59 protein-coding genes and 2 tRNA genes (1 of these 61 only partly in view) are annotated in these 56367 nt (G+C 57.8%); 7 read left to right on the top strand and 54 right to left on the bottom strand.

Annotated features, from left to right (window positions below; translation table 11 throughout):
• From U8U01_RS02655 to U8U01_RS02615, 9 genes are all read right to left on the bottom strand, one after another.
• Positions 1–99: the beginning of an HPr family phosphocarrier protein gene (locus tag U8U01_RS02655; protein ID WP_322170008.1), read on the bottom strand. The gene continues 165 nt to the left of window position 1, outside the view; 99 of the gene's 264 nt are visible here — the first part of the coding sequence; it begins with the start codon at positions 97–99; its stop codon lies beyond the left edge, outside the window.
• A gap of 373 nt (positions 100–472) precedes the next feature.
• Positions 473–1177 (bottom strand): tRNA (guanosine(37)-N1)-methyltransferase TrmD, encoded by a 705-nt coding sequence (gene trmD / locus U8U01_RS02650; protein WP_322170007.1) that lies wholly within the window; start codon positions 1175–1177, stop codon positions 473–475.
• Positions 1177–1701 (bottom strand): ribosome maturation factor RimM, encoded by a 525-nt coding sequence (rimM, locus tag U8U01_RS02645; protein WP_322170005.1) that lies wholly within the window; start codon positions 1699–1701, stop codon positions 1177–1179. The genes trmD and rimM overlap by 1 nt, the downstream gene beginning before the upstream one ends.
• Before the next feature lie 56 nt (positions 1702–1757).
• A complete protein-coding gene (locus U8U01_RS02640) occupies positions 1758–1991 on the bottom strand; it encodes a KH domain-containing protein (RefSeq protein ID WP_322170002.1) in 234 nt (77 codons plus the stop codon).
• 78 nt (positions 1992–2069) lie between these two features.
• Positions 2070–2312, bottom strand: coding sequence for a 30S ribosomal protein S16 (gene rpsP / locus U8U01_RS02635; RefSeq protein ID WP_120425957.1), 243 nt, complete (start codon positions 2310–2312; stop codon positions 2070–2072).
• A gap of 91 nt (positions 2313–2403) precedes the next feature.
• Complete coding sequence (locus U8U01_RS02630) at positions 2404–2760, bottom strand: VOC family protein (RefSeq protein ID WP_322169996.1); 357 nt, start codon at positions 2758–2760, stop codon at positions 2404–2406.
• A 117-nt stretch (positions 2761–2877) separates the two neighbouring features.
• Complete coding sequence (gene ffh, locus U8U01_RS02625; RefSeq protein ID WP_322169993.1) at positions 2878–4221, bottom strand: signal recognition particle protein; 1344 nt, start codon at positions 4219–4221, stop codon at positions 2878–2880.
• A 92-nt stretch (positions 4222–4313) separates the two neighbouring features.
• Positions 4314–4682 (bottom strand): YlxM family DNA-binding protein, encoded by a 369-nt coding sequence (gene ylxM, locus U8U01_RS02620; protein ID WP_322169991.1) that lies wholly within the window; start codon positions 4680–4682, stop codon positions 4314–4316.
• 546 nt (positions 4683–5228) lie between these two features.
• Positions 5229–6182 carry an L-lactate dehydrogenase gene (locus tag U8U01_RS02615; RefSeq protein ID WP_322169989.1) on the bottom strand — a complete coding sequence of 318 codons (954 nt, stop codon included), beginning with the start codon at positions 6180–6182 and terminating at the stop codon, positions 5229–5231.
• Positions 6183–6258: 76 nt separating this feature from the next.
• Here U8U01_RS02615 and U8U01_RS02610 point away from each other — a divergent pair, with 76 nt between their 5' ends.
• Positions 6259–6654, top strand: a complete 396-nt coding sequence (locus U8U01_RS02610; protein WP_322169987.1) for a hypothetical protein — start codon at positions 6259–6261, stop codon at positions 6652–6654.
• Between the two features lie 301 nt (positions 6655–6955).
• Here U8U01_RS02610 and ruvX read toward each other — a convergent pair whose 3' ends face one another.
• The 39 genes from ruvX to U8U01_RS02410 all read right to left on the bottom strand — a co-directional run bounded on the left by ruvX (position 6956) and on the right by U8U01_RS02410 (position 47709).
• Positions 6956–7378: a Holliday junction resolvase RuvX gene (gene ruvX / locus U8U01_RS02605; RefSeq protein WP_322169984.1), complete on the bottom strand. Its 423-nt coding sequence runs from the start codon at positions 7376–7378 to the stop codon at positions 6956–6958.
• Entirely contained in the window at positions 7375–8052 is a 678-nt protein-coding gene (locus U8U01_RS02600) for a histidine phosphatase family protein (RefSeq protein ID WP_322169981.1), read from the bottom strand. Before U8U01_RS02600 ends, ruvX begins: the two co-directional genes overlap by 4 nt.
• Positions 8046–9563, bottom strand: a complete 1518-nt coding sequence (locus U8U01_RS17540) for a dihydroorotate dehydrogenase (protein ID WP_437124378.1) — start codon at positions 9561–9563, stop codon at positions 8046–8048. The genes U8U01_RS02600 and U8U01_RS17540 overlap by 7 nt, the downstream gene beginning before the upstream one ends.
• A 16-nt stretch (positions 9564–9579) precedes the next feature.
• The gene (locus U8U01_RS02585; RefSeq protein ID WP_322169977.1) at positions 9580–10368 is read right to left on the bottom strand and encodes a dihydroorotate dehydrogenase electron transfer subunit; all 789 of its coding nucleotides are present in this window, start codon (positions 10366–10368) and stop codon (positions 9580–9582) included.
• A gap of 14 nt (positions 10369–10382) precedes the next feature.
• Positions 10383–11324 (bottom strand): orotidine-5'-phosphate decarboxylase, encoded by a 942-nt coding sequence (pyrF, locus tag U8U01_RS02580; protein WP_322169975.1) that lies wholly within the window; start codon positions 11322–11324, stop codon positions 10383–10385.
• Between the two features lie 667 nt (positions 11325–11991).
• Positions 11992–13257, bottom strand: coding sequence for a dihydroorotase (locus U8U01_RS02575; protein WP_322169972.1), 1266 nt, complete (start codon positions 13255–13257; stop codon positions 11992–11994).
• 244 nt (positions 13258–13501) lie between these two features.
• Positions 13502–14263 (bottom strand): YdcF family protein, encoded by a 762-nt coding sequence (locus U8U01_RS02570; RefSeq protein WP_322169970.1) that lies wholly within the window; start codon positions 14261–14263, stop codon positions 13502–13504.
• Between the two features lie 85 nt (positions 14264–14348).
• On the bottom strand, positions 14349–14819 hold the full coding sequence (locus tag U8U01_RS02565; RefSeq protein WP_322169967.1) for a GNAT family N-acetyltransferase: 471 nt from the start codon (positions 14817–14819) through the stop codon (positions 14349–14351).
• Positions 14820–14854: 35 nt separating this feature from the next.
• On the bottom strand, positions 14855–15397 hold the full coding sequence (locus U8U01_RS02560) for a class I SAM-dependent methyltransferase (protein ID WP_322169964.1): 543 nt from the start codon (positions 15395–15397) through the stop codon (positions 14855–14857).
• A gap of 53 nt (positions 15398–15450) precedes the next feature.
• Positions 15451–15774: a phosphoribosyl-ATP diphosphatase gene (gene hisE / locus U8U01_RS02555; RefSeq protein WP_322169963.1), complete on the bottom strand. Its 324-nt coding sequence runs from the start codon at positions 15772–15774 to the stop codon at positions 15451–15453.
• A gap of 1 nt (position 15775) precedes the next feature.
• Positions 15776–16867 (bottom strand): 1-(5-phosphoribosyl)-5-[(5-phosphoribosylamino)methylideneamino]imidazole-4-carboxamide isomerase, encoded by a 1092-nt coding sequence (hisA, locus tag U8U01_RS02550; protein WP_322169960.1) that lies wholly within the window; start codon positions 16865–16867, stop codon positions 15776–15778.
• Between the two features lie 60 nt (positions 16868–16927).
• Positions 16928–17983 (bottom strand): radical SAM protein, encoded by a 1056-nt coding sequence (locus U8U01_RS02545; RefSeq protein ID WP_322169957.1) that lies wholly within the window; start codon positions 17981–17983, stop codon positions 16928–16930.
• A 484-nt stretch (positions 17984–18467) separates the two neighbouring features.
• Positions 18468–19046 carry an imidazoleglycerol-phosphate dehydratase HisB gene (hisB, locus tag U8U01_RS02540; protein WP_322169954.1) on the bottom strand — a complete coding sequence of 193 codons (579 nt, stop codon included), beginning with the start codon at positions 19044–19046 and terminating at the stop codon, positions 18468–18470.
• Positions 19043–20098 (bottom strand): pyridoxal phosphate-dependent aminotransferase, encoded by a 1056-nt coding sequence (locus U8U01_RS02535; RefSeq protein WP_322169952.1) that lies wholly within the window; start codon positions 20096–20098, stop codon positions 19043–19045. Before U8U01_RS02535 ends, hisB begins: the two co-directional genes overlap by 4 nt.
• Positions 20091–20399: a hypothetical protein gene (locus U8U01_RS02530; protein WP_322169950.1), complete on the bottom strand. Its 309-nt coding sequence runs from the start codon at positions 20397–20399 to the stop codon at positions 20091–20093. The genes U8U01_RS02535 and U8U01_RS02530 overlap by 8 nt, the downstream gene beginning before the upstream one ends.
• A gap of 1 nt (position 20400) precedes the next feature.
• Entirely contained in the window at positions 20401–21690 is a 1290-nt protein-coding gene (gene hisD, locus U8U01_RS02525; RefSeq protein ID WP_322169948.1) for a histidinol dehydrogenase, read from the bottom strand.
• Between the two features lie 289 nt (positions 21691–21979).
• Positions 21980–22606, bottom strand: a complete 627-nt coding sequence (gene hisG / locus U8U01_RS02520; protein WP_322169946.1) for an ATP phosphoribosyltransferase — start codon at positions 22604–22606, stop codon at positions 21980–21982.
• Positions 22603–23826: an ATP phosphoribosyltransferase regulatory subunit gene (gene hisZ / locus U8U01_RS02515; RefSeq protein ID WP_322169943.1), complete on the bottom strand. Its 1224-nt coding sequence runs from the start codon at positions 23824–23826 to the stop codon at positions 22603–22605. Before hisZ ends, hisG begins: the two co-directional genes overlap by 4 nt.
• Before the next feature lie 86 nt (positions 23827–23912).
• A complete protein-coding gene (locus U8U01_RS02510) occupies positions 23913–24929 on the bottom strand; it encodes a S66 family peptidase (protein WP_322169941.1) in 1017 nt (338 codons plus the stop codon).
• Between the two features lie 115 nt (positions 24930–25044).
• Entirely contained in the window at positions 25045–29379 is a 4335-nt protein-coding gene (locus tag U8U01_RS02505; RefSeq protein ID WP_322169939.1) for a PolC-type DNA polymerase III, read from the bottom strand.
• Positions 29380–29397: 18 nt separating this feature from the next.
• Positions 29398–30009: a histidine phosphatase family protein gene (locus U8U01_RS02500; RefSeq protein ID WP_322169936.1), complete on the bottom strand. Its 612-nt coding sequence runs from the start codon at positions 30007–30009 to the stop codon at positions 29398–29400.
• Between the two features lie 33 nt (positions 30010–30042).
• Positions 30043–31092, bottom strand: a complete 1050-nt coding sequence (ispG, locus tag U8U01_RS02495) for a flavodoxin-dependent (E)-4-hydroxy-3-methylbut-2-enyl-diphosphate synthase (RefSeq protein ID WP_322169934.1) — start codon at positions 31090–31092, stop codon at positions 30043–30045.
• Between the two features lie 163 nt (positions 31093–31255).
• Positions 31256–32311, bottom strand: coding sequence for a M50 family metallopeptidase (locus U8U01_RS02490; RefSeq protein ID WP_322169932.1), 1056 nt, complete (start codon positions 32309–32311; stop codon positions 31256–31258).
• Positions 32312–32503: 192 nt separating this feature from the next.
• Positions 32504–33673 (bottom strand): 1-deoxy-D-xylulose-5-phosphate reductoisomerase, encoded by a 1170-nt coding sequence (locus U8U01_RS02485; protein WP_322169929.1) that lies wholly within the window; start codon positions 33671–33673, stop codon positions 32504–32506.
• A 40-nt stretch (positions 33674–33713) separates the two neighbouring features.
• On the bottom strand, positions 33714–34271 hold the full coding sequence (locus U8U01_RS02480) for a GNAT family N-acetyltransferase (RefSeq protein ID WP_322169926.1): 558 nt from the start codon (positions 34269–34271) through the stop codon (positions 33714–33716).
• 9 nt (positions 34272–34280) lie between these two features.
• Positions 34281–35102 carry a phosphatidate cytidylyltransferase gene (locus U8U01_RS02475; protein WP_322169923.1) on the bottom strand — a complete coding sequence of 274 codons (822 nt, stop codon included), beginning with the start codon at positions 35100–35102 and terminating at the stop codon, positions 34281–34283.
• Positions 35103–35150: 48 nt separating this feature from the next.
• Positions 35151–35864, bottom strand: a complete 714-nt coding sequence (gene uppS, locus U8U01_RS02470; RefSeq protein ID WP_322169921.1) for an undecaprenyl pyrophosphate synthase — start codon at positions 35862–35864, stop codon at positions 35151–35153.
• 16 nt (positions 35865–35880) lie between these two features.
• Complete coding sequence (gene frr / locus U8U01_RS02465; RefSeq protein WP_322170345.1) at positions 35881–36435, bottom strand: ribosome recycling factor; 555 nt, start codon at positions 36433–36435, stop codon at positions 35881–35883.
• 530 nt (positions 36436–36965) lie between these two features.
• Entirely contained in the window at positions 36966–37670 is a 705-nt protein-coding gene (gene pyrH, locus U8U01_RS02460; RefSeq protein ID WP_322169918.1) for a UMP kinase, read from the bottom strand.
• Positions 37671–38141, bottom strand: coding sequence for a DUF3795 domain-containing protein (locus tag U8U01_RS02455; protein ID WP_322169915.1), 471 nt, complete (start codon positions 38139–38141; stop codon positions 37671–37673). It lies immediately after the preceding gene.
• A 259-nt stretch (positions 38142–38400) separates the two neighbouring features.
• Positions 38401–38487: transfer RNA gene (locus U8U01_RS02450), tRNA-Leu, on the bottom strand.
• A 116-nt stretch (positions 38488–38603) separates the two neighbouring features.
• Positions 38604–39338: a class I SAM-dependent methyltransferase gene (locus U8U01_RS02445; protein WP_322169912.1), complete on the bottom strand. Its 735-nt coding sequence runs from the start codon at positions 39336–39338 to the stop codon at positions 38604–38606.
• A gap of 78 nt (positions 39339–39416) precedes the next feature.
• Positions 39417–40472: a hypothetical protein gene (locus U8U01_RS02440; protein WP_322169910.1), complete on the bottom strand. Its 1056-nt coding sequence runs from the start codon at positions 40470–40472 to the stop codon at positions 39417–39419.
• Between the two features lie 13 nt (positions 40473–40485).
• On the bottom strand, positions 40486–41259 hold the full coding sequence (locus U8U01_RS02435) for a carbohydrate ABC transporter permease (protein WP_322169907.1): 774 nt from the start codon (positions 41257–41259) through the stop codon (positions 40486–40488).
• Positions 41256–42119, bottom strand: coding sequence for a carbohydrate ABC transporter permease (locus tag U8U01_RS02430; protein WP_322169904.1), 864 nt, complete (start codon positions 42117–42119; stop codon positions 41256–41258). The genes U8U01_RS02435 and U8U01_RS02430 overlap by 4 nt, the downstream gene beginning before the upstream one ends.
• A 64-nt stretch (positions 42120–42183) precedes the next feature.
• On the bottom strand, positions 42184–43545 hold the full coding sequence (locus tag U8U01_RS02425) for a hypothetical protein (protein ID WP_322169901.1): 1362 nt from the start codon (positions 43543–43545) through the stop codon (positions 42184–42186).
• A 42-nt stretch (positions 43546–43587) separates the two neighbouring features.
• Entirely contained in the window at positions 43588–44961 is a 1374-nt protein-coding gene (locus U8U01_RS02420) for a hypothetical protein (RefSeq protein ID WP_322169899.1), read from the bottom strand.
• A 38-nt stretch (positions 44962–44999) separates the two neighbouring features.
• Positions 45000–46154 carry a hypothetical protein gene (locus U8U01_RS02415; protein WP_322169897.1) on the bottom strand — a complete coding sequence of 385 codons (1155 nt, stop codon included), beginning with the start codon at positions 46152–46154 and terminating at the stop codon, positions 45000–45002.
• A 163-nt stretch (positions 46155–46317) separates the two neighbouring features.
• Positions 46318–47709: an ABC transporter substrate-binding protein gene (locus U8U01_RS02410; RefSeq protein WP_322169894.1), complete on the bottom strand. Its 1392-nt coding sequence runs from the start codon at positions 47707–47709 to the stop codon at positions 46318–46320.
• Positions 47710–47910: 201 nt separating this feature from the next.
• Here U8U01_RS02410 and U8U01_RS02405 point away from each other — a divergent pair, with 201 nt between their 5' ends.
• From U8U01_RS02405 to U8U01_RS02380, 6 genes are all read left to right on the top strand, one after another.
• Complete coding sequence (locus U8U01_RS02405) at positions 47911–48531, top strand: DUF5780 domain-containing protein (protein WP_322169891.1); 621 nt, start codon at positions 47911–47913, stop codon at positions 48529–48531.
• A gap of 196 nt (positions 48532–48727) precedes the next feature.
• Positions 48728–48803 (top strand) — tRNA-Ala (locus U8U01_RS02400).
• Between the two features lie 189 nt (positions 48804–48992).
• Positions 48993–49928 (top strand): replication initiator protein A, encoded by a 936-nt coding sequence (locus tag U8U01_RS02395; protein ID WP_322169887.1) that lies wholly within the window; start codon positions 48993–48995, stop codon positions 49926–49928.
• Between the two features lie 226 nt (positions 49929–50154).
• Positions 50155–50535 (top strand): hypothetical protein, encoded by a 381-nt coding sequence (locus tag U8U01_RS02390; RefSeq protein WP_322169884.1) that lies wholly within the window; start codon positions 50155–50157, stop codon positions 50533–50535.
• A 300-nt stretch (positions 50536–50835) separates the two neighbouring features.
• Complete coding sequence (locus tag U8U01_RS02385) at positions 50836–51384, top strand: hypothetical protein (RefSeq protein ID WP_322169881.1); 549 nt, start codon at positions 50836–50838, stop codon at positions 51382–51384.
• Between the two features lie 158 nt (positions 51385–51542).
• Entirely contained in the window at positions 51543–52358 is an 816-nt protein-coding gene (locus U8U01_RS02380; RefSeq protein ID WP_322169878.1) for an S-layer homology domain-containing protein, read from the top strand.
• 348 nt (positions 52359–52706) lie between these two features.
• On the opposite strand, the gene U8U01_RS02375 is transcribed toward U8U01_RS02380, so the two are convergent.
• The 6 genes from U8U01_RS02375 to U8U01_RS02350 form a co-directional block, all read right to left on the bottom strand.
• Positions 52707–52976 (bottom strand): helix-turn-helix domain-containing protein, encoded by a 270-nt coding sequence (locus tag U8U01_RS02375; protein ID WP_322169875.1) that lies wholly within the window; start codon positions 52974–52976, stop codon positions 52707–52709.
• 93 nt (positions 52977–53069) lie between these two features.
• Positions 53070–53828, bottom strand: coding sequence for a DNA adenine methylase (locus tag U8U01_RS02370; RefSeq protein ID WP_322169873.1), 759 nt, complete (start codon positions 53826–53828; stop codon positions 53070–53072).
• A 69-nt stretch (positions 53829–53897) separates the two neighbouring features.
• Positions 53898–54881 (bottom strand): N-acetylmuramoyl-L-alanine amidase, encoded by a 984-nt coding sequence (locus U8U01_RS02365; protein WP_322169871.1) that lies wholly within the window; start codon positions 54879–54881, stop codon positions 53898–53900.
• Positions 54874–55227 carry a hypothetical protein gene (locus U8U01_RS02360; protein ID WP_322169869.1) on the bottom strand — a complete coding sequence of 118 codons (354 nt, stop codon included), beginning with the start codon at positions 55225–55227 and terminating at the stop codon, positions 54874–54876. Before U8U01_RS02360 ends, U8U01_RS02365 begins: the two co-directional genes overlap by 8 nt.
• 140 nt (positions 55228–55367) lie before the next feature.
• Positions 55368–55793 carry an isoaspartyl peptidase gene (locus U8U01_RS02355; RefSeq protein WP_322169867.1) on the bottom strand — a complete coding sequence of 142 codons (426 nt, stop codon included), beginning with the start codon at positions 55791–55793 and terminating at the stop codon, positions 55368–55370.
• A gap of 112 nt (positions 55794–55905) precedes the next feature.
• Positions 55906–56367, bottom strand: a 462-nt coding sequence (locus U8U01_RS02350; RefSeq protein ID WP_322169865.1) for a carbohydrate-binding protein, incomplete at its 5' end; no start/stop codon positions are given.

The raw sequence follows: 56367 nt of genomic DNA, 5'->3' as shown, positions 1-56367 counted from the left end.
GATGGAGGACTTGAACTCATTGGCCTTCTGAATAAAGAACGTTGCCGGACGGGCATGAAGGCCGACCTGATTCTGAACCAAAACTTCCTTTGCGCACATGTACATTCACTCTCCTACAGAATTTTGAAATCAGTGTGTGGGGCCCGCTGGAACACCGCGCGTACATAAGCCCGGTTTTCAAACCGGCCCCTGCTCTCTGTTTGGGGCGGGGCCACAGCAGGCACCGCAGCAGGCACCCCCTGTACCCCAAGACTTCAGAACCTCCTGGAAATTACACTAATTATACCATATTTCCCGCCGCCGTCAACAAGTATGCACAAATTTCGGTTCCATGAACAGAGTATGAATGTTTCGCCCGCCCCAATTTGTGTATATTGCCCGATATGGTGGAAAGTTTTTGGTACAGTCGTGGCCTTTTGGCTGTCACACCTACCATATATAGTCTTTTCTTTGCCTACTATACTATTTGTGCTCAGCTTTTCTGTTCTGCCTCAGCATAGCGCACAAAAAGGTCTGGCCGGTTTTGCCTGGTGATTGTCAGGGATTCCTCCCTTTTCCACCGTTCAATCTTCTGGTGATGGCCGCTGAGCAATACCGGCGGCACGCTGCGGCCCCGCCACACCTCCGGCCGGGTATACTGGGGGTGCTCCAGCAGGCCGGAGAAGTGGCTCTCCTGCTCAAAGCAGCTCTGGTCCGAAAGCACCCCCGGCAGCATCCGGCTTACCGCGTCGGCCAAAATCATGGCGGGCAGTTCGCCGCCTGTCAGCACATAATCGCCTATGGAAAGCTCTTCGGCCTGGTATTCATCCAGCAGCCGCTGGTCCAGCCCCTCGTAGTGGCCGCACAGCAGGGCCAGGGCCGGCAGCCCGGCCAGTTCCCGGGCCCGCTGTTGGTCCAGCACCCGGCCCCTGGGGGAGAGGTACACCACATGGGGCCGGGCCCCTAAATGCTCTGCCAGGGCGTCCAGTCCCCGTGCAAAGGGCTCGGCCATCAGCAACATACCCTTGCCCCCGCCAAAGACCATATCGTCCACCCGGCCCCGGCGGTCCGGGGAAAAATCCCGCAACTGGTGGCAGCAGATCTGCAACAGGCCCCGCCGCCGGGCCCGGCCTACAATGCTGGTTTCCAGCACAGGGGGGAACATCGCCGGGAACAGGGTAAAAATGTCCATGCGCATCAGGCTTCCTCCCCGCCGCCGTCAAAAATGCCGGGGATGGGCAGCAGTTCTATGACCCCTTCCTCTGGCGCAGTCCGCTTTATCATATGCGCCACTGCCGGGAAAAGGTACTCCTTGCCCCCGCCCACAATGCGGTATACGTCATTGGCAGGGGTGTTTAAAATCTCCTCCACCGTACCGTATACCTGGCCGGTACGGCCGTCCACCGCCTGTAGGCCGATCAGGTCCTGTAAGAAGAACCGGCCCTCTTCCAGGTGTATTTCCTCCCGGTCCAGGTACAGCACCTTGCCCCGCAGGGCGTCCCCTTGCTCTACCGTACTTACCCCGGCCAGGCAGATCAGCAGCCGCCCCTTGTGCACCCGGGCGCTTTGCAGCCCTGCCGGCCGCTGGCCCTGGGGGTCAAAGTAAAACTCCTTGACCTGCTTTAAGAAATCCGGGGAATCCGCCCAGGGCTCCAGGCACAGTTCACCCCGCACGCCATGGGTGCGCACGATTTTCCCCGCCTCTAAAAAACGTTTTTCCATAGTCCCTCCCAAAAGCAAAAAAGGGCCTTAAAAAGCCCCTCTCTGCCATAATTCCGTTAGTCGATCTCCACCATGATCTTCTTCATATCATTGCGTGCGGCGGCGGCGCGCATAACCACGCGAATGGCCTTTGCAATGCGCCCCTGCCGGCCGATGACCCGTCCCATATCGTCCTCTGCCACATGAAGATGGAAGACAACCACGCCGTCCTCCCCTTCCTCGCTGCTGACGGTAATCTCCTCCGGCTTTTCTACCAGGCCCGAGGCAATCGCTCTCAACAGATCCTGCATACTACGTGCCCTCCTTTCTGCGGTAATACTGCTTTTGTGCCTGCAACAGCCCAAAATGGGCCGGTAAGGCGGCACATTTTAGATCACGCCGTGCTTTTTGAACAGATCCCGTACCGTGTCGGTGGGCTGAGCGCCGTTCTCGATCCACTTTTTGGCCTTCTCAGGGTCCAGCTTGACCACGCTGGGCTCTTCCATGGGGTTGTAGTAGCCGATCTCCTCAATGAAACGGCCATCCCGGGGGAAACGGGAATCTGCCACCACAATGCGGTAGAAGGGGTTCTTTTTCGCGCCCATACGGCGCAGTCTGATCTTTACAGCCATGTCATTTTCCTCCACTTGTTCATAAATTGATAGTTTATATTGAAAGGGCCCGCACGCCAAGTGCCTCCCTGTCCAAACCTTGCTGGGGGGATCACTCCCCATTGCGCGGGAAAGTGCGGAAATACACCACATTCCCATCCGGGTCCAGAAAACTCATGTTCACCGCCCCCCAGGGCCGGGCCGTAGGCGGTTCCACAATCTTCACGCCCATCTCTTGCAGCCTTGCATGGGCCGCGTAGATGTCCTCTACCGTAAAGGTCAAAACAGCGCTTTGGCCCTTGCGGGGTGCGTCATCTTTCATGATGGTCAGGTCGGTTTCCTTTACCAGCACAAATTGATGCATCAGGTCGTCCTTGTCCTCCCCGTCCTCTGCTTCCAGCAGCTTTCTATAAAAATCAGCCAGACGGACTACATCGCTGGTCAGCAGGCATACCTCGCCGAGTTTCATCTATTCTCCTCCTCCATCCAATCATTACGCGCCGTACGCCGAAAAGCCCAGCGGGCGGTACCGTGCCGCCGTTACGCCGTCCATGGCCCGGACGGTGGCAATCTTTGCCCCGGCTCACTAAAACGGCATACCGCCGCCCATGCCGCCCAGGCCACGCATCAGCTTTTTGCCTTTTTTACCGCCAAACTGTTTCATCAGTTTTTGTGTCTGCTTAAACTGGTTGAGCAGCCGGTTTACGTCCTCCACTTTCTGGCCGCAACCCGCGGCAATGCGTTTTTTCCGGGAGGCGTTCAGGCTGTCCGGGTGGCTGCGCTCATAGGGGGTCATGGAAAGGATGATGGCCGCGGTGCGGTCCATGATCCGCTCGTCGATGTCCAGTTCATCCACCTTGCCGCCAATGCCCGGCAGCTTGGAGAGGATGCCTTTCAGAGGGCCCATCTTTTTTACCTGCTGGAACTGGTCCAGCATATCGTTCAGATCCAGCTTGTTGTTCATCATCCGCTCAGCGGTTTTGGCAGCGGCCTTTTCGTCCATGCGCAACTGGGCGTCCTCAATCAGGCTGAGCACGTCGCCCATGCCCAAAATACGCCCGGCCATCCGGTCGGGGTGGAACACCTCCAGGCCGTCCAGCTTTTCGCCGGTGCCCGCGAACTTGATGGGCTTGCCTGTCACCGCTTTAATGGACAGGGCCGCGCCGCCCCGGGTGTCGCCGTCCAGCTTGGTCAGGATAACCCCGGTAATGTCCAACAGCCCGTCGAATGTCTTTGCCACATTGACCGACTCCTGGCCGATCATGGCGTCTACCACCAGCAAAATGTCGGTGGGGTTGACAGCCTCTTTCATCCGGCGCAGCTCGTCCATCAGTTGCTCGTCTATCTGTAAACGGCCCGCCGTGTCGATCAGCACATAGTCGTGGCCATAGTCTTTGGCATGGCGCACCGCCTCCCTGGCGGTTTCCACCGGATCCTGGTTGCCCCGCTCGAACACCGGGGCGCCGGCCTTCTCGCCCATGACCTTTAGCTGCTTGATAGCCGCCGGGCGGTACACGTCGCCGGCCACCAGCAGGGGGCGGTGGCCCTGGCTTTTCAGCATATAGGCCAGCTTGGCCACATGGGTGGTTTTGCCCGCGCCTTGCAGGCCGCACATCATGATAACCGCCGGGGGATGGGGCGGGCTTTTCAGCCGCTCCTCGCTGCCGCCCATCAGAGCGGTCAGTTCCTCGTTTACAATCTTAATGACCATCTGGGCGGGGGTCAGGCTCTCCATCACCTCAGAGCCCACGGCCCGTTCGGTGATCTTCCCAGTCAGTTCCTTTGCCACCTTATAGTTGACGTCCGCCTCCAGCAGGGCCAGGCGGACCTCCCGCATGGCCTCTTTTACGTCGGCCTCGCTGAGCTTCCCCTTGCCCCGCAGTTTTTTAAACGAGTTGCTCAGCTTTTCCGCCAAACCCTCAAACGCCATCCGGCTCACCTCTCCCGATTCTATTCTCTGCAAAGCCGCCTGTAAAGCCCACGGCCTTGCATAACCCGCAGGGCCCTTTGCACCGCGGTTTCCTAGTCCCTCTCTGCAATCTCCTTGGCCAGTTCCATAATCTCGCCGGCCCGCTGGTCAATGCCAGCCACCCTGCCGTGCAGGGCGTTCATCTCCTGGATATCCAACGCACAGTCACACACAGCCTCTAAAGCCCGCTGTACCTCCTCAAACCGCTTACACAGCCCCAGCCGCTCTTCCATCTCGGCCAACTGCTGCTCGGCCCGCTTGATGGCGTCCCGCACGCCCTGGCGGCTGATCCGCCTGTCCTCCGCGATCTCCGACAGGGACATATCCTGGTTGTAGTAAGCGTCCATTGCCTCCCGCTGGGTTTCTGTGAGCATCTCCCCGTAAAAGTCCAACAGGTAAGAGATCCTCAAGTCCTTCGCCACAGCCCGCACCCCTCTCTGTAAAGCGACCTTCTTTACATCAGAAAATTATACACTATCCCGGCAGTTTTGTCAACCGGGTTTCCACAAAAAAACAGGCTCTTTACGCTTTTCACGATTTCTTGTATAAGGAGGCCAACGCATCACAACGGCTAGGGCTTGTTTGAAAAATCGAAAACGCCGTCTTTTTACCCAGAAACAGCCATCTTCTGCGTCGAAAATCCTCGTAATACGCAAGTATTCCTTGCGGTTTTCTCCTTGAAGCTGACCGCTTCTGGTCAAAATTCCGTCATTTCCTCTATTTTCAAACAAGCCCTAGGCATAGGGGCCGGCCCTGTACCCCGGTTTCCTGTAGAGGCAGCGCCTTGCCAATGGGCGCCCACACCCTCCGTGGGCCCTGTGCCGGCCATGGTGACGGCGCCCGCCCCACCGGCCTGGGAGGCTACAATATGTAGAACCCCTGGCGGCGCCGTTCCCCGCCAGGGGTATGCCGGGGCGTGGGGCATAGGGGGCCAGGGGCTAAGCGGTTCCCGGCCCTGGCAGGCTTGTCTAGTTTAGCCCCATCCCCTGGTAGCTTTCCTCCAGCACACGGCAGGAGGCGCGGAATTTCTCCTGCTCCTCTTCCGTCAGGCGCAATTCCAGCACCCGGTCCACGCCGTTGCCGTTGACAATGCAGGGCACCCCGGCATACACGTCCCGCTGGCCGTACTCCCCCCGCAGCCGGGCAGAAACCGTCAGCACACTGTTCTCGTCCCCTAGCACGGCCCGGCAAATGCGCACCAGAGCCATGCCGATGCCGTAATAGGTGGCGTTTTTGGCCTCAATGATCTGCTGGGCCGCGTCCCGCACCTCGGTGCTCAGGCGCTGCATTTCCTCCAAACGGTAGCGGCCCTCTGACTGCTCACACACGTCGATAACCGACTTGGTGGCAATCATGGCCTGGCTCCAGGGCACAAACTCGCTGTCCCCGTGCTCGCCGATCACATAGGCGTGCATATTCCGGGGGTCAACGGAGAAATACTCCCCCAGCAGGTACCGCAGCCGGGCGGTGTCCAGGGTGGTGCCGCTGCCAAACACCCGGTTGGGGTTAAAGCCCGAAAGTTCATACGTCACCCTGGTCATAATGTCCACCGGGTTGGTGGCCACCAAAAATACGCCCCCAAACCCGGAACGCACCACCGGCTCGATAATGGACTGGAACACCGCGGCGTTGCGCTTGAGCAGGTCCAGCCGGGATTCGCCGGGCTTTTGGTTTACCCCCGCACAGATCACCACAATATCCGCGTCCGAACAGTCGGCATATTCGCCCGCGTAAATCTTCATACTGCTGCTGGCAAAGGCCACGCCGTGGTTCAGGTCCATGGCCTCGCCCATGGCCCGCTTTTTGTCAATGTCCACCAGCACCAGTTCATCGCAAAGGGAGCGGTTCAGCGCCGAGTAGGCAAAGCTCATACCCACCATGCCGGTGCCCACCAGCACGATCTTCCGTTTGTTGCTGCACATAGGATCCCCGCCTTTCCAGGTCATTTTTCAACTGATATTTAGGACGTATTCCAAAACGCTAATTTATCCAATTATCTTGCATATATTACTTGAAAATTATTCAATTATTTTAAAACACTATGCAAAAAGAATTGTAGAAGAATTAGCGGCAGAATTTTTATCTGAACACAAAGAAGAAATTGAGATGTACAAAAATTCACCCAAACCGGTTTCTAATTCAACACCTGTCATCTCTGCAGAAACCCGTACCTATGCCTATATGGATCTTGACAAAGCCGATGCCATGACAAAGGAAAAGATCTTGGAGGCACGTGACGAGATTGCCAACCAAACTGATTGGTATGCAGATAATCGTGGCGTTATCGGTTTTACTCTGAATTTAGAAACTGGTGAAGTGGAAGAAACCCCCGCTTTTAGTGAACTTTTTCCCGGCTGGGATTTGCCAATTATTGATTTAGATGAAAACAATTAGGAAAATGATTCTTCGTTATATCAGGATGGTGTTAACCCATTGTCGTCAACCTCGACTATATACGATCGAACCATTCTTATACCTAAAGCCGGGGATACCACAGCCAGAGTTTTTCACCAGAATACTGCATTATCCTCTGAATTGACAGTTATTTACTCTACATACACAACCTGATTACATAAATCGGTGTCCGCACCAGCACTTTTGACGCGAATAATATGCAAGGAAATTTTGTTATAGAAAAGACAATAAACTATTGATTTTGTTATAAAATGGCAGGGGCAAATGTCCCTGCTATTTTTTATTTGCAACGGTTCCGCCTGGCCCGCAGGTAGTCCTCCAAAATGATCACCGCTGCCACCGCGTCTACCACGGCTTTGCGCTTTTTCCCCTTGGTATTGGTTTCGTTCAGGTAGCCGTGGGCCGTAATGGTCGTGCCCCACTCGTCCCAAAACTCCACCGGCAGGCCGGTCAGCGCCTTTAGCTTTTCCCCCATTTCCCTGGCAAAGCGGGCGCTGTCCCCTTCGGTGCCGTCCATGTTCCGGGGCAGGCCCACCACCACCAATTCCGCCTGGGCCGATCGGGCCGCCTCCGCCACCCGCTCCGCCAGCCGCCCTTCGTTCCGCTCCTGCACCACCATCAGGGGTGAGGCCAGCATCTCACGGGCGTCGCACACCGCAAGCCCGGTGCGGGCATGGCCCAAATCCACCGCCAGTATGATCATACCGGCTCCCTCCCGGCCATTTGGGTAAAGGAGAAGTAGGTGGGCGGGCGGCGCATATCCTCCGGCAGATGGGACAGGTCGTTCACCGCCTCCCAGCGCAGGGCATCCCCCTCCGCCAGCAGGGTGCTGACCCCCGTGTTGCCGAACACCCCGCTGTCCCGGATGCCCTCCGGCTTGCCGAAGGCCACCCGGGCGTACAGGTTGCGCAGCACCCCCCCGTGGGTGGCGGCCACCAGCGTTTTTCCCGGGTTTTGGGCGATGAGCCGGTCCAGGGCGGCATTGGCCCGGGCATACACCTGGGCCATGGTTTCCCCCCCGGGGAATTGGCACAGGTCCGGGCTCTGGTCCCAGTTCCTTGCCACCTGGGGGAACTGCTGGGCCACCTGGGTGAGCAGCAGGTTCTCCATCTCCCCGCAGTCGATCTCAATGAGCCCCGGCTCCTCAACCACCGGGATACCCGGGTGGTATTGGGCGATGGCCTGGGCCGTGGCCCGGGCCCGTTTTAGGGGGCTGGTGTAGATGGCGTCGATGGCCTCGTTGCGGAAACGCAGGCCCAGCAGGGCAAGCTGCTGCTCCCCGGCGGGGCTCACCTCCGCGTCAAACCGCCCCTGAAACCGGTGCTCCAGATTGCCCATGGACTGGCAGTGGCGGATTAGATAAACTTTCGTCACCATGGCCGCACACCCCCTGTCAGTTCGGATACAGATTTTACCCCGTTCTTCTCCATAAACGCCAGCAGGCCGTCCCGTATCTTAAGGGGCGCGTATGGGTCGGTAAAGATGGCTGTGCCCACCTGGATGGCGCTGGCCCCTGCCAACAGCATCTCTACGGCGTCCTGCCAGGTGGAGATGCCCCCCAGCCCCACAATGGGTATCTGCACCTTTTGGGCAACTTGCCAGACCATGCGCAGGGCCACCGGCAGCACGGCCGGGCCCGAAAGCCCCCCGGTATTGTTGCGGATAACCGGCCGCCGGGTGTTAATGTCGATGCGCATACCGGTGAGGGTGTTGATCAGGGAAACCGCGTCCGCCCCGGCGCTTTCGGCGGCCAGGGCCATTTCGCTGATGTCGGTGACATTGGGGGATAGCTTGACCATCAGCGGCTTTTGGCATACCGCCCGCACAGCCCTGGTGATGCCCTCCACCCCCTGGGCCGTCACCCCAAACTGCACGCCCCCCTCCTTCACGTTGGGGCAGGAGATATTCAACTCTACCATATCCACCGCCGTGCCGTTAAACAGCCGGGCGGTTTCACAGTAGTCCTCCACGGTGCTGCCCGCCAGGTTGGCGATAATTTTCGTCCCCTGCCGGGAAAGCCAGGGCAGGTCCTCCCGGAGGAAATGGGCTGCGCCGGGGTTTTGCAGGCCCACGGCATTGAGCATCCCGCCGGGGGTTTCCGTCACCCTGGGGGGCGGGTTGCCCGGGCGGGGGTGCAGGGTGGTGCCCTTACAACTGATGCCCCCCAATTCGCTGAGGGGGTACAGCCCGGCGTACTCCCGGCCAAAGCCAAAGGTGCCCGAGGCGGCGATCACCGGGTTGCGAAACCCCACCCCGGCCACGTCCACCCGCAGGGGGGAGAACAGTTCCTCCACCAGCCTGCCCTGCCCGTCCAGCAAAAGGCCCTCGCCGTCGTCCAGCCGGGTGACGGCACAGTGGTTGGCCTGCTCATAGGCCCGGCACCTGGCCGCAAAATCCGCATACCGGGTGTGGAACCGGCTGTAATGGGGCAGCACCTGCGCCTCTGCCAGCCCCAAAGCCCGCAGGTCCGTAAGGTCCACGGTGTTCATCTCCGGGCTGTATTGGTTCACCAGCCCCAGGCTGGGCCCCAGCACCAGCGCCCCGGCGCTCCACCCAATGAGCAGCCCCTTTTCCCCTATCTGCCGCAAAACCTCCCGCCCTCCGTGCTTTTGGATGGAATCCAGCAGGTAGTAAGGGTTGCCCCCTATCAGTTCCACCACGTCATAGTGGGCAAGGGCCTCCGCCGGCTGCCTGTCAAAGTCAAAAATCTCCACCGCCAGGCCCAGCGCCTCCAGTTCCGCCCGGCAGCGGGGCACATGGCGGTTTTCCTCCCGGTAAACCGGGTCTGCCGTAACCACCAGCGCGGCCCGGCCCCCGGCCTTGCCATACCGGCCAGCCGCCTCCCGCAGGGGCCGGCTGGTCAGGCCATTGGAACACAATATGATCATAAGCCTCTCCTTCCGCTTACAGGGCGCTTTCCGCTACCCGGTCCATATCCAGCACCGGCCCGTCCTTGCACACATGGCCGTAATACGTCTGGCCGTCCCCATCCAGCAGAGCCACGGCGCAGCCCAGGCAGGCCCCTACCCCGCAGGCCATACGCTGCTCCAGGGAGAGATACCCCCCGGCCCCCCGGCTTTTTGCCAGAGCCTTGGCGGCCTTCAGCATGGGGGCGGGCCCGCAGGCAAAAAGCACGTCAAAGCCCTCTCCCGCCGCCAGTTCCGTTACCAGCCCCTGGTGGCCGTAGCTGCCGTCGTCCGTGGCAACCAGCACTTTGGCCCCGGCCCGGCGGAAGTCCTCCTCCAGAATCACCGTGCCCTTGTCCCGGAAACCCAGCAAAGCCACGGCCTGGCTGCCCAAAGCCTCTGCCGCGCCCAGCAGGGGCGGCACGCCGATGCCTCCCCCCAGCAGTAAAGTCTTTTTGCCGGGGTCAATGGGGAACCCCTTGCCCAGAGGGGCTAAAACCTCCAGGCTGTCCCCGGGCCGGAAAGCCGCCAGTTCCGCCGTACCCTGGCCCCGCACCTGGAACACAAACCGCAGTTCCCCCCGGTCCCGGTCGATCCCACAAAGGGAGATGGGCCGGCGCAGGGTATGCCCCGGCAGGCGTATCTGGGCGAACTGCCCCGGCTGGGCCAACGCCGCCAGTTGGGGGGCGCTCACCCGGAAGTCAAAGATACCGGGGGCCAGTTCCTCCGCGGCAACAAGCCGGCAGGGCAGGGAATCAAAGGGTTTCTTGTCACACCGATCACACATACCGCGGCCTCCCCTTACACCGGCAGGCTGATGCCGCCCAGCCGGGCCATAATCTCGTCCCGCATCCGCAGGGCCTCCCGGCGGGCGGCGCCGGCGTAATCGGCAGGGTCGCAGCCCTCCTTCTGCCAGGCGCACATAATCGCCCGTGAGGAGTTCACAATGGCCCCGGCCCCGTGCTTGTCAAAGGCATGGGCCACGTCCTCGGCCGCGCCGCCCTGGGCCCCGTAGCCGGGCACCAAAAAGAAGGTGTTGGGCAGGGCCTTGCGCAGTTCCTTAAGCTGCTGGGGATAGGTGGCCCCCACCACCGCGCCCACGCCGCTGTAGCCGTATTGGCCGGCCAGTTTCAGCCCCCACTGCTGGCACATATTGCCCATAGCCCGGTACAGGGGCTCGTACATGGCGTGGAGCATCTGATCCTGGAACTCCCCGGCCGAGGGGTTGGAGGTTTTCGCCAGCACAAAGATGCCCTTATCCTTAGCCGCGCACACGCGCAGCAGCGGGTCGATGCAGTCGCTGCCCAGGTAGCCGTTCACGGTGAGCGCGTCTGCGCCAAATGCCTCAAAGCCCTCCCCCTCCACGTCGGTCACGCCCAGATGGGCGGTGGCGTAGGCCTCCATGGTGGCGCCAATGTCATTGCGCTTGCCGTCGGTGATCACAAAAAGCCCCTTTTCCTTGGCATAGGCGATGGTTTCGGCAAGGGCCTTCATCCCCGGCCAGCCGTACAGTTCGTAGTAGGCGGCCTGGGGCTTAACCGCGGGCACCACGTCGCTAAGGGCGTCGATGAGCCCCTTGTTGAAGTCCAGCAGCGCGGCCGCCGCACCCTGCAAGTTTTTGCCGTGGGCCTCGTAGCAGGCAGCCTTTATGTGTTCCGGGATAAAGCTCAGCTTGGGATCCAGCCCGGCCACCGTGGGGTTTTGCTTTTTCATGATACCTTCCAGAAGTCTGTCCATTGACATGGCAATCTCTCCTTAACTTGTTTTTTATTGGATGGGACGTGGGCCTTAAGGGGCCCCGCCCCTTAAGAATCCCCACCAAAGGGCCACAGGCCCTTTGGAAACCCCTTGTCGCGCACGAGGTTTCGCAATTCTTTACAGCCACCGGCCCGCGAGGTGAGCCTTTGCTTAGCCGGTTTCTCTTTTTGCCTCCGGCGGCTTAAGGGGCCCTGCCCCTTAAGAATCCCCGCCAAAGGGCCACAGGCCCTTTGGAAACCCCTTGTCGCGCACGAGGTTTCACAATTCTTTACAGCCACCGGCCCGCGAGCCAGGCCTTTGCTTGAACCGTTTCGCTTTTTGCCTCCGGCGGCTTCCCCGCCAAAGGGCCACAGGCCCTTTGGAAACCCCTCGCCGCGCACAGCGTTTCGCAATTCTTTACAGCCACCGGCCCGCGAGGTGGGCCTTTGCTTGAACCGTTTCGCTTTTGCCTCCAGCGGCTTCCCCGCCAAAGGGCCGCAGGCCCTTTGGAAACCCCTTGTCGCGCACGAGGTTTCGCAATTCTTTACAGCCACCGGCCCGCGAGTCAGGCCTTTGCTTAGCCGGTTTCTCTTTTTGCCTCCAGCGGCTTCCCCGCCAAAGGGCCGCAGGCCCTTTGGAAACCCAACATGGGCAATCGCGAGAGAGCCCTCTCCTACAGCCTGTCAAACACTTTCCGTCCGCGGGAGAAGGTCAGCTTCACCCGGCCTGTCAGCTCCATCCCTTTAAAGGGGGTATTCCGGCTCTTGCCGTGCAGCCGTTCCGGGTCCACCCGCCAGCGCTCCTCCGGGTCGAACACCACCACATCTGCCGGGGCCCCTACCCGCAGGGTGCCGCCTTCTATCCCCAAAATTGCCGCCGGGGCCGTGCTCATCAGCCGGATCACCTCCGCCAGCCCGAACCGCCCCTTTACTGCCGTTAGCACCGCGGCCAGGGAGGTTTCCATGCCAATGGCCCCGTTGGGCGCTGTGATGAAATCCCCCTTCTCCTCCGGGGTATGGGGCGCGTGGTCGGTGGAAATAGCGTCCAGGGTGCCGTCAGCCAGCCCTTCCAACAGGGCCAGCCGGTCCGCCTCGTCCCCCAGGGGCGGGTTCATGCGGTAATCCGCGTCCATGCTTTCCAGCGCCTCGTCGGTAAGCAGCAGATAATGGGGGCAGGTTTCCGCCGTGACCTGTACCCCCCTGGCCTTGGCGTCCCGTATCAGGGCCACCGAGCCCTTCGTGCTCACATGGCAGATATGTACCGCCGCCCCTATGCTGGCCGCAGCGGCAATCTCCCTGGCCACGCCGCAATCCTCGGCAGCGGCGGGCACGCCCTTCACCCCCAGCCGCCGGGATATCTCCCCCTGGTTCATCAGCCCCCCGGCGGCCAGTTCCATATCCTCGCAGTGGGCGGTAAGGGCCAGGCCCAGGGCACGGGCCTGCTCCAGCGCCTCCAGCAGGCAGCGGGTACTGCCCACCGGCCTGCCGTCGTCGCTAAGGGCGATGGCCCCCGCCTCCTTCAGCGCGGCAAAGTCCGTGCACGCCTCCCCCTTCATCCCCTTTGTCACACAGGCTGATGTATACACGCGGGCGTCTGCGGTTTCGGCCCGGTCCAGCAGCGCCCGCACCTGTTCCGGGCTGTCCATGGGGGGCTGGGTGTTGGGCATGGCCAACAGGCTGGTCACGCCCCCGGCCGCCGCCGCCCGGCAGGCAGAGGCCAAATCCTCCTTATGGGTCTGCCCCGGGTCCCGCAGGTGGACGTGCATATCCACCAGCCCCGGCGCGGCCACCAGCCCCCGGCAATCCAGCACCTGGCAGCCGGCCGGGTCTATCCCGTCCCCTACCGCCCCGATCTTCCCATCCTCCAGCAGGATATCCCCTGTTCCGTCCAGGCCCTGGCTGGGGTCAACCAGCCGGGGCCCTTTTAGCAAAATCTTCATGCGTCCTCCTTTTCCCATTACAAAAACAGCCCCACCCATTCCTGGGCGGGGACGTACATAACAAACGGGAAAGCTGCCCGGCACACGCCGCAGCCAACGGGGAAATCAGGGCCTTTTACCACATTTCCGGCACAACCTGCTACCAGCCCGCGCACAAAAGCCACCCCTTCCCTTTTCTCATGATAGATACTACCACAAACCGCCCGCTTTTGCAAGCTTTTTTTGGTCCGGGGCGGCCCTCCCCTTACTGGAACAGCTCCTCCACATACCACTTGGTCAGCGACAGCAGTTCCCGGCCATAGTAAGAGGGGAAAATGACCGGGTCGGTTTTTGCCGGCAGGGCATAGGCGTCAAACCCGGCGCTGCGGGCCAACCGCACCGCCCGGTACATATGGAAGTTCTGGCTGACCACCACCACCCTGGTGCCAAGCCCGTTCTCCCTGGCCACCTCCATGGCAAAGCGCAGGTTCTGCCGGGTGTTCCGTGACTTGTCCTCCATATAAATGCGCGCCGGGTCGATGCCCTTGCGCACCAGGGCATTTTTAGCCGCCAACGCCTCCGGGCAGGGCTCGTTGCCCCCCTGCCCGCCGGTCACAATGCAGTTTACCGCCGGGTTGGCCTGCAAATACTCTGCCGCCCGTTCCACCCGGTTGGTCAGGCTCATACCCATGCGTTCGGCGCTGTACACCTGGGCCCCCAGCACAATCACATCCAGCCCCTGGGGCACGGCCATGGCCTGGCTGCTGATGATCAGCCCCGTCAGAAAAGCCGCCCAGCCCAGGCCCAGCGCATATAGCGCCGCAAAAACCCTGGCCAGCCACCGCTGCCGGCGGCCCTTTTTCACCGCTTTGGGGTACAGCGCCACCAGCGCAATCCCCATCCCGCACACCATTATCCCAAACACCGAGCCCTCCCCAAAGCCCCCGTGAAGGACCGGCATACAAAACCACAAAATCCCCAGCACACAGAGGGCCAAAAACAGCCCCTTACAAACTTTTTTCGCCATTCCCTTGCGTTTCCTTTCTCCAGGTTCCCTTCCATTATACACCATTTTGCAGGGGAGGTAAACCTCTGAGAATGTTAAAGTTTTCTTAATGGGGCGGTCCGTCCGCTTCGGGCTGCCCCGCCGGGAACCACTTCACCTTTAGCACAAAGTTTTTCGCGTCCCCGTACCCGGCCTTTTGGTAGAAATGGGCGTGCAGGGGGCTGTTCACCGCCTGGAGCTCCACCCCGGCAGCGCCCCTTGCCCGGACGCGCCGCTCCGTTTCCGCCAAAAGCCGGGTGCCCAGCCCCTGGCCCTGGCGCTCCCCGGCAACCACGATCTCCTCCAGCACAAAGGAGGTCAGGTCGTCGTAGGGCTTAAAGTAGCCCATGGCAAAACCCAGGGGCTCCCCCGCCTCCATCAAAGCCAGGCCCCAGCCGCCGTCCATGCCCAGCACCTGGCGGATGCGCCTGCCGGCAGACTCCTCCGTCCACTGGCCCTCCTCGTGCCGGTTGTAGTAGCCTATATAAAGGGGCAGCAGGGCGGCTGCATCGCCCGCGCCCAATTCCCTGCATTCCATTTTTCAAATTTCTCCAGTCCCTATGGCCTGGCCGGTTAACGCCGCTTGGCCACCACCAGGAACCGGTGCCCCCGCCGCCAGGAGCCTTCCTCCAAAAGCGGGTAGGCCTGGTTGCCGCTTATCACCCGGAACCCCGCCGCCCGGAACTTGGGCCCCTGGTTTTCCAGGTTATAGTCCGGCGCCCCCGGCCTCCGGGCGTCCATGCCGCCCACCTGTTCTGTCACCAAAAAGCCGCCCCGTGCCAGCACCCTGGCAATCTCCTCCGGCGGGCAAGGCCCCTGCCGGTTGATGGCCACGTCAAAGCAGCCGTCCCCAAAGGGCAGCCGTGCCGCGTTCTCGCAAAACCGCACCGCGGCGCCCCTGGGGCCCAGCCGTTTCAGGCACCGCCGGTAGTCCTCAGCCTGCCACACCACCCCGCCGGTCAGGGCAAGGGGGTGCCCAAGGGACAGCAGGTAGCCGCCGTCCCCGGCGTTCAAGTCCAGCAGCCGCACCTCCGGGCGCAGGAAGTCCCGCACCTTTGCCGTAAAGTCCCAGGGCAGCGGCTCTTGCCAGAGCCCCCCGCCGGTTTGCCTGTCCATCGCCCACGCCTCCCCTTGTAAAGGCTGTTTCCCCCTGCCGCCCCCGCGCCCCATCAGGTATCTTTGTCCACCTGATGGAACTGTTTCAGGTTCCCCTGTTTCCGGGCGCGGCGCTCCAGTTCCGCCTCCACGTCCTCCAGGGGGATACCCTCGTTTACCATCAGCACAATCAGGTGATACAGCAGGTCGCTGATCTCCCCTACGGTTTCGGCCTTTTCGCCGTTTTTCGCGGCGATGATCACCTCGCCGCACTCCTCCGCGCATTTCTTCAAGATCTTATCCAGCCCCTTTTCAAACAGGTATCCGGTATAAGACCCCTCCTGCGCGCCCTCCTTCCGGCTGGCCGCCACCCGGTACAGTTCCTTCAGTGCCTCCATCTTATTCTTCCTCCTCTTGGTTCCCGCTCCATACTTCCTTAAAGAAACAGCTTACAGCCCCGGTGTGGCAGGCCGGCCCGTTGGGCCGCACCTTTACCAGCAAAGTGTCGTTGTCGCAATCCGCGGTAATGCTTACCACCCGCTGGGTGTTGCCGGACGTTTCCCCCTTGTTCCAAAGGGCCTGCCGGCTGCGGCTGTAAAACCAGGTATAGCCGGTCCGCATGGTTTTTCCCAGGGCGGCGCTGTTCATGTACGCCAGCATCAGCACCTGACCGCTGTCCGCGTCCTGCACAACCGCCGGGACCAGCTCCCCCTTCTGGAAAAACCGCTCCAACTCGTCGTTGACCGCCGCCTCCGTTTTCGGGGCCCTGCCTGAAAACCGGTGGCAGGCGCGCACTGCGGCCCGTAGGTCCAGCGTGCCCGCATACAGGGCCTTGCCCGCAATGGCCCCATATAGCCCCAGTTCGTATAGCGCCACCATGTCCAGCAGGCTGCTCACCCCGCCGCTTGCAATGATATTACACCCCACCGCCCGGTTGAGCCGGTCCAGCATCTCCAGGTTGGGGCCGGCCTGGGTGCCGTCCTTCTGAATATCCGTGCAGATAATATACTCCACCCCCATATTCTCCACCTGCCGTGCCAGGTCGATATAGTGGGTGCCGCTCTGGCGGGTCCAGCCCTGGGTCGCGGCCTTCCCCCCCAAGGCGTCAATACCCACGGCGATCCGCCTGCCGTAGGCTTTCACCGCCTCCCGCACAAAGGCCGGGTCCTCCAGGGCCGCCGAGCCCAAAATCACCCGGCCGGCCCCTGCCTCCAGGTATGCCTCCACCGTAGCCATATCCCGAATACCGCCCCCCACCTCTACGTGCATCCCGGCGTGGCGGGCCGTTTCCAAAATCAGCGCCTGGTTCACCGGCCGGCCCTCCCTGGCCCCGTCCAGGTCCACCATATGCAGCCAGTGGGCCCCTTGCTCCCGGAACTGCCGGGCCGTTTCCCCGGCGTCCCCGGCCACCACCTGGGCGGTGGCATAGTCCCCCCGGAACAGCCGTACACACTTCCCCTCATGAATATCAATAGCCGGCAAAATGATCATGCTCTCGCTCCTCTCCCGTTTTTGCGCGCCTGTCCCGCGCCCCTGCCCTCTTCCTCTGCCCTATAGCTTTTCCCGGCAATACCGGTTTAGCAGATAGTCCACGTAATCCCCCCGGCCAAACAGCCGCCGGCTGTCCGGGTCGCCGCAGGCCTGTACCAGCCGGCCCAGCGGCACCGTTTTCCTAACCCTCTGGGCCGTGCTCCTGTCCTGGGCCAGGTTTTCCAGCACCTTTTCCGGGCCGTCCGCCCGCAGGTTCCCCAAACGCCACTGGGCCGCGGGGGTGCCTATGTTGGGGTAAACGTCCAACGCCCCGTCCACATACAGCACCGGCGAAAGCCCCCCGCCCAAATGCTCCGTGGTGCCGTCCTCCCAAAGTTCCCGTACCAGCCGGCCTTCCTCCTGGCCGAATACCGCCTGTAGGTTTTTGGCGTTAAAGTGCTTACAGGTGTACCGGGCCAGTTTCTCCGGTATCCGCGCCAGATCCTCGCTGGTGGGCCAGATGGGGTACAGCTTTTCCGCCTCCCCGTCGCAGGAGCCCTGATGGGCAAAACACACAAAGGGTATGCCGGTAGCCTCGCAGCGCCGTTCCAGTCCCAGCCGGCCGATAAGCTCCTCCACCGCCGGCAGTTCCGGGAGGGTCTGCTTGTTCACAAAAACCTGTATCCTGGGGGCGATGCCGCTTTCCAGCAAAGCGTCCACGGCCCGCAAAATGTCCTGATAAGCGCCCTTGCGCCCGGTAAAATAGTCCGTAAGCCCTTCGCCGCCGAACAGGGTCAACTGCACATACCGCAGCCCCAAAGCCTTCAACCAGGGGGCGTATGCCGGGTCCCTGGCCAGCCGCCACACGCTGGCCAGTTCGTAATGCTCCGGCGGCGTGCCGGGGCTGGAAAGTTCCCTGCACAGCGCCCATTTCTCCCGGTAATCGTCCCCAAAATCCGGCTCCCGGTTCCAGCCGGCCACCGTAAGGGTCTTGGCGTACGGGCGCAGGGCCTCCGCCACAAAGCGCAAATCCGCCTCCCCCATGCGGGGGTTCTCCCTCCACCCCATAAAGCAGTGGCGGCAGCGGTTGGGGCAGCCCAGCATATCCAAAGCCACCAGTATGTTTTCATATTTCATGTTGATCTCCTCCCCTCACAGCACACGCCGGAAAATGGCCCACCCTATAAAGCACTGGCAAAGCCTCCCGCACAGCGGCACTTTCATCCCCAGGCCGGTTCCCACCCCGCAGATGATCCCTCCAAAGCCCTGCCTTCACCACACCGGGGCCACCCCATCCCCTCAAACAACGGCAGAGCAGTCCACGCAACCCGCCATAGCGGTATTTTCATCCCCAGGCCGGTTTCCACCCCGCAGATGATCCCCCCAAAGCCCTGCCTCCACCATACCAGGGCCAGCCCCCACCCCGTCAAACAGTGGCAAAACCGTTCACACAGCCCGCACAGCGGCATTTTCATCCCCAGGCCGGTTCCCACCCCGCAGATGATCCCCCCAACCCCCTGCCTCCACTATACCGGGGTCACCCCACCCCGTCAAGCAGCGGCAGCGCTGCCCGCGCAACCCGCCATAGCGGTATTCTCATCCCCAGGCCGGTTCCCAGCCCTCACAGCACGCCTTTAGAGGACAGCACCCCGTGCCCCTCCAACGCCACCGCGTCCTTCAGAGCGTGGGCAAAGGCTTTAAACAACCCTTCTACCATATGGTGGGTATTTTTTCCGTACTCGCACCGCATATGCAGGGTGATGCCCGCGTGCATAGCCAGTGCCCGGAAAAACTCCTCCGTCATGCAGCTATCGTACGCCCCCACCTGCCCCTGGGGGAATTCCCCCCGGAACACCAGAAAAGGCCGGCCGCTCACATCCACGGCACAAAAAGCCAGCGCCTCGTCCATGGGGATAAAGGCATGGCCATACCGCCGCAACCCGGCCTTATCCCCCAGGGCCTGTGCCAGGGCCTTTCCCAGCACAATGCCCACATCCTCCACCGTGTGGTGGCAGTCCACCTCCAGGTCGCCCACAGCCCGTACGGTCAGGCCCAGCCCGGCGTGTACCGCCAGGGCGTTCAGCATATGGTCGAAAAATCCTATGCCCGTGGCAATGTCCCGCTGCCCCCCGTCCAGGTCCAGGGTAAGGGTTATGTCCGTTTCCCCTGTTTTTCTCTGTACCGTGCCCCTTCTCTTCATATTTTCCCCTCCAACACCTTGCGAAATGCCTCTAAGAACCCCTTATTATCCCCTGGCTTTCCGCATGATACCCGCAAAAGACCGCCGGTATATCGTACAGCTATCCCCTGTTTTAACAGCGTTTTTTGCACCTCACAGGCGTCTTTCATCACCAAAGCGGCAAAATTTGCCTCCCCTTCCAGCACCCGGAACCGCCCAGGCACAGCCGCCTGCAACGCGCCCAAACCGGCCAGCAACGCCCGCCGCGAGGCCAAAATCTCCCCCAAAGCGCCCTGTAACAGGGCCGGCCTGCCCAGCACCGCCGTGCCTATAGCCTGGGGGATACTCCCTACATTATAGGGGGATTTTGCCGCCCGTAGCGCCCTGGTGAGGCCCTCCCCGGCCACGGCAAAGCCCAGCCGCAGGGCCGCCATACCAATAGCCTTAGAGCACGTGCGCAGGATAATCAGGTTGTCAAAGTCCCCTTCCTCCCCCAGCAGGCTCTGGCCGGAAAAGTCCATATAGGCCTCATCCAGCACAACCAGGGCATCTGTGCCCCTGACCAGCCTGCGCACCGCCTCTTTCCCCAGCACCAGAGAGGTGGGGTTGCAGGGGTTGCTGAAAATCAACAGCCTTACCCTTTCCTTCTGGCAGAGTTCCAGGGTTTCGTCCACATCAATGCGCCAATCCCGCTTAGTAATGGGGATATGCCGGCCCTCTGCCAGCAGGCCCCCTTGGGCATACATAGAAAAATCCGGCTCCAAAGTGGCAAAGGCCTCCCCCCGCTGCAAGAACGCCTGGAAAATCACCGAAATCAACTCATCCGAACCATTGCCCGCAGTCACATGACCCGGCTCCACCCCATAATAGTTGGCAAAAGCTCGGCAAAGGGCCCCGGCAGCCGGATCCGGGTACCGGTTAAAGGCAGTTTCTTCCAGCACAGCCTTCATGGCATCCAATAACGCCCGGGGCGGTTCCACAAAGGATTCATTGGCGTCCAGCCGCACACAGCCGGTGTTGTCCACAGGGGTGTAAGCGGCCAGGCCCCGCAGCTTGGCGTTCAACTCATACATCCTTTTTCCCTCTCCCTCCAAATTCTTCCAGGCACCACATCACCGTGTCGAACACGTCATTGACCGTGTCCTCCGGGGCGTCATAATGGCGGGTACCCAGCGAGTCCCAATACTCGTCTTTAAACCACCGCTTTTTTACGGAAACTTCCACATTGCTGTCATCGAAAAACACCTTAAACTGCTTTTTACCCCGCTGAAAGTACAAAACCGCCGCAGTTCTGCTCTCGCCGATCCATTCTAGCTGCCCTTGCCCGGCCAGGGCCTTGTACACATCTTCCACGGTTTCCAGTTGACGTTCCATATCAGCGCCCCTGCCGCACCTTGATGGAATTGGCGTGGGCAGTCAGTTCTTCCGTTTCGGCCAGCAGCACGATGTCCCCGGCGGCTTTCAGCAACTCTTCCCTGGGGTAATAGATAAAGCTGGACTTCTTGATGAAGTCATCCACCGAGAGGGGAGAGAAGAACCGGGCCGTGCCTCCGGTAGGCAGCACATGGTTGGCCCCGGCGTAGTAGTCCCCCAAAGGCTCCGGAGAATAATTCCCCAGGAAAACCGAGCCGGCATTGTCCAGCCGCCCCAGATAGTCAAAGGGTTCCCGGCAGCAGACCTCCAGGTGTTCTGGGGCCAGTTCGTTGGCAAATTCCACTGCCTCGTCCATATCCCCGCACACGATCACCGCCCCATACCCGTCCAAAGACTGCTCGATCACCTCACGCCGGGACAGGCCGGGCAACTGGCGGTAGATAGCCGCTACAGCCTCCTGGGCCAGCCTTTCGCTGGGGGTGATCAGCACTGCCGAGGCCATGGGGTCGTGTTCTGCCTGGCTCATCAGGTCAGCAGCCAGGAATTCCGGGTCGGCACTATCGTCGGCGATGATCAGGATCTCGCTGGGCCCGGCAATCATGTCGATGTCAACCACGCCGTACAACTGCTTTTTGGCGGTAGCTACGTAAATGTTCCCTGGGCCCACGATTTTATCCACTTTCGGTACGCTCCCCGTACCGAAAGCCAACGCAGCCACCGCCTGGGCACCGCCCATCAAGAATACCCGGTCTACCCCGGCGGCAAGAGCAGCGGCAATGATGTTGGGATCCGGCCGGCCGGAGCGACCGGGGGGCGTAGCCATCACGATCTCCCCCACCCCGGCTACCTTGGCGGGGATCACGTTCATCAGCACGGAAGAGGGGTACCCCGCCGTGCCCCCGGGCACATAGACCCCGGCCCTATGCAGGCCCCGCACCCGCTGGCCGGTAATGATGCCGTTGCCCATAGGGTCGATACGACTTTGCTGCTTTTGCCGGTTGTGAAAGTCATAGATGTTTCTGGCTGCCCGCTCTAGTGCTGCCAAGAAAGCCGGGTCACACCCCGCCTGTAGGCGTTCCATCTCCTGCCGGGAAAGTTCCAGGCTGTCCGGGGTCCATCCGTCAAACCGGCGGGAATACGCCTTCACTGCCTCATCCCCGCCGTCACGTACAGCCTCCACAATCTCTGCAACGGCCTGCTCGATCTTGGGGTCCACACTGCCCGCCCTGGCCTTCAGTTCCCTGATGAACGCCTGGCGTTCCGGCCCGGTGGCTGTCACTGTTTTTATCATGGTGATCTCTCCTTTGGTTTTGTCGGGTTTACTGGGTGCTACACCCTTCGCACCCTTTGTGCCCTTCCAAAACTTTTGTATCGCCAGCCGGTAGCCCGACCATTGGTTGCGCTTTGGGCCGCGTTTTTCCTTCTTTATTACATGAGGGCCTGTGGGGAAATTTTATTGCTTACTGCGCATGGTCGGGGCAACTGCTGCTACGTTAACAGCCTTGCCTAAAGGCCAAGCGCCCAAAAAAGCAATCTTGCCCCTTGCAGCTTGGGGGGCTTAATCCTGTACGCCGGCGCCCTTAATCCAGCGCACGTTCCAGCCGTTCAGCCAGTGTTTCTATTTCCTGCTTGCGCAGTTTCAGGCTGGCAGCGTTTACAATCAGCCGGGCAGATACCTGGGCCACAGGCTCTACAACAGCCAGACCGTTCTCCTTCAGCGTGGCGCCTGTTTCCACCAGGTCGACGATCCCATCTGCCAGCCCCAGCAATGGCGCCAGTTCTACCGAACCCTCGATCTTGATGACCCGGACGTCCATCGCCTTGCTTTGAAAGAACCGCCGGGCCACATGGGGGTATTTGGTGGCAATCGTCTTGCCCTGGTAGCCCCCGTAAAAGTCCACGCCTGCCGGGGCAGCCAGGGCAAAGCCACACTTCCCGAACCGCAGATCCAGTATCTCAAAGAACTGCCCGCCCCGTTCCATGATCACATCCTTACCCACTACACCCAGGTCGCACACACCGTGCTCCAGGTAAGTGATCACATCGCCGGCCTTCGCAAGCACCGCCTCCAGGCCGTCCCCTACAGGCAGGACCAGCTTGCGGCCTTTATCCCGCAGGGCCGAGCAGTCCAGCCCAGCTTTTTCCATTAATGCTGTGGTCGATTTTTCCAGCCGCCCTTTGGTCAGGGCAATACGCAGTGGCCTCATGGCAGCGGCCCCCCTTTGCATTCTGTTTTCCCACTAACGGCGATGGTTTCACTGGGCTCCCCCACCCGCAGCACTTGTGCGATCCCGGCTGCCTGCGCATAGGCCACCGCCTCTTCCACGGTTTCCCACACCGAACCTTCGCAGGCAACGCCCTCTGCCGTCAGCCGCAACACCTCCCGCTGGGCCTGGGTTTCAAAGCCGTTTTCCCCGTGTACCAGCACCTGCGCCGGTTCTTCTGGGGCCATATGGCGTTCCAGAAGGGCAGCGGCGGCATCCATGTCCAAGGCAAAGCCTGCTGCGGGCATATCCTGGCCAAACTTCCCGCATAACCCGTCGTATCGCCCACCGGTAAGTACCGGGCCCCCATGCTCCTGCACGTAGCCGCTGAACACCACGCCGGTATAGTAGTCATTGCGCTGCACAAGCCCTAGGTCTACCATGAGCCGGCTACCCAGCCCCAGTTTTTGCAGGGCCGTGTACAGGGCCCGCAAATACGCAAGCGTATCTGCCAGGCCACCGTCCAGCCGCCAGCTTTCTGCCTCGGCAAGAGCCTCTTCCCCGCCAAACAGCCTGGGTAGGCGGCGGATGGCCTTTGCCTCCGTACTGTCTCCCAGGGGGTCTAACAGTTCCCCCAACGCGCCGTAATTTTTTGCCTCGATCGTAGCCCGGATCTCCTCCCGCCGCTCCGGAGAGAGGGCCAGCCGCCCGGCCAGCAGCTTGAAGAGCCCGGCATGGCCAATTTCAATGCGGAAATCCCCTGCCACTGCCCGTAAAGCCTCTACCGCCACGCAGATAACCTCCAAGTCGGCCCGCAGCCCTGCTGCGCCCAGCAACTCCACACCCATTTGCGCCGACTCATGGCTGCGCCCCAGCAGCGCCGGCCAGGTACGGTAAACGTTCTGGCTATAGTATAGCCGTATGGGCCGCCGGTGGCTTTGCAACCGGGCCGCGGCCATACGGGCAATGGGCAAAGTAGAGTCCGGCCGTACCACAACCAGCCGCCCCGCGCCATCGGTGGATTTTACCATCTCCTGTTGGGGGACCACCGCGCCGGGCAGGTTGAATACATCATAGTATTCCACACCAGGGGTAATCACCTCCCGGTAGCCTCTGCTGGCAAAGACACCTGTCAGCCGCCGCTGCGCCTCCCGGCGGGCGCGGCACTCCTCAAAAAGAATATCGCGCACCCCTTCCGGTGTAAGCCTGCTGTAATTCCTCATACCCGTTTGCCCTTTCTACCGATTTATTGTGCTACTATAATAAACTATCCGTGGCAATTTGTCAAGCCCCTGCAACAAGTTCCCCCTCACACGGTAGCGCTCTCTAAAATGGCGAATGCCCTACGTTCACAGTCGATCTCTGCCATAGCGCCTACCGGCAGCACGGCCATGGGGGTGCGGTGGCAGAAATCCACATTCATCAGCACAGGTAAGTCCTCCCGGCCCACCTCATACCGCAGGAATCGGGTGAGCACCTGTTGCTCCTCGTCACGCAGCGCTCCGGTCAACAAGCCCGCCGCTTGGCTAAATACCCCTGCAGCCCCTAAGGTCCGGAGGGAATGGAGCATGGCCAGGGTGCTGCCATAGGGCGAGGCCCCATCCAGGAACAAAATACTTCCCGCCCACATTTCCCGCGAAGGGAAATATTCTGTGCCCATAATTTGTTGCAGCGGGCCTATTGAACCACCCAGCAGCCGTCCCCGTGCCTTGCCACACCCTTGCAGCAGCGTATAGCCTTCGTTCTCTGTCCACACCACCTGGTTTTCCGGCAAATCCCGCCATTCGATGGGTGTATGCCGCTGGCAGGGCACTACCGGGCCGATCACTTCCCCGGAGAATAACGCCCGTTCCACGGCATTTCGGGTATAAGGATCTAAGCTGCCCGGCTGGGCGATGGGCGTCAGCAGGTTTGGCCCATAATAGCTCATTACCCCGGCACGGGCATACGTCATACAAGTGGTGGTAATATCCGAGTACCCCATCAAAAGCTTGGGGTTTTCCCCGATCAACCGTTCGTCCAGGAATGGTAGCAGGCGGTAGGAATCATCCCCGCCCATATTGGCAATGATCCCCTTTACCGCCCGGTTCTCCAGCGCCCAATGCAGATCCTCCGCCCGGGCCTGCGGGTTCCGATACAGATATGCACTGCCCCGCAGGGCATGGGGCGTTTCCACTACCTGTAGGCCGAACACCTCTTCCAGCCGCTTTTTCCCCAACTCGTACCGCCAGCGCAAGTCCTCATCCCCGGCACGGCCACCGGAAAGGGAAATGGCCGCGACCATATCACCCTTTTGTAGCCTGGCCGGTTTGATCCACTCTTTCATAAAATGCCTCCCTCGCTATATTACTGGCTAAACCATAGGGGCCGCCCTTGTCATGCGCCAGCGCCAATCCCCCATAGACTTCTTTGGCGCGGTTTCCACCCGCTAAAAACAGTTTCTAAAACAAGGTTGTCTGGCTGCTTTCCGGCAGGCCCTGTAGCGCGCCTACTGCCCGCAGAGTATCGATCACCGCGTTGGACACCCTTGCCCGGCTCTGGAGGTCGTCTATGGAGATATACTCGCCCCCACTCTCCCGTGCTTTGGCCAAATCTACCGCTGCCGCCTCGCCCACACCTTTCAGGCAGGAGAAGGGCAGGCGGATTTTCTCTTCTTCCACCAAAAACTGGCTGGCCGCGGACTTATACAGGTCTACATTTAGTATCTCGATGTGCCGGGCCATCATCTCATTGACAATCTGCAAACATTCAAATTCCTTTGCTTCGTTGTCGCTGGCCTCGCGGTTTTTCAGTTTCATATCCAAATCCCGCATCCGGCGCAGCACCGCGTCCTGCCCACTGAGGGCTATAGCCCCGTCAAAGCCGTCGGTATACACTGTAAAGTAGGCCGCGTAAAACGCCACCGGTCTGTGCACCTTATACCAGCCCAACCGTAAGGCCGCAATCATATACGCCGCCGCGTGGGCCTTGGGGAACATATACTTAATTTTAAAGCAGGAGTCTATATACCACTGGGGCACATTGTGCTCCTTCATAGCGGCGATATGCTCCTGGGTCAGCAGTTTGCCCGCTTTGCCCTTTCGCACGATTTCCATGATCTTAAAGGCCATCTTCGGCTCCAGCCCTTTGTTCATCAGGTAAACCATGATCTGATCCCGGGTGCCGATAACCTCCGAAATGGTACAAGTGCCGTTGCGGATCAACTCCTGGGCATTGCCCAGCCACACATCCGTGCCGTGGGACAGGCCGGATATCTGCAAAAAGTCCGAGAAACGGTCAGGTTTGCACTCCTCCAGCATCCCCCGCACAAAGTTGGTTCCCAACTCCGGCAGGGACAGGGTGCCGGTCTTTACCCCCTCAATATCCTCCGGGGCAATCCCCAGTGCCGCCGGGGACTTAAACAGGCTCATCACATCCGGGTCGCTCATAGAAACATTCATCACCGGGATGCCGGTATACTCCTCCAGGTAGTGGTAAACCGTAGGTACCTTATGGCCCAGCTCATCCAACTTGCACACATTGTCATGGATGGAGTGGAAGTCAAAGTGGGTTGTAATATTGTTGGACTCCGCCTTATTGGCCGGGTACTGTACCGGGCAGAAATCGTAGACCTCCATCCCTCTGGGAATGACGATCATACCGCCGGGATGCTGGCCTGTGGTACGCCGCACACCTGTGCAGCCCAAGGCCAGCCGCTTTTCTTCCGCCTTATGCAGCACGCGCCCGCGAGTCTCGCAGTAGCTTTTCACATAGCCATAGGCCGTCTTTTCCGCCACCGTGGCAATGGTACCCGCCTTAAATACATTGTCCCGGCCAAACAGAACCTCCGTATAGCGGTGGGCGCCCTCCTGATATTCGTCCGAGAAGTTCAGGTCAATATCCGGCACCTTGTCCCCATCAAAGCCCAGAAAGGTTTCAAAGGGGATGGTATGCCCGTCCCGATCCATAGGCGTGCCGCATTCCGGGCAATTTTTGGGGGGCAGGTCGAAACCGGAATCATAGCTGCCGTCGGTGATAAACTCGCTGTGCCTGCACTTAGGGCAGATGTAGTGGGGGCTTAGGGGGTTTACCTCTGAGATGCCCGACATACTTGCCACAAAAGAAGAACCTACCGAGCCCCTGGATCCTACCAGGTAGCCGTGCTCCTCGCTGTTGGCCACCAGCTTTTGGGCGGTCATGTACAGCACAGAAAACCCGTGCTTGATGATAGAGTTCAGTTCCTTGTTGAGCCTGGCCTCTACGATCTCCGGCAGGGGATCACCGTAACGCTCCTTAGCCCGCCGCCAGGTGATCTCTACCAACTGCTCCTGCGCCCCCTCAATAAAGGGCGGGAAAGTGCCCATGGGCACCGGCCGGATATGCTCTACCATATCAGCAATTTTGTTGGGGTTTGTTACCACCACTTCAAAGGCTTTTTCCTTACCAAGGTATTCGAACTCTTTCAGCATCTCTGCCGTGGTGCGCATATACAGCGGGGCCTGTTCGTCACCGTCGTCAAAGTTTTTCATGATCACCCTCCGGAAATCCGCATCCTTGGGGTCCTTAAAGTGTACGTCGCCGGTAGCCACCACCGGCTTGCCCAGCTTTTCCCCAATCTTCACGATGGTACGGTTGTACTCCCGTAACCCCTCTTCGTCGGTGTCGCCATTTCTTACCATAAACATATTGTTGCCAATGGGCTGTACCTCTAAATAGTCATAGTATGCGGCTATTTGGCAGAGCTGCTCAAAACTCTCCCCGGCTATCATAGCCCGGAACAGTTCCCCGGCCTCACAGGCACTGCCGATGATCAGCCCCTCCCGGTGCTTGTCCAGCAGGCTTTTGGGGGTGCGGGGACTGCGGTAGAAGTACTCCAGATGGGCCGCGGAAATCAGCCGGTACAGGTTCTTAAGCCCGGTGTTGTTCTTTACCAGGATAATCATGTGATAGGGCCGCAGCTTTTTGGGGTCCCCGCCGGCCAGGGCCTGGTTGATGTCTGCCACCGTAACAGCGCCCCTGTCCTCTTTCAGGCGGCGGGCCAGATCCAAGAAGATATTAGCCAGCATGGCCGCGTCATCGTCTGCCCGGTGATGGTTAAAGTTGCCCAGATGCAGGTATTTGGCCACCGTATCCAGCTTGCAGTCCTTCACATCTTTGAGCAGGGAGCGGCACATGGGCACTGTGTCAATATAGGCCCAGGAGAGTGCCTGATCGTAACGGGCCGCGGCAGCTTTTAAAAAACTCATGTCAAATCCAGCGTTGTGGGCCACCAGTACCGGATCCTCACCGCAGAATTCCCGGAACATCAGCAGGGCCACCTCCTCGCTGGGAGCATCTGCCACCATCTGGTCGGTAATGCCGGTAAGTTCGGTGATTTTGGGAGGAATGGGTATCCCCGGATTCACAAAGGTGTCGAACCTGTCCAATATCCGGCCGTCCCGTACCCGCACCGCACCAATCTCCGTAATGCGCTCCTTTTTGGGGGAGAGCCCTGTGGTTTCCAAATCAAAACAGATGAACTCCCCATCCAGGTTCCGGGCACACTCCCCTACGGTGGCGGGCACCAGGTCGTTGACAAAGTATGCCTCGGTACCGTAAATCACCTTGAAGTCCGGGGATTCTTTGCGGATGGCCTCTTCAGCCAACATAGCCTCAGGAAATGCCTGGGCCACCCCGTGGTCTGTAATGGCAACGGCTTTCTGCCCCCATTTATGGGCCTGCCACACCAGGTCGCCGGCAGGGGTAATGCCGTCCATATCCGACATATTGGTATGTAAGTGCAGTTCCACCCGCTTTTCCAAGGCGTTGTCCACTACCTGCACCTGTTCCACCGTGGCAATGGACCGGGGGCGTAGCACGTTCTCCCGGTCATACTTATCGTATTCCAAGGCTCCCCGCACCAGCAGGGACTGCCCTTTTTTCAGTTTATCCAGTTCTTTGCACTGGCTGGCGTCCTGGATAATCTTCAAAGTTGTAGACCCTGTGTAGTCCGTTATGTCGATTGAGTAGATTTTCTTCGACTTATCCCTGGTGTCCTTACTCTCCAGGTCAAAGATTTCCCCCCACACTACGGTGCTGCCCAGTTCCACGTTCAGTTGGCTCACGGGCAAAGGTTGGTTTCTGGGCACCGGGCCCAATACCGGGCGGGCCGTTTCCAACACGATACCCGGCCGCAGGCTGTTGCCCTCCCGCACTTCAATTTTCCGTTTGGCGGCCTCATCGGCCATTGCCGCCTCGTACTGTTCCATTTCCCGCATAGCAACCTCCCTCTGGCGCTTTTCCTCCTGGTGATGGGTACGCTCTACCAATGAACTCTCCCCGGCTTTTACCGCCAGCCTGCCGGTAAAACGCACCTGACAATCTGCACCAAACCATTGGCTGATCAATGCCTGCATTTTCCCTGCGGTGTCATGGGCCTGCAGGCGCTCGTAGCCTCCATGCAGCAGGGTAACTGTCAGCACACCGTTTTCTAACTGGGCCGTTGCCCCGTTGAGGCTGCCGTTAAGGCTGGCATCCTGCTCCTTCAAGGCCGCGGCCAGGGATGTTAGCCGTTCCGGGCCAAAGCTTTCCCGTGGAAACTGCGGTTCTATCATCACCCGGTGCAGGCCCGGTTCCTGTATCAGCCTGGCCAGTCGCTGTAAATCCCCATACTCTACAAATTGGGGGAACTCTGCCGTAATCTTGGCCATCTTCTCTCCCCGGTTCACCCTGATCTGCTGGATCATCCCCTCCCATAGGGCATCCGGCAGGTGTTCGCCTTTACACTCTTTTTGAAACATCTCGCCAATCGTGCCCATTTACATACTCCTTTCGTTTCAGCCCTGGATATAAGTAAGGTCCCCCAAGCAGGTGATGCGCCTGCTCCAGCCGTCGTAAATATCAAACCTACCTATCCCGCCCGACCTGCCACGCAGGGAACAATGGTCCATTGCCTCAGGAGGCAAGCCCAGCCACAAGGTATTCCACACCATTAGCGTCCCGCCGTGGGACACCAGCACCACCGTATCCTCTGGGCACGCCAGCACCTCCCGGCAGAGAGGCTCCAGCCGCTGATACAACTCCCGGCGGGTTTCGCTGCCGGGCATGGGGCGGTCATCTATGTACCTATCCCGCCCCATACGGGCTGCGAACCACTGGGATGTTTTCCCTATGCTTTCGGGGCCGTGGCTCCGCTCCCGCAATTCCTGGCGGTACTCCACCGCCACGCCCAACTTTCTGGCCAGGGGAGCAGCAGTCTGCGCGGCACGTTTGAGGTCGGAGGAATAGATCTTCACCGTCTGTCCCGCCAATTCCGCCCCCAGCCGTTCTCCCAGCCGCCGGGCCTGCTCCCGGCCCATCTCTGTCAGTTCCCAGTCATTCCAACTGCCCATCATCCCGTTAACATGGTGTTCTGACTGGCAATGCTGAATGGTAATGACCTGTTTCAAGCAATCCCCTCCCTCCATATTTCTGGCCCGGCCTTACAGCCGGGCAACCTCTGCCAACAATTCGTCCAGCAGCCGGGCCTCCGGCACTTTGCGCAAAATTTCCCCTTTGCGGAAGATCAGCCCCTCGCCTTTACCTCCGGCGATGCCCACGTCCGCCTCCCTGGCTTCCCCCGGACCGTTGACCGCGCAGCCCATCACTGCCACGGTAATATCCTTCTGGCAGCCCGCCAGCGCCGCCTCCACCTGGTTTGCCAGGGGAATCAGGTCGATTCGCGTACGCCCACAGGTGGGGCAGGCAATCAACTTTACACCCCGGCGCAACCCCAATGCCCGGAGGATATCCCCCCCGGCCCGCACCTCTTCCACCGGGTCCGCTGTCAAGGAAACCCGTAAGGTGTCACCGATCCCCTGCTGCAAGAGCCCGCCAATGCCGATTGCCGACTTGACAAGCCCCATACGCGCTGTGCCCGCGTGGGTAATGCCCAAATGCAGCGGGTAATCGCACCGCTGTGCCACGATCTGGTACGCCTGCATGGTTCTCTCTACAGACGAGGCTTTCATGGATAGCACAATGTCCGTAAAATCAAACTTCTCCAGCAGCGACGCATGGTACAGCGCGCTATCCGCCAGCGCCTCCGGGGTGGGATGCCCATATTTTGCCAGGATATGCTTTTCCAGCGAGCCGTCATTTACTCCCACCCGGATGGGTATGCCCCGCTGGCGGCAGGCATCGGCCACAGCCTTTACCCGGCTGTCGCTGCCGATATTGCCTGGGTTAATGCGTATCTTATCAATGCCCGCCTCCGCCGACTCCAGCGCCAGCTTATAGTCAAAATGGATGTCCGCCACCACGGGGATACGGACAGCCTCCTTTACCGCCGGGATCAGCCGCCTTACCGCCTCCCTATCAGGTATAGCGATCCGCAGCAACTGGCATCCGGCCGCCTCCAATGCCCTGGCCTGGGCTACGCTCCCCGCAATGTCCGCCGAGGGCACGCTCAGCATGGACTGCACCGGTATTTCCGCGCCCCCTCCAATCTTTACGCTGCCTGCTACAATCTGCCTGGATTTTCTTCTCTCCATTTTTCCATTCTCCTTTCCCAGCGCCTGGATATCTGCTTAATCCTTTACTGTGACATGAAAAGCTGACGTTTCCTACAGGCTTGCCCGTAGGGTGGTCAGCTTTTCACACTTTGCCTGGTTGGTCAATGCCGGCCCCAACAGGCCGGCTTTCCCACCTTATACTTTATCCTGTCACGATCCGCCACACATCATGGAATGTGATCAACACCATCAGCCCAATCAGCAGCACAAAGCCTGCCGCGTGGACATAGCCCTCATACTTGGCCGGTACAGGCTTGCGGGTCAGCCCTTCCCATATCAGAAACAGCAGCCGCCCGCCGTCCAAGGCCGGCAAAGGCAACAGGTTAATGATACCCAGGTTGACGGTGATCATGATCATCATGATCACCAGGTTGCTTAATGCCTGGCCGAACCCCTGGGCCAGCCCGGCCCCTGCCGCCTGGGAGATAGCCTGGGCCGTCCCCACCGGCCCGGCCACCTCGTTAAGCCCAAACCGCCCTGTCAGCAGCCCTTTCAAGCTTTCAACTACCATCCGGGCCATGGAGAAGGTATCGGCCCCTGCGCGGCCCAACACCCCCGCTACCGTGCGCTGTTCCGGCTGTACATAGAAATCCAGCGCCACCACCTCTTTGCCGTCCAGGTTCTGGGTATGCATGGCAAAAGTTCCCAGATCCACCCGCTGGCCATTCCGCTCTACCACCATATGCATGGCAGCGGGGTCAGCCAGGGCCAGGGCAAAACTCATATCCCGGTCCGTATAAATGGCGTAACCGTCTATCTCTACGATTTTATCCCCCACCTGCGCCCCGGCCGCAGCCGTGGCAGCGCCCTCTGTAAACTGGGAAATGGTAGTGGTCGCAAAGATTTCCTGGGGGGCCAGCACCGCAACCATCAGCACCAACCCCAGCACAATGTTAAACACCCCGCCGGCCACTACAACCAATACACGTTTCCACACCGGCTTGTTGCCAAAAGCCCGCTCATCGCCACTCTCTTCGTCCTCGCCTTCCATAGCGCAAAACCCGCCAATAGGCAGCAACCGCAGGGCGTATTCCGTTTCCCCCCGGCGGAACCCCCACAGCCTTGGCCCCATACCCAAAGCAAACTCGTTTACCCGGATGCCCCCCAGCTTTGCCATAAGGAAATGCCCTAGCTCGTGGAAGAATATCACGAACCCAAACAAAAGCACACCTATTATGATCAACAAAGCTACCTGCATGGTATCAACTCCTGTTCTTACTGATGGTGTATGCGCCTAAAAGTTGCCTTTGGCGGCTTAAGGGACTTCATTCAAAAACTTCGGTGTGTCCTGTGGTTTTTGCCATAAGGGCAGCAACGCCGGTGCCCTGGTTTGTCTAAAACTCGAAATAAACGTTTCCTTTTTCCAGCAGCATAGGCCCGGCCCATCGGTTTAACCGTTCAGCCTCTGGTCTACATAATCCCGGGCCACACGGTCGGCCTCTAGCACCGCCTCCAGGCTACAGGCATCACCGGCAGGCTGGCGCTCCATCGCCCCGGCCACCAAAGTGGCTATCCCGGTAAAGGGTATCTTCCCTTCCAAAAATGCCGCCACCGCCCGTTCGTTCGCCGCATTCACTGCTGTGGGGGCCAGGCCGCCACGGCGCAATGCCTCTGCGGCAATGCCCAGGCAAGGGAACGCCTCCCTATCCGGTGGGTAAAAACCCAAGGTGCCTGTTTGGAATAAATCCAATTCCTCTACCGGTGACGGTAGGCGTTCCGGGTACGTTAACGCGTACTGGATGGGCAGGCGCATATCCGGCACGCCAAGCTGGGCCATGACCGCACCGTCGGCATACTCTACCATAGAGTGTATGATACTCTCCGGGTGTACCACCACCTGTATCTTTTCCGGGGGCATATCAAACAGCCAGCGGGCCTCCATCACCTCCAGCCCCTTGTTCATCAGGGTGGCGGAGTCAATGGTTACTTTTGCCCCCATAGACCAGTTTGGATGCCGCAGGGCCTGCGCTGGGGTCACCTGTTCCAGCTCCGCTGGGCTACGGCCAAAAAACGGCCCCCCGGAGGCCGTCAGCAACAGGCGTTTCACCTGTTTGTTATGATTCCCCCGCAGGCACTGAAAAATAGCCGAATGCTCGCTGTCCACCGGCAAAATTTCCACCTCGTTGCGCCGGGCCGCGTCCATGACCAGCCGGCCGCCTGCCACCAGCGTTTCTTTATTGGCAAGGGCTACGTCTTTTTTCGCCGCAATGGCCGCCAACGTAGGCCGCAACCCCACCATGCCCACCACCGCGTTCAAGGTCAGGTCTGCACCCTCCCAGGCTGCGGTTTCGCACAGCCCCTCCATGCCGGTGAGCACAGGAATCCCCATATCCCGCGTACGTTCCCGAAAATCCTTGGCCGCCGCCGGCTCAAACAGGGCCACGGCCTGGGGGTGGAACTCCCGGACCTGCTGTTCCAACAGTTTTACGTTTGAGTGGGCCGCCAATACCGCTACCTGGTAAGGGCAGGTTCCGCCGGCATAAAGACCCCGCAACACTTCCAGCGTCTGCACACCGATAGAGCCGGTCGATCCCAGCAATGAAAGTTGCCTGCTTTCCATATGGCCATTCTCCCTTCCGGCGGCGCCAATACCCTGCCGCTCACAACTCTTTCCTGTAAATGTAGAATCCCGGTTGTTCCCTGAACAGGGTAAACCCCAGTTTCTCGTAAAGCCGTACCGGGCCGTGATACTGCCAAGGGTAGTCCCGCTTGGTAAAGGGGTACCCCTCTACAAACCGATACCCGCTGGCTCTAGCATCCTCCAAAAAACGGGAAACAGCAAGGCTGGCCAGCCCCTTGCCCTGCCAGCCTTCTGCAATATCCAGGCAGTACAGGATACCAATATCCTCCGGCCTGGTAGTAAAATAGGCCGGATCCTCCACAAGGGGTCGGAACGCTGCCTTTTTCCCCGCATTGCACCAACCTACCGGGCGATCCCCATCATAAAGCAGGTAGCCGGTCATCTTTCCGCTGTCGATCAATGCTTTTGCCACCATCCGCCGCTCAAAAACCTCTTGGTAGCGTTGCTCGTCTGCCAAATGGCTCTCCAAACAGTAACAGTTTGCCCTGAGATCACCGGGCGGGAAAACAGCTTCCTCAAAGTAACGGAAGAACTCCCCCGCCATCCCCGGCCGCAGCGGTTTTATTTTGATCTCCACAGTATTCACCTACACCCCTGCCAACGGTAGAAAGCTAACTAATAGATACACAAAGGGCGCAGTGAATATGACGCTGTCGAACCTGTCCAGAATGCCCCCATGCCCTGGTATCACCTGGCCGAAGTCCTTGATATGGCAGCTACGCTTAATCAGTGAAAAACTCAAGTCACCCAAAATGGATATCCAGGATCCAAAAAAGCCGATAAGGAACAGGGCCAGGTAATTCACCTGTACCTCACCCCGGTAAAACCCCATGGAGAACCACAGCCCACATAGCAGCATCACTGCCACATCAGCCACCGTGCCGCCAATAGCCCCCTCTATGGTCTTTTTCGGGCTGATCTCCGGGCACAGTTTATGCCGCCCAAACAGGGTGCCTGCAAAATAGGCCCCCATATCTGCCACCCAGGCCGCCAGCACCGCTATCAACACATAGAACATCCCGTGTCCCCGGTTCAGCTCCCGCACGGCCACCAGCGAGTTCAATGCGCAAGGGATCAGCACCACCATGCTGTATAGCACCCCCACCTCCTTAAAGGTGGTTTCGTGGTGGTACACAATCATGGCTGCAAACAGCACCAGCGTATAAATGGCATAGGCCAAGAACAGGAAATCGTCTTTACAAAAAGGCACAACCGCAGCCGCGGCCAAAGACGGCATATACAAAAACCACTTACGCTGCAACTCCAAGGCCCTGGCCAGCTCTTCCACCGCAGCCGCGGAGATCAGCGCCACGGCTATATTCAACGCCAAAGGGAAGATCTGGTCGAAAACCACAATGGCCGCCGCAAACAGCGTCAACACGACGCCGGACAGAACGCGCTGTTTCATAGGCGTCCCCTCCTTTTGCACAGTAATGGGCCCACAGGCCCTTTCTGGTTACACCCCGCCAAACCGCCGCTGGCGGGAATGGTAAATCGCTATAGCCCGATCCAGGTCCTGGGGCTTAAAGTCCGGCCAAAGGATGTCGAAGTAGACGAACTCCGCATAGGCACACTGCCATAGCAAGAAGTTGGATATCCGCTGCTCCCCACTGGGCCGGATAATCAGATCCGGGGACGGTTGGCCCGCAGTATACAGGTAACTGTCAAACAATGCCTCGTCCAAATCCTCCGGCCGGTGCTCCCTCGCGGCCACCGCCTCTGAAAAAAGCTTAGCTGCCCGCAGGATCTCCGCCCGGCCTCCGTAGTTCATGGCAAGGTTCAGCACCATACCGGTCTTGGGGGCGCTAGCCTCCTCCACCTCGGCAATCAGGGCCTGCAAATCCGGGGTAAAGGCTCCCACGTCCCCCACAAAACGTACCCGGATGTTCTCGTCCATAAAGTCTTGCAGGGCCTCCCGCAAGTAGTCCTTGAACAGCCCCATCAGGGCCCCTACCTCCTCGGCGGGCCGGGACCAGTTCTCGGTGGAAAAGGCATAGACTGTCAACACCTTTACCCCAATTTTAGCAGCGTACCGGGTAATGGTGCGAAAGTTCTGAGCCCCGGCCCGGTGGCCCATGCTGCGGGGCTGAAAGTGCTTTTTGGCCCAGCGCCCGTTGCCGTCCATGATAATACCCACGTGGGCTGGGGGTGGCAGCTTTTGCTCAGGCATTTGGCACACCTCCCTGTTAAATCTCCAAAATCTCCTTCTCCTTGTCCGCGGAGCAAGCGTCTACATTCTTCACGTACTTGTCCGTTAAATCCTGCATTTTCTTTTCCGCCTGTTTCAAGTCGTCCTCGGTAATCTCTGCGTTTTTTTTCATGCCTTTCAGCTTTTCAATGGCGTCCCGGCGGATAGACCGCACCGCTACCTTGGCCTCCTCGGCCAGCTTGCTGGTTTCCTTCACCAACTCCCGGCGGCGCTCCTCGTTCAGCGGCGGGAAGATAAGCCTAATCAATTTGCCGTCGTTCTGAGGGTTCACCCCCAAGTCAGAGGTCTGTATGGCTTTCTCGATCATCTTCAGCACCGAGGCATCCCAGGGCTGTATGGTCAGCACCCGGGCCTCGCTTACCGCTACCGCCGCCAACTGGTTGATAGGCGTAGGCGTGTCATAGTAGTTCACCAGTATCTTATCCAGCACCGCGGGGTTAGCCCGCCCTGCCCGTATGGCCGCATACTCCTCTTGCAAGTGCCCAACCGCTTTCTTCATTTTGCCTTCTGCTTTGTCAAATACATCCTTCATCTCTGCCATGTTAAACTTTCCTTTCTTTGAAATATTGGTTTGTATCACTACCCCTTGGCCTCCTCTGGCGGCTGGAGCTTTGCCCCAGACCCCCACATAGAGCCCTTTTTGTAAAAAGGGTTCTATGAACGCCCAAAAACTTTCATGGGCGCTGCGCCCGCAGGCTTTTCGGCATGATACACGCTAAATTGTACTTGCTATATTTGAGCAAGTACATATAAACTATACTTTCTAACAATATAATCTCTCAGCTTGCTATACTCAAAAAGTAATCATCAGCTAACACAAACACAACTTTTACACTGCTGTAATTGAAAAAAGTTCCCTATAACCAACCGGTCTTACGATCCGCTCCGAAAAGGAAAACATAACCATCCCTTTATGATATCCATTCCCTGTTGGTCGGGCAAGCAACTGTATCTAAAACAAACGTCCCATGGCGGCTGAAAAGTTTTTGAAGATTCTCAAGGAACTTTTCCCAAAAAGTTCCTTGAGCCGCCGGAGGCGGCCTGAAACATCGCAGACAACCCTCACACCACCAGCGTCCCCACAGCCTCGCCGCAGGCGGCACGCACGATGTTATGGGGGTCTTCCATGCTAAAGACCAGCCAGGGAATCCCACGCTCCTTGCAGAATGTGGCGGCTGTCATGTCCATTACCGCCAGGTTATCCTTAATTACCTCCATGAAAGTCAGCTTGTCGTAGCGCTTTGCATGGGGGTTCTTTTTGGGGTCGCTGTCATATACGCCGTCCACCATGGTAGCCTTTAGGATGATATCAGCCTCAATCTCCGCTGCCCGCAAGGCCGCGCCAGTGTCGGTAGAAAAGAAGGGATTTCCTGTACCACAGCCAAACACCACTACCCGCCCCTTTTCCAGGTGCCGCACTGCCCGGTTACGGATGTAGGGCTCAGCCAGTTCCTGCATAGCGATGGCCGTCTGCACCCGCACGGAAAGCCCCATCTGCTCCAAGCCGTCGGCCACACCCAATGCGTTAATGACCGTTGCCAGCATCCCCATATGATCGGCCCGAGTGCGATCCATGCTACCGCTGCTGCGGCCACGCCAAAAATTGCCACCGCCTACCACAATGGCTACCTGCGCCCCTTTATCCACCAGTTCTTTCACCGGCTGGCAGATGTCCATCACCGTGTCAAAGTCGATTCCGTGCCCAGCCTTTCCGGCCAATGCCTCGCCGCTGAGTTTGAGCAAAATCCGTTTGTACTGCAAGGCCATTCATACCACGCTCCGTTTCTTAAAAATTACGATCTCCGGGTCCGCGCCATTCTCGCCGTACTCACAAACAAGCAGGTAGTTTTCGTCCGCCACAATGCCGTAGCATCGCCCACCGCCGATTTTCTCCAACTGGTTGCCCAGGTAAATCTTTTCGTCCTTCCAAAACCGCACCGTTTCCCCATTGGGTAGGGGGTATACCTGGTTGATGTAGGATCCCGGCAGCGTATTCAACCCCGTCACCTTGGGCATATCCGGTATACCCAGGGCGTTGAACTCCGCTATCAACCGGGCCTTCAACTGGCAGGCCGGCTGGCCCCAGGCATCGCAATGCTGGTGGCCCTGGCTAAAACAGCAGGCTGCCAAGGGATACTGTCCGCCCCCCTCAAAAGGCCGGCCCCCTGTTTCCACACAGCCCTTACAAGTATCCTTTAGCTGGCACTGCTCACAGTCCAACCCACATACAGAGTGCATGAGCCCATTCCTCCGCTTTCTGGCTTACGCCAAATTATACCTGTACCCCATTGTACATGAAAATCACCACTTTGTAAAGTACCAATCCGCATTGGAGGCTGTTTAGTTTAAAGAGTTTGCTCCTATCCACTCCATGTGTGCAGTTATGCTCTCCGGGTCCCAAAGGCACAGAACCGTCCCCATTGCCTTCCCCCTTATTATTTAGCAAAAAAAGCAGCGCACCCCACACTGTGAGATGCGCTGCCACCCGGAAATTCCGTGGTGCAGGTAACAGGAGTTGAACCTGCAAGGAGTTGCCCCCATATGGACCTGAACCATACGCGTCTGCCAATTCCGCCATACCTGCATGATATTCTGTTGTGCGTTTTGGTCTAACCCCTCAACGCTCACTTAGTATATCATCCTACGGAGAATTTGTCAATAGGTTTTTTAAAAAAAGTTTTTTCGGCAAAACCTGTGCCGTCAATTCTGCGCTTTCGCTGCTTTTACCAGCAGCATCATGGGCCGGCGCAACTCGTCTACCATACCGGGCTGATCCAACATCTCCACCGGAGGCTGGGCCTCCTCCACCGCTTGTAGGACAAACCCGGCCCGCAGCAGCCCCCCGAAAATTTGCCCTAAGGTGTGGTGCTGTTTCACTACATCGCACCCCAGAAACCGGGTATGCCGTTCGCCGGGGGTAAAGTAGCCGTCTACCGGCCAGTATAGGGGCTTACCATCCGGTGCGTAGATCCAATCCTGCCCTACCCCTGCCGTAAACACCGGGTGCTCGATATTAAAAAGGAATACCCCGCCCGGTGCCAACGTACCATACACCTGCCGGAACACCCGATCCAAGTCCTCCACATAGTGCAGTGCCAGGTTAGAAACCACCAGGTCCCAACACTCTGCCGGGTACTCGTAGTCCAGTATGCCGCAGGCCCGGTAGTCCACACAGGGGTGGGGGTTCCGGCGGCGCGCTTCCTCCAACATTCTCTCGCTCAAGTCGATGCCCAGTACTTTTGCTGCCCCTTGCCGGGCCGCAAAGGCACAATGCCAGCCAAACCCACAGCCCAGATCCAGCACCCGTTGCCCTGCAAGGGGCGGGAACAGCGGCTCCAGTTGTTTCCATTCCCCTGCGGCAGAAAGCCCCTGCCTGCTGCGGGGCATCTCTGTGTATTGTGAAAAGAACGCTTTGTCATCGTATTGGTTCCCCATTGCCTTCACTCCTTTTTCATGCTGCGGCTATCATACCATGCCCTGCCCAAAATTGCAAGCCTACCGCTTTGTCCTGGCCTACCTAAGCCGGGGCAGGTTGCGCCAGTAAACTACGCCACGTTCTACCAGTACCACCATGGCTGGGACCGCCATCCCCAGTATAATAAAGAGGAAAGGGCGCATGATGACACTGTTTTTGTAGTCGATCAACGCTCTTGCCGCGTCACTTTGCGGCAGGTTAGGCGCCAAAAAGCCGGTTTCTGCCGCTGGAGGGGCAAAGGTCTTTAATGCACCGAAAAACTGGTCGTATTCCTTGAAAAAGTGGCCGAACTGGGTGATCTGCTCCCGTGGCAACAAAGAAGAAGGCAGCTCCAAAGTGCGTAGGGCGAAAAACATCCCAACCAATAACAGCAGACCTAGCCCCAGGTTCACCAGCAGGCCCATCCGGAACTTCCTGGCCTCCTTTGCCATAAAGCAGGAGCATCCCCACAGCACCACTGCCGCAACCAGCATCCCCAACACCATCCCCACATAAGGCAGGTTTTCCAGGAACTTCTGCATCTCGGCAAAGCTATACACCGTGGCCTGCTCCAGTTGTGGCACCATATACCTAGCCCGGCCGTCCATGTAGGGGATCTGTGCCGATTCCACCGCAAGCAGCAGGACGGTACTGCTCTGTTCCTCCAGGGTAATACCTTCCGCTAACCCCTCCAAGGCAGGTATTCCATCCGGGAACACTGCCAGCCAATGATCCGGCTGTTTCTCACTCCCCCTCCGCACGTCCACCAGTTCACCGGGTTCCAAGGGCTTAGAGGCATACTGTACGTACTTCGAACCAAAAGCGTTGTCTGACACCACCACCTTCCTTTCCTCCGGGTTTAGGTAGTATGTCCCCTGCTGCAGCTCCATCACCCGTACCCCCGCCTCCCAGCCAGTGCCCTCATACACATTGTAAAGGTGGGGGCCCATCTCGTCAAACATCACACAGTCTATGGGCAGCGCCTGATGGCCGAACTCCAGCTCCAGCACCGTCACCTGCGGGATCATCAGTTCCTCCACCCGCATGGACATAAAAGTACAGGCAACCAGCATCCAAAAGACCAGTATAAACGTGCAGAGCGCTTTCTTTTTCATGCTATCCCCTCCTTCACTTCATCTCTGCCAGCACGATACCTTCAACCAGCTCCCGGTTAAAGTAGGTGAACAAAAACAGCGGCGGCAGCACCACCAAAATACAGCACACCAGTTGTAGGGTGGGGTCCGCTGGCGGCACATAGGCCAGGGCCACAGAAATAGGATACCGCACAAAATCCTTGATGTAGGCAATCGGCTGCTCCACCATATTCCACCCGTCCAAAAACGAGAGCAAGGTCACGCACACCAACCCGCTGGTGTTCATGGGTAAGATTACTTTGGCAAGCAGCCGGAACAGCCCGCACCCATCCAGTTTCGCCGCGTCGATGATATCATCGCCCACCGACTTGAAACTCTGGGTCAACACAAACGTGCCCAAGGGAACGAAGATGGAAGGGAGCGCCAGGGCCGCATAGGTATCCAGCAGGCCAAGCCTGTCCAGCATTATGTAGTTAGGAGCCAAGGTCACTTGCAGGGGGAGCACCATCAGGATCATCAGCACAAACAACAAGGTGTCCCGGCCCTTAAATTGGCATTTGGCAAACCCGTATCCGGCCAGCACCGACACCACCAACTGCCCTGCCACAATGCAAAGGCAAATGCCCATGCTCTTCCAGAACCGCAGCAGGTACTGGGACGTACCTAAAAACACATCATAGTAGTAACCAAAGGTTATGCCCCCGCCGGCGGGCAGGAAACTGAGAGCCAGCACATAGGCAAACGGCGCAATGGAGATAAACGCCAAAAGGAATGCAAAAAAGCCGCTGACATATGAAACCTTTTTCACGCCCGGAACGCCTCCTTCCTACGGACAAACACGTAAAACACCGCAAACACTACCAGTACCGCCACCAGCAGCAGCACCGATGCCACCGAAAGCTTGGCGTAGTTCAGGTTCTCAAAGCTGTTATTCAGGAAGTGCTGTAGCATATAAATATTCTCATTGGGGTGGGTTCCGCCAATCAAGAATATCTCCCGGAAACATTTAAACGCGTTGATCAACGAGAAAATAATGGCAAAGAACACCGAATACCACATTTGTGGTGTGGTGATGTAATAAAACTTCTGCCAGCCGGAGGCCCCATCCAGGTCAGCCGCGGAGTATTGCTCCTCCGGGATTGTGACCAGCCCTGCCAGCAACAGGATTACGCTGTAGCCGGTATTCTTCCAGAGATACAGCAGTAGCACCACGCCGAAGGCTGCGGGCCCACCCAGCCAATCCACCAGGGGCAGGCCCAAGGCATTGGCAAGGCCGGGTACCAGCCCACTGCCCCCAAAAAGCAGTTCCACCAAGATCACAGCCCCCACCACAGGCATAATGTACGGGAACAAAAACACCGATTTCAACAACTTATGCTTGCTGGCGTGCTTTTGCATCAACAGGGCGATCGCATAGGCAAGCACCATAATCATCGGTAGTGCCGCTGCCAGAAAGCGCATGGTGTTGCCGAAGGCCAACCGGAACATTCCGTTGCCTGTCACGTCCTGGTAGTTGATGGTCCCCACAAAGCTGCTGGCTCTGCCGCTGCCGGCACTAAGGGAATACTGCACCACCAATACAAAAGGGATAGCATAGAACAGCAGGCAGCCCAACAGCAGGGGCATCACCAGTAACCAGCCCTGCAAAGCCGTTTTCGATCGTTTCATCTTCATCACTCCCACTTTTCTGTTTCCATAACGTAATGGTAGGCCCCATGGCCCGTGCCACTTTTCAGCTTTCCGCCAGCATCATCTGTAACTCCATATAGTTTTCGTGGACCATCTTCTCAATTTCTTCCTGGGTCGTTTCCGCCCGGGTTGGGTCCACCTCTTCCGAGTAACCCAGCTCATTGGCCGCCGTATAAAAATTGACCGCGCTGATCTTCCCCTGAATCTCCCGCAACTGGGCAAAGTTGCCGCTGTTCATGCCCCGGCCGTTCTGCCAGGTGCTGGTGTCCCGATGCGCCTCGTCCTTCTGCCCCAGTTCAAAGTTGGGGGTGATGCCGTCGCTGCGCTCCGCCAGCACAAAGGAGCTGCTTTGCGCCTGGTCGGACATAAGCCAGTCCATGACCCGGAAGGCAATTTCCGGCTGGGCGCTGTTACGGTTGATGGCCATAAACTCGGTGATGGTGGCCGTAACGCCCCCCTGCCGGCTGCAAAGGGGCACCAGGGTGTAGTCCTCAGTATCCACGGGCATTTCGCTTAAAAAGCCGAACAGAAAATTACAGGAGCCAATGTCCTCATTGGCAACGTACATTCCCTGTTCCTCGAGCTGCCAGGTAAAGGCCGGGAACTCCCCCTTCTGCCGTTGGTGAAGGCTCTCCCTGGCCCGCAGCACCTGTTCCAGCAGCTCCTCCTCGGTAAAGGTGGGCTCGCCCTTGTCGTAGTCGACGAGCTCTCCAAAGATGCTGTCATACTGCGTGCTGTCCGCCGCCACAAACCGGAGCACCGGATCGTCGCTGTCCAGCAGCTCCTGGTAATTTTCCGGCAGCGGTGCAAAGAGGGCGTAGTCCGGGTTCCCTTTGGGGAAGAAGGTCACCGGCATCTGGTACAGCAGGGGCAGCACCTGCTGGCCCTCCTCATCCCGGCCCGCCTCCATAATCACCGGCAGCAGGTGGTCCCACTCCATGTACCGGGCCTCCTGGAGGTAGCTATCCAAGGGCAGGAAGAGCCGGTTCTTCATGGCCAGCCGGGGAAAGGGAAACAGGGGCTTTGTCCCAAATTGTGTATCGCACCGGCAAATGAACAGGTCTGGGCCGGCTCCGGCCATCAGTTCGGTGCGCAGGCGGGTGAGGGTCGTTTCCCGCTCCGGGCCCTCTACGGCCACCCGCTCCACAATGGGCAAGAACTCCCGTCCATTGCCGGGCACCTGCTCCAGCGCCCGGTTCAGGCTGCCGGCGCCAAAAAAGCCATCCACGCAGATATTCAGCACCGGCAGCTTGGTGATGTCCTCCGTGCCGGAGCTCTCGCCCTCTGGGGTGCTTTCCGGCTCGGATATACTTTCCGGCGGGGGCAGGAAGTCATCGTTTCCGCACCCGGCGAAGGGGGCGCACAGCAGGGCCAGCATCAGCATAAGGCAAAGCAGTTTTTTCATAGGTCAACACTCCTGTTCTTTTTTGGTTGATTGCAGGCCGGTTCAGCTCTCCGCCAGCAGCATTTGTATCGTGGTATACTTTTCTTTTACCAGGCTCTCCCGCTTTTGTGGGTCACTCTCCTTGTTGTACGCGTCATACAACTGGCATAGCTCATGGTTCAAAGGGGTGTAGAAGTCCACATCCGTCATCTGCTCTACCACCATATCCAACTGGTCATGGTTCCAGTCGCTGAGGCGCCAGGTCTTGTGGTCGATGCCGTGGTACTGGTAGGGCTCGTTTACCGGATAGTCCTCCCGGAGCAGTTCCCTGTACACGGGCATCCCCTTTATCCAACTATATAGCTGGCTGTTCTGTTGATTGTCCCGGCTGAGCACTGTGTCCACCACCCGGAAGGCCAATTCCGGCTGCCGGGTATTGGCGTTCACCGCGGCAAAGGCGGTAATCCAGGCGGTGGCCCCGCCGTGGCGGTTGTACTGGGGGATTAAGTACGCGTCCGGGCGCTGGCGGCAGAACCAGGAGGGGTTGGGCCGGCCGATGGCATCGCCGGGTATGGCGTAGGGCTCCCCGTCCGCCATCATGCTGTCGATCTCCCCGTTCATCCGCTGCTCCAGGTTTTGGGCCGCGGCCTCCAGGTGGGCGGACAGTTCCTCCAGGGTGAAAGAGGGCTCATCCTTACTGTAATCGGCCAACTGCCCCAAGGAGCCCCCAAAATAGTTGGACCAGACAGCGTTTTGCAGTGCAGGATCATCGCTTGCCAGCATTTCTTCCCAAGTTATGGGCAGTTGGACGCTGGGGTTGTATTTATCCTTGTCCACCATCAACACATTGGTAGTCCAGCCCATGGGCAGCAACTGCTGCCGGCCCTGGCTGTCCTTGCCCGCGTCCAGGATCTGTGGGTACATCCCCGCCGTGTCCATCTGTTGGGCGCTTTCCATATAGCCGTCCAAGGGCAGGAACATATTCCGCTCCATCAGGGCCTTGGGGTAGTGGAAGAGGCCTTGCTCCTCCTGGGGGAAGAACTCTGTCCCCGGCCGGGCGCAGGCGCAGAAGAACACATCCGGTCCCCCGCCGCTCATCATCTCCGTGCGGATGCGGGTGAGGGTGGATTCCCGCTCTCCCCCCTCGCCGGGCACCAGGTCCATGGTGACCTTGAACCCCTTTTTGTAACCCTCCATCTCTTTTAGGATGTCATTCAGGTCATTACTGATATTATAGGTCCGTATCAGGTCCAGGCAGACGATTACCTCCGGGCGGCTGTCCTTTTTATCCTCCTTGTCCTTCTCATCCTCCTGTTGGGATGAACTCTCTTCCCTGCTCCCGTCCTCCGGCGGGGGCAAAAAGTCGTCGTTGCCGCAGCCGGCAAAGGGGGCGCACAGCAGGGCCAGCGTCAGCATAAAGCATAGTAGTTTTTTCATGGGATTACACTCCTCTTTTTATTTTCGGCTAAAGGGAATTAACTCTCTGCCAGCATCATGTTCATTTTCGTACAGCTTTCATGTACATTTTCCCGCAACTCTTCCTCTTCCGCATCCCGACGCCAGGCATCACACAAGACCAGTTCCAGCGCGGTGCCAAATTTCACTACGTTGATCTCCTCCCGCAACTGGGTAAACTGCTGGAGGTTCCACTCATTCATGTACTGGCCGTGGAGCATGGCCTCCATCGTCCCCAGGTCCATATGCACCGGCAGGCCTTGCAGGTACTTGTAAACGGCGCTGTTGGACTGGTTCCGCTTTTCCAACAGGGTGTCAATCACCCGGAACGCCTCCTCCGGGTACAGGGTATTGCGGTTAATACCTGCAAAGGAGGCTACCGTAGCCGTAACGCCTCCCTGCCGGTTATAGCCGGAAAGCATCCAGTAATCCGTATCCCGCAGGTCAATGGGGTCGGAGCCGCTTGCGCGTAGGCTGCCCTCCCCTACATACAGATGCAAAATCTCCGCTGCGCCTTTGGGCTGGGCCCCCCATATTTCGCCGTAACGCAAAAAATACGCTACCAGTTCCTCCTCCGTATAGGCAAGGGTATCGTTTTCGTAGTCGGCTAAATCCCCCAGCGGGTCATACATCAGCACATTACGGGCCAGTTCCCGGGCGGTTGGGTCACTGCTCTCCGCCATTTCCTCCCAGGTGGAGGGGCGGTCAAAGGAGGGGGTATAGCCGCTCTTCTCCACCGCCTTTATGCCGATCTCATAGGTCAGGGGCACAAGCAACTGGCCCTCTTCGTTGCGGCCGGCCTCCATCACCTGGGGCTGTAGCCTGTCCCATTCCATCTGCTCCGCTTGGGCTATGTAATCGTCCAGCGGCAAGAAAATCCGGTTCTCCATCGCCTGCCGGGGGAAGAGGAACAGCCCGTCCTTGCCGGATTGGAGAGGGGAACTGTTGCAGATAAACACGTCCGGCCCCTTCCCCGCCATGATTTCCGTGCGTATCCGGGTCAGGGCGTTTTCCCGCTGGGCCCCCTCCTCCGGGATGGTTTCGGTCAGCAGGTTAAACTCCTTCTGGTTGCCGGGTACCCGCAGCAACAGTTCAAACACATATTGGCTGTTCTGCCAATACAGATCCACGCACACGGTCAGGGCCGACAAGGGCTCCTCAACCCCGCTCTCCATTTCCTCCGATTCCACTTCCCCTCCGGCGGGGGCAAAAAATCATCATTACCGCACCCGCTAAACGGGGCGCACGCCAGAACCAGCATCAGGATAAGGCTAGCCAGTCTTTTCATATCTTTCTCTCCTATTCTTTTGGATTGGTTATAGATAGATGATAGGGGCCTCATCCCTCTTGCAGTTCCATCTGCATTACCCGGTAGGTTTCGGCAATTAACGCCTCTATATTGCCCTCCTCGTAGCCACTCTGTATGGTTTCGCACTGGCTCATCATCCAGGCCATCTGCTTATTCAATTTCCCGTGGATGTTCACCGCGGTGATGCAGTGCTCCGCCAGCTCCAGGGCCGTGCGGTTGTGTGCGCTGATGACCCCCTCATGTACGTTGAAGTATTCCACCCCCTGGTCGATGGGCACGCCGTTGCTGCCGAAGAACAGGGAGTAGAAATCCTGCCGCCAGTCGGCCTGGGCCTGGGTGTAGGAGCCGCCCTCCGCGGTGGCCACGTCCGCACGGACGGCGCCCCGGCCCAGCAGGTAGTCCAGCACAAAGAAGGCGTCCTCCCCCCGCTTGCTGCCGGCGTTGACGCAGGCATAGTGGAACACCGTGGCGGTGACGCCGCCGTCCTTGTTGTACTGGGGGATCACCGTCAGGTCCTCCCCGGAGCGGATGTAGGGCGGCACCCCGCCCATGCGGTCGCCGTAAGTATAGTACCAGGGCCGGGCGTAGGTGTGGAAGTATTCCGGCAGTTGTTCCAGGCCAGCCCAGCTTTCTTCCTTATAGAGTTCTAGCTGCTTGTAGGCGTACTCAGCAAACTCCTCCTGGGTAAACAGCAACTCTTCAGCCTTATAGTCGGCAACCTTGCCAAAAACCGCGTCAAAATTCGGGTTGCCGAACCCACCGATCTGGTTCTCGTCGCTGCCACCCTGTAGGACAGCGGCAGCTTTCATAATCAGGCTGCCATCTGCCAACATATCGTCCCAGGTCAGATCCTTGGAAGGTTCGTGGTTGGCCTCGGTCCGGCGGAAACAGGTAACAGGGAAGGTGTAGGACAGGGGTACCAGTACCTGGCCTTTATCCGTTTGGCCCACCTCCATCACCGTTTGGTTAAAGTCCCCCCATTGGGCAAATTTTGCCTTCTCCATATACTTGTCCAGAGGCATAAACAACCCGTTGTACATAGACTTTTCCGGCATGGGGAACAAGGGGATGTCATCGGGGCTCTCTCCATCCCACCAGTAACAACTGCTGATGATAAATAAATCCGGCCCATCCCCGGCCATAATCTCTGTGCGCAACCGGGTGATGGCGGTTTCCCTCTCTACCCCAGTACGGGGCAGGTACTCTACCTCCACATCCGCCGGGCCACCCTCCGCCGCGATTTCCTCCAATAGCTTATCAAAAACATAACTGGTATTGCTGTACATGGTGCGGTCACTTACATCCAGCAAAATACGCAGGGGCCCCGCAGGCTTACCTAACGAGCACGCCCCCAGGGGTATACAACTTATCAACAAGGCCAACATCAGGGCAATCATTTTTTTGAAAGCAGGCTTTTTCATAGTGGTTCCTCCTTTTGTTGAGCGTATCACTCTTTACCTATAAGAATCCCGACACATCCAAAATGGTTGCAGGTTTTTCAAAATTTTTTACAAGTTGCCTCCCTGCCTGGTTTCTACCCATCCGCATGGAGAAACAGGCGCATTGACAACCCCTGCCGTTTTCTTTATAATGGTAAGGAATCCTGCCACCAGGAGGTTTCTATGAAAAAGGAACGCGGCTTTCTTCTCAGTCTTTGTGTAAGCTTTCTGCTATGCGTAGCCCTGGTACCCCTGGTACTACTGGCCCTAACCCAAGGCGACGCCCCTACGCCATCCGCCCCCCTTCTCTCCGGCCCCACGGAAACCCTGACCGCCAGCCAGTTTGATTCCCTTTTGCGGGCCCAGCCCTTGGCGGTGACGTCGGCAAACTATGTGGTACAGGATATCACCTATAAGGCACTTTATCCCGATATGCTCCAGGCAATGGTACAAAACAACAGCCAAGGGGAGATTACCCGGCTGTCAGTAGCCTTTGCCGCCTGGGACGCAGACGGGCAGCCTGTGGCCATTGCCGGCCGTCGGGATTCCGTATTCCCCGCCTATCTGCGGGTGGTAGATTACGTTGATATATCTGTTGCTCCCGGCGGAACTTTCGGCGAGGGTTACGGCTACCCGGTTGCGGAAGGCCGGGGCATTGTCAGCGTAAAGGCCGTAGCGGTTAGCTACGAAACCTCCTCCGGGGAAACCTGGGTAAACCCTTATGCCCCCCAATGGGCCACGCTTTACGAAGGCGTGACCTGCTCGGAAGACATGACCGTAGAAGTGCCCATAGGCGACGCCTAAAAGCCAGGCAAATTGGCCCGCAAAAAATTTTTCGATTTTTTTTGCAAAAAAGGCTTGCAATTTCCAAAGATATGTGGTATTATAATCAAGCACTGAGGGAGTTAAAGAAAATCGCCAAGCTAGTGAATGTGATAGTTTTCTTTGAGTGTCCTGTTTTAAAACAAAATAAAGTGTACTTCTGTATGACAAACAATTTGGGGGTATAGCTCAGCTGGGAGAGCGCTTGAATGGCATTCAAGAGGTCAGCGGTTCGATCCCGCTTATCTCCACCACAGGGTACACGAGAGAAAAGGCTTGTTTCAAAAGGAACGAGCCTTTTCTTGTATGTTGTATGTGTTTCGTAGGCCAGCATATCCCGGCCATACAAGCACATTCCCACTAGGGGCGTTCAGAACTTTTTGAACGCCCCTTTTTTCATGCCCATTTTTAGATATCATCAATTTTTGAAAGGAGTTTTCCCCATGAAAGACCGCCTTGACTATGATTATTTCTACGGCGGGGAATCCGAGCAATTCAGCTTTTACCGTATCCCCCGGCAGCTCATTGTGGGCCCGGAGTTCAAGCACGTCTCCACTGACGCCAAGCTGCTCTATGGCCTTATGCTTGACCGTATGGGCCTTTCCGCCCGGAACGGCTGGTACGATGAAGAAAACCGCGTGTTCATCTACTATCCTTTGGACGAGATAAAGGAGGCCCTGAACTGCGGCAACGATAAGGCGGTCAAGCTGCTGGCCGAACTGGACACTGGCAAGGGCATCGGCCTGATCCAGCGAGTCAAGCAGGGGCAGGGAAAGCCAGCCATGGTATATGTCAAGCGTTTTACCTGCAAGGATATCCCGCCACAGGTTGAAAATCCTCCCACTTCCCCGGCCCGAAATCCAGACTTCGGAAAAACCGAAGTCAAGAGTTCGAAAAATCAGAAGTCAAGACTTCGGGAAAGCCGAAGTGCAGACTTCGGAAAACCGGAGTGTAATTATACTTACAAGAATCAGACTGAAAGGAGCTATACCAATCCATCTATCCAGCCAATGACGGATGGGATGGATTGGCAGGCTTGCCGGGAGGAGGTGATGGAAAATATTTGTTTTGACCAGCTTGCGGAGGAATACGGCAGGGAGGACGTGGAGAGGGTTACGGACCTGATTACCGATGTTTTGACTTCTACCCAGCCTACTGTGCGCATTGGCAAAGAGGCTTTCCCCACAGCAGCGGTGCGGGGAGCAGGCAGACGAAACTGTAAAAAACGATATCGCCGTGGCCCAACGCCTGCATATCGCCGCCACCACCCTGGAGGCTTATGGGCGGCAATACCCCCTCTGGCCCGCCGAAAAAGAGTCTTTGTCCTGGCAGATTTTAGAGGGCGGAGGGCTACATCCGTGTTTCAATTTATGAGATAAATCATGCAAGAATAAATACTAAAAAAATCCAAAAAAACGTATTCTTATTAGTGAAAGCGCATTGACAATACGTCCTTCTCGTAATATAATACAAATATAATGAGAAGAAACGTGAAACGCGAGATGTAACCAATGGTTTAGGCTGTGAGATGTGGGAGCGCACTGCAAAAAGCGTTCGACTATAAAGGAGGGATGCCATATAAAGGGAAATAGAAAAGCTGGAATTATGGCTGTCTGTACGGCGTTCAACGTTTTGCTGCTGGCTGCAGCCTGCTGGCTGTTTGCGCAGGCTGATAGGAGAGCAAGATGGGGACCGCCTGTTCACGTATCCGTTCCGAAAAATGCAGATGTTGGATATATGCGGCTCAGTGAGATGTGGTGTCCCGATAGTTTTTTTGAATCACCCGCATATATTGCATACAAATTCATGGGGCACATTCCCTGCGAAACAGCAAAAAGTGGGACAGATACCCTTCAAATTCAGCGAACGGTTGCAGAACTCCCACCAGATATGAAGATGATCGACCCAAAAAATCTTTACGAAAAGATCCTTTGGTATTGTGAGGACGACGGGCACTGCATATTTATTCATCCAATCATGCGATAACGTCTACCTTTCTACTAACTCAAGGCGAAGAGGTATTCGACTGCCTTGTTCCCTCCGATGATTGGCTCAGCCGGGACAGTATCGGATATGCTTTGGAGATTTGGGCAGTTGTGCATTTGAAGTGAAATAATGTCACACAGAACACTGAAAAAGGGTAATACAAAATAAAATTCCCGAGATTTATGCGATGGCCAAAACGCTGGCGGGCGTTATCTTTCTGTAAGCACCGTAGAAGACCACAACGATTATTGGGAAGTGGTATTCCCTAACATTTAGATAATGAGTTAGGAGGAACATCCTTTGATTCCTGTTTCTCGCCCCCCACGTAAAAGAAAAATCCTACAACACGTAATGCTCGCCGGCATTGCTTTGATGCTGGTTTTCCTCTTGGTCTTGGGACATCTGTTTGATAAGTTCTATCTCGCTCCATTACACGTCAACGGTAGTTTTACCCAACTGGATCTGTTACGCCACCGTATCTTCTGTTTCGATAAGGACGCCATCGCAAGTATTCGAATCTATATACATTCTGGAAAAAAGTATAAAACTTTCGCTCTGGCCGAACCAAAAGATATTGCGAAAATGGTGGATTATCTCAACAACTTCCAGTATGATTTCTTTATCATTCCTTCCCACGAGGGTGAGCCCGCTCCCTGTAGCATCGAAATATATTTTAAAGAGGCTCTTCCTGTTAAGGATCAGGATCGGCATAGTAAGAACTGTCGAACAATAAGTATACATTTCTTTTATGACAGATATGCTGAAGTATATCTGGGCCACCTACGGTTCGTGGGTAAAATTGCATACTTCCAAGAAATGTATGATTTATTTGTAGAACTCTCAGGATGAGTTGAAGTAGGATTTTGATTTGTTGTCATGACAAAAACCTGATCGTTTCAAAAAGCTGTTTACGAAACGGTTGCATAGGAGTGTATGCTTTTTTCTAGCCGTTCTGCAGAGTGCACCGGCGGGTTTACACGTAATTCATCCCCTGGGAGGCCAAAACCATGAAACAAAGCACAAAACATAGCATAAGCAAGCGGGCGGCCCTGGCGGTTGCCATGGGTTTGGCGCTGGCCCTTCTCCCCGCCTGCCAAGCCCCTGCCACGGACGGGCCCAAAATCGAGATGGACAGTGTCATCGCCGCATATGTGGAGCGTTCCGCTAAACTCAACCAGGCTATCCCTATCCAGTTTAAAAATGCCGGCGTTTCTGACACGGCGGTTTTGCTCTGCGAACACGTATACCGGGAGGCCAGGTTTTTTGGCATGGAAACCCGGGAGGGCCCCCTGAGTTATCAGGAGAGAGGGATTTTCACGGATCAGGATCTATACCGGGTGGACGCCGTGGATGTGGTCTACCAGATCGCCTGTGTGGAGGGCCGGGCCCTGCGCTCGGATATGGAGGGCTTTACAGCTTATGAGCCGAACCACTTTACCGACAGGATCTTTCGGACCTATCCTGCGCTCCATTCTGAGGCCCTGGATTGGGCGGCGGAACTGGGAATTATCAGCGGCAACGAGAACGGATATTTTTGCCCGGAATACCTGGCGACCCGGGAGAAATTCATGCTGTACCTTTACAACTATGTGTCCCATTTTGAGAAAGTCGAGGCCACCGGCGACCTGAGTGCTTTCAAGGATGCGGATGAGGTCAGCGCGGAATGCCGTGAGGCTGTGCGCTGGGCGGTAGGTGAAAAGATCTTCTGGGACGCGGATAACGCCGGGGAGGCGTCACTTAATCTTAATCCAGATTCGCAGGTCGCGCCCAGCGACTGCTGGCGGACGCTGATGTGCTATTTTGTCTATTTCCGGGGGATGTAAGGAAGGGGGCCAACGGCCCTCATCTGTGCCGGAGGGATCGTGCTACTGTGGCCGGCCCGTGAGATTATGAGCGGAAAGTAAGGGCATTTTGGCTTAAAACGAAATGAATATAGAGGATTGATCTCTGGGCGAAACGCACCTTGAAAATGGCACGGAACGATGAACCTCTGCGCCCATCCAGCGTAAGCAGCAGACATAATATCAATTACAAATGCTGGTAAGGTTGCGGATTTGCCACCTTTGTAGCTTTGCGCAAAAAACGAGAAACCTTTGCAAACAAATTGAGAAAAAGAAAGGGCGTTTAAGAGGTTAAGAAAAACCTTTTAAGCGCCCTTTCTTTTCTTCAAATCAGCTTGGCTTTTTCTTGCGGTTCCTATGCTCCTCCAGGATCAGGTTTTCCCCTGTTCGGGGCTGCGGGTTTGGTATGTATTCCAGCAGCTCCGACAGGTCGCAATCTAAAGCCTCGCAGATTCTGTCCAGCTGGTCGAAACTGATACGCTCGGCAATCTCGTTGTATAGATCACCTATAGTAGACTTACGTATCCCTGTTATTTCTGCCAGCTTTGTCTGTGTCCAGCGGCGTTCACCGAGGATTCTGGAAAGATGATTTTTTATCATCCTTTATACCCCTTTAGGGATATTTTACCAGTATCCCGGCACTTTGCCTTAGATTTGGGAAATAATCGCGAAAAATGAGATTTTTTCCCGCTTTTAATAGTTTCGGATAATTACTTCCGCATAGCATTTCTTGTTTTCCCCATTCCCGGACAGGTTTTCCCTGCGCTCTATCCTCTCGATAGTATAATCCTTATACAATTCCCGCACCTCGAGGCAGTCATTGTAAGAGAGGATAAAACGGCCCTTAATGGGCTCCAGAGCGGCCCGTAAGCGCTGGTGGTCATCCGGGGTAAAAGGAAAGTCATAGTATGCCTCCGCGCCAATATAGGGCGGGTCAAGATAGAACAGCGCGGCCTTGCGGTCATACACCCGAATAAGGTCTGCAAAGTCCTTGCGCTCTATGTTTACCCCCTGCAGGCGTTTGTGCGCTTGGGCCAAGCGGGGAATAATGTTAGACACATTCTTGCTGTCTGTTGCGTAGTCCTCGCCAGCCTTGCCAAAGCTGATTTTTACCCGGTACAGAAACCGGGCGGCCCGCTGGATGTCCGTAAGCCCACGCATATTTGCCTGGGCCACATAATCTAAAAACTGTTCCCTGGAGGAGAGCGGCCAGTCAAATTCCCGCTGCAGCTCCCCGCAGTGATACTTTACACAACGAAACAGGTTCACCAGATCGCCGTTGATATCGTTATAGACCTCCAGCTGGCCCGCCTGCTTCTCCTTTGCGAAAAGCACCCAGGCCGCGCCGCCGAATACCTCAATATACCGCTCCACCTTGTCCGTGGGGAAGCGCTCCAGAATGGCCTTGCGCAGGATACGCTTGCCGCCGATCCAGCCCATAAAGCTGTCCATAGATAGTCCATCCCTTCAAAAAAATTAAGGGGCAGAATCCTCGGGCGGACTACCAAAGGGCACAGCTTTTTAGGTTTTCCCCACCATCTGCGCGAAACGGTACAGCACCGTTACCAGTTGCTCACGGGTCACGAGGTCTTCCCACATACCGTTAAACTCCTTAGAGCTGCTGCCTGCGATCAGGCCATTTTCCACAGCCCATTTCCGGGCGTCGGCACTGTAGGCGCTGGCATCGTTGTCACGCCACTGCTGGCGCATCTCGTCAAAGAGTTTTTTGAACCGCTTGCCATCCATGATGCTTTCCTCCTTTGTTGCCGGGTCTTTAGCCGAGGCGATTTTGTTAATGTAGTCCAGGCACACCCAGCCCTCGCCGGTGTAGCCCCAGCAGCCGTCCTCCTTGGTAATAGTGACCACCGCGCCGTCCGTGTACACCTTAAGCACCTGGCCGCTTACCGGGGCCGTGCGGCAGTTGAGGCCATCGCCCGCATTGACCTGGCCCTGATACGGCTTAAAGGGGCCAGCGGGAGCGCCGACCAGCTTCTGGTTGATCTCTTTTGCCAGCTGCCCATACCGGCTATAGAGGTAATCACCTGGGCAGGACTTGTTATCAAACCATCGATGGGCCGTCATATTCTGTAGGTCAATCCGGCCCGCCAGCCCTTTATCTGCCTGCCACAGCAGCCGTTTAATAGAGTTGCGCTTACAGATATCCGCGCACAGCTCCACCAAAGATTTCCAGACGTTGGCGTTAATGGCGTAAGGGTAAAAAGCATCGCTTGCGCACTCAATGGTAATGGCCCGGTTGTCATTTGCGGCGCTGCTGGAGCACCAGGAGCGGTCGCTTTCGTCCACAATGGTGCATATGCGGCCATCGGGGCCTATGCCATAATTGCAGCTTGCCCCCAGCCCCGGATTGCTAAAATGGGAACACAGGGCCTCCACGCTCATCTGGCCCACTACACAATGGATGGTGATGGTGTCGATTTTGTGGTTTCTCGGACTGTTGCGGTTGGGGCTTATCTGCCGCATACAGCATAAAGGGCTGTTACTCATCCCGCACCCCTTTCTCCGGCTCGAAAATCTCACCGGGCAGTAAAATGGTATCCCTGGACGCCCGCACCTTTTCAATCAGCTCATGGATAGGCGCAGCGCCTGCGGACAGGATAAGGCCCGTCATAACATAGGCCACGGCGGGCAGCTGGGCTGTGTAGCCGAACATGGCGAACACGTCCAGCCGGAAGAGGAACGCGAACAGGACACCCAGCAGGGCGGCCCATACCGGGGCCTTGACATACCCCATAACTTTTTCGCCCACGATGTCCTTTACCCTGTCCACCAGGAACTGCACCAGGATAGCGAACACCAGCATAATGGCCACGGCTTTGGAAGTTTCCAACATGAAATATCTCTCCTTTGTAAATGCGTTTTTTATATGGTTTACAGGCCTTTTACACGGGCCAAAAGCTGCCCATTTTGGCCGCCCCCTTTTCTGCTCATATGAAAAAAGGCTGGGGGATAATCACCCCCAGCTTTTCCTCTCTAAATTTTCACACCCAGCAGCCTTGCTATGTACTGCAGATCCTCCACAGGCGCATTGTAAAAGCCCTCGTTCCAGAGCCATTGCTCCTTGTGTTTTGGGTGCTTATAACGCTTACAAAGCGGGTCTGCCCATATCTTTTCCCACCGCCCCGCCGCCTTGCCTTTGCGGGCCAATATGAGGTTTACAAGGTCACCCCGTATCTTGCCCAGCCCGTCATCGTCCTGGACAAAGTAGTCTTTCACTCTTTGGCAGGTGGCGGCGCATAGCTTTTTGTTTTTCCAAAAGAGAAAGCACTCAAAGTTATTTGGGTCATCGCCCAGATAAACTTTTCGGCACTCCAAAGCTGTGCCATAGGGCAAATTGACCGGGCCGCTCAAGCCCTGGAAGCGGGCACGGCGGCGGGCTATGTATCTTTTATACACCATCCTCCTGGGCCTCCTCCCAGCCGTATACCCCAGGCTCCCACACGTTATTGTCCGCCGTAGAAAGCCAGTGTTTTTCCCCATGGCTTACCTTGGCCCCCAGGGGGTATGCGTCCTACGCCCCTATGGGTTGGCTCCAGGCAGGCCACTCCTCTGCTGGGTCGGCTATCTGCACCCAAAGGCTGGGGGCTGTGTCCGGTTGCCAGCCCTCCCCGGAGGTATGGCCCTGCAGGCATTTATACAGCCTGCCGCCGTGCTGGCGTATCTGCCCGGTGGTGTAGTTTACCGGGCAGGCCCATGGGGCGAAAAGCTCGGTATGCTCGGCAGCGGTCGCGGGGTCTATCTGCCCGCCCTCCGTGAGTGTCACGAACATAAGCCCGCTGGTTTCGCTGGCTTTGCAGATTTCCCCACCGCCGTCCACCTGCCCCAGCATGATGGTGGGCGCATCCGGTAGCCCCTCCCGGCCCAGCAGGCCGTACACCTTGCCCTCATAGGCAATGCCCGTGGCCTCGTTTTCCGGGCACAAAACAAGGCACCCATTGGGTGCCTGCTTAATATAGGTGGGGGCCTCGGTCAT

The organism is Acutalibacter caecimuris (assembly GCF_034335085.1).
GTDB lineage: Bacteria > Bacillota > Clostridia > Oscillospirales > Acutalibacteraceae > Acutalibacter > Acutalibacter caecimuris.
This window is presented reverse-complemented; position numbering and strand designations above follow the sequence as displayed.

Bases quoted from the DNA above. Each gene is read 5' to 3' on its own strand.
- U8U01_RS02375 (WP_322169875.1), bottom strand. From the start codon at position 52,976: ATGATAAAAAATCATCTTTCCAGAATCCTCGGTGAACGCCGCTGGACA.
- U8U01_RS02395 (WP_322169887.1), top strand. From the start codon at position 48,993: ATGAAAGACCGCCTTGACTATGATTATTTCTACGGCGGGGAATCCGAG.
- U8U01_RS02545 (WP_322169957.1), bottom strand. From the start codon at position 17,983: ATGAAATATGAAAACATACTGGTGGCTTTGGATATGCTGGGCTGCCCC.
- U8U01_RS02445 (WP_322169912.1), bottom strand. From the start codon at position 39,338: ATGGGGAACCAATACGATGACAAAGCGTTCTTTTCACAATACACAGAG.
- trmD (WP_322170007.1), bottom strand. From the start codon at position 1,177: ATGCGCATGGACATTTTTACCCTGTTCCCGGCGATGTTCCCCCCTGTG.
- hisZ (WP_322169943.1), bottom strand. From the start codon at position 23,826: ATGAGGAATTACAGCAGGCTTACACCGGAAGGGGTGCGCGATATTCTT.
- U8U01_RS02490 (WP_322169932.1), bottom strand. From the start codon at position 32,311: ATGCAGGTAGCTTTGTTGATCATAATAGGTGTGCTTTTGTTTGGGTTC.
- U8U01_RS02485 (WP_322169929.1), bottom strand. From the start codon at position 33,673: ATGGAAAGCAGGCAACTTTCATTGCTGGGATCGACCGGCTCTATCGGT.
- U8U01_RS02560 (WP_322169964.1), bottom strand. From the start codon at position 15,397: ATGGACAGGCAAACCGGCGGGGGGCTCTGGCAAGAGCCGCTGCCCTGG.
- U8U01_RS02505 (WP_322169939.1), bottom strand. From the start codon at position 29,379: ATGGGCACGATTGGCGAGATGTTTCAAAAAGAGTGTAAAGGCGAACAC.
- U8U01_RS02535 (WP_322169952.1), bottom strand. From the start codon at position 20,098: ATGTATGAGTTGAACGCCAAGCTGCGGGGCCTGGCCGCTTACACCCCT.
- U8U01_RS02390 (WP_322169884.1), top strand. From the start codon at position 50,155: ATGGCTGTCTGTACGGCGTTCAACGTTTTGCTGCTGGCTGCAGCCTGC.
- rpsP (WP_120425957.1), bottom strand. From the start codon at position 2,312: ATGGCTGTAAAGATCAGACTGCGCCGTATGGGCGCGAAAAAGAACCCC.
- U8U01_RS02600 (WP_322169981.1), bottom strand. From the start codon at position 8,052: ATGGTGACGAAAGTTTATCTAATCCGCCACTGCCAGTCCATGGGCAAT.
- frr (WP_322170345.1), bottom strand. From the start codon at position 36,435: ATGAAGGATGTATTTGACAAAGCAGAAGGCAAAATGAAGAAAGCGGTT.
- hisB (WP_322169954.1), bottom strand. From the start codon at position 19,046: ATGAAGAGAAGGGGCACGGTACAGAGAAAAACAGGGGAAACGGACATA.
- U8U01_RS02380 (WP_322169878.1), top strand. From the start codon at position 51,543: ATGAAACAAAGCACAAAACATAGCATAAGCAAGCGGGCGGCCCTGGCG.
- U8U01_RS02630 (WP_322169996.1), bottom strand. From the start codon at position 2,760: ATGAAACTCGGCGAGGTATGCCTGCTGACCAGCGATGTAGTCCGTCTG.
- U8U01_RS02510 (WP_322169941.1), bottom strand. From the start codon at position 24,929: ATGAAAGAGTGGATCAAACCGGCCAGGCTACAAAAGGGTGATATGGTC.
- U8U01_RS02585 (WP_322169977.1), bottom strand. From the start codon at position 10,368: ATGTGTGATCGGTGTGACAAGAAACCCTTTGATTCCCTGCCCTGCCGG.
- U8U01_RS02370 (WP_322169873.1), bottom strand. From the start codon at position 53,828: ATGGACAGCTTTATGGGCTGGATCGGCGGCAAGCGTATCCTGCGCAAG.
- hisE (WP_322169963.1), bottom strand. From the start codon at position 15,774: ATGGAGGCACTGAAGGAACTGTACCGGGTGGCGGCCAGCCGGAAGGAG.
- U8U01_RS02425 (WP_322169901.1), bottom strand. From the start codon at position 43,545: ATGAAAAAACTGCTTTGCCTTATGCTGATGCTGGCCCTGCTGTGCGCC.
- U8U01_RS02640 (WP_322170002.1), bottom strand. From the start codon at position 1,991: ATGCAGGATCTGTTGAGAGCGATTGCCTCGGGCCTGGTAGAAAAGCCG.
- U8U01_RS02420 (WP_322169899.1), bottom strand. From the start codon at position 44,961: ATGAAAAAACTACTATGCTTTATGCTGACGCTGGCCCTGCTGTGCGCC.
- U8U01_RS02565 (WP_322169967.1), bottom strand. From the start codon at position 14,819: ATGGAATGCAGGGAATTGGGCGCGGGCGATGCAGCCGCCCTGCTGCCC.
- ispG (WP_322169934.1), bottom strand. From the start codon at position 31,092: ATGGAGAGAAGAAAATCCAGGCAGATTGTAGCAGGCAGCGTAAAGATT.
- U8U01_RS02615 (WP_322169989.1), bottom strand. From the start codon at position 6,182: ATGTGCAGCAACAAACGGAAGATCGTGCTGGTGGGCACCGGCATGGTG.
- U8U01_RS17540 (WP_437124378.1), bottom strand. From the start codon at position 9,563: ATGATCATATTGTGTTCCAATGGCCTGACCAGCCGGCCCCTGCGGGAG.
- hisA (WP_322169960.1), bottom strand. From the start codon at position 16,867: ATGATCATTTTGCCGGCTATTGATATTCATGAGGGGAAGTGTGTACGG.
- U8U01_RS02530 (WP_322169950.1), bottom strand. From the start codon at position 20,399: ATGGAACGTCAACTGGAAACCGTGGAAGATGTGTACAAGGCCCTGGCC.
- U8U01_RS02415 (WP_322169897.1), bottom strand. From the start codon at position 46,154: ATGGAGAGCGGGGTTGAGGAGCCCTTGTCGGCCCTGACCGTGTGCGTG.
- uppS (WP_322169921.1), bottom strand. From the start codon at position 35,864: ATGCCTGAGCAAAAGCTGCCACCCCCAGCCCACGTGGGTATTATCATG.
- rimM (WP_322170005.1), bottom strand. From the start codon at position 1,701: ATGGAAAAACGTTTTTTAGAGGCGGGGAAAATCGTGCGCACCCATGGC.
- hisG (WP_322169946.1), bottom strand. From the start codon at position 22,606: ATGAGGCCACTGCGTATTGCCCTGACCAAAGGGCGGCTGGAAAAATCG.
- U8U01_RS02430 (WP_322169904.1), bottom strand. From the start codon at position 42,119: ATGAAACGATCGAAAACGGCTTTGCAGGGCTGGTTACTGGTGATGCCC.
- pyrH (WP_322169918.1), bottom strand. From the start codon at position 37,670: ATGGCCTTGCAGTACAAACGGATTTTGCTCAAACTCAGCGGCGAGGCA.
- U8U01_RS02575 (WP_322169972.1), bottom strand. From the start codon at position 13,257: ATGAAGATTTTGCTAAAAGGGCCCCGGCTGGTTGACCCCAGCCAGGGC.
- U8U01_RS02360 (WP_322169869.1), bottom strand. From the start codon at position 55,227: ATGTTGGAAACTTCCAAAGCCGTGGCCATTATGCTGGTGTTCGCTATC.
- U8U01_RS02355 (WP_322169867.1), bottom strand. From the start codon at position 55,793: ATGGTGTATAAAAGATACATAGCCCGCCGCCGTGCCCGCTTCCAGGGC.
- hisD (WP_322169948.1), bottom strand. From the start codon at position 21,690: ATGATAAAAACAGTGACAGCCACCGGGCCGGAACGCCAGGCGTTCATC.
- ffh (WP_322169993.1), bottom strand. From the start codon at position 4,221: ATGGCGTTTGAGGGTTTGGCGGAAAAGCTGAGCAACTCGTTTAAAAAA.
- U8U01_RS02475 (WP_322169923.1), bottom strand. From the start codon at position 35,102: ATGAAACAGCGCGTTCTGTCCGGCGTCGTGTTGACGCTGTTTGCGGCG.
- ruvX (WP_322169984.1), bottom strand. From the start codon at position 7,378: ATGATCATACTGGCGGTGGATTTGGGCCATGCCCGCACCGGGCTTGCG.
- pyrF (WP_322169975.1), bottom strand. From the start codon at position 11,324: ATGTCAATGGACAGACTTCTGGAAGGTATCATGAAAAAGCAAAACCCC.
- U8U01_RS02440 (WP_322169910.1), bottom strand. From the start codon at position 40,472: ATGAAAAAGAAAGCGCTCTGCACGTTTATACTGGTCTTTTGGATGCTG.
- U8U01_RS02365 (WP_322169871.1), bottom strand. From the start codon at position 54,881: ATGAGTAACAGCCCTTTATGCTGTATGCGGCAGATAAGCCCCAACCGC.
- U8U01_RS02570 (WP_322169970.1), bottom strand. From the start codon at position 14,263: ATGGCGAAAAAAGTTTGTAAGGGGCTGTTTTTGGCCCTCTGTGTGCTG.
- U8U01_RS02410 (WP_322169894.1), bottom strand. From the start codon at position 47,709: ATGAAAAAGCCTGCTTTCAAAAAAATGATTGCCCTGATGTTGGCCTTG.
- U8U01_RS02405 (WP_322169891.1), top strand. From the start codon at position 47,911: ATGAAAAAGGAACGCGGCTTTCTTCTCAGTCTTTGTGTAAGCTTTCTG.
- U8U01_RS02455 (WP_322169915.1), bottom strand. From the start codon at position 38,141: ATGCACTCTGTATGTGGGTTGGACTGTGAGCAGTGCCAGCTAAAGGAT.